The organism is Photorhabdus africana, from assembly GCF_035181445.1.
GTDB classification, from domain to species: domain Bacteria; phylum Pseudomonadota; class Gammaproteobacteria; order Enterobacterales; family Enterobacteriaceae; genus Photorhabdus; species Photorhabdus laumondii.
On the sequence record NZ_JAXBVE010000021.1, the window covers coordinates 1 to 57,671 of the forward strand.

44 protein-coding genes and 1 pseudogene (1 of these 45 running past the window's edge) are annotated in these 57,671 nt (G+C 42.0%); 26 read left to right on the top strand and 19 right to left on the bottom strand.

Features of this window, described 5'->3' with window-relative positions:
• Window positions 1-480: 480 nt before the first annotated feature.
• The 8 genes from SLS51_RS13185 (at window position 481) to galK (ending at window position 10,701) form a co-directional block, all read left to right on the top strand.
• A complete protein-coding gene (locus tag SLS51_RS13185) occupies window positions 481-1,692 on the top strand; it encodes an MFS transporter (protein WP_323839126.1) in 1,212 nt (403 codons plus the stop codon).
• A gap of 167 nt (window positions 1,693-1,859) precedes the next feature.
• Window positions 1,860-2,813: a transaldolase gene (gene tal / locus SLS51_RS13190; protein WP_323839128.1), complete on the top strand. Its 954-nt coding sequence runs from the start codon at window positions 1,860-1,862 to the stop codon at window positions 2,811-2,813.
• Window positions 2,814-3,038: 225 nt separating this feature from the next.
• Window positions 3,039-3,614 (top strand): molybdopterin adenylyltransferase, encoded by a 576-nt coding sequence (mog, locus tag SLS51_RS13195; RefSeq protein ID WP_112872361.1) that lies wholly within the window; start codon window positions 3,039-3,041, stop codon window positions 3,612-3,614.
• A 137-nt stretch (window positions 3,615-3,751) separates the two neighbouring features.
• Complete coding sequence (locus SLS51_RS13200; protein WP_323839131.1) at window positions 3,752-4,312, top strand: chorismate mutase; 561 nt, start codon at window positions 3,752-3,754, stop codon at window positions 4,310-4,312.
• A gap of 491 nt (window positions 4,313-4,803) precedes the next feature.
• The gene (locus SLS51_RS13205; RefSeq protein WP_323839133.1) at window positions 4,804-5,910 is read left to right on the top strand and encodes an AAA family ATPase; all 1,107 of its coding nucleotides are present in this window, start codon (window positions 4,804-4,806) and stop codon (window positions 5,908-5,910) included.
• Window positions 5,911-5,915: 5 nt separating this feature from the next.
• Window positions 5,916-8,210, top strand: coding sequence for a S8 family serine peptidase (locus tag SLS51_RS13210; protein ID WP_323839135.1), 2,295 nt, complete (start codon window positions 5,916-5,918; stop codon window positions 8,208-8,210).
• A gap of 193 nt (window positions 8,211-8,403) precedes the next feature.
• The gene (locus tag SLS51_RS13215; protein WP_323839137.1) at window positions 8,404-9,462 is read left to right on the top strand and encodes a UDP-glucose--hexose-1-phosphate uridylyltransferase; all 1,059 of its coding nucleotides are present in this window, start codon (window positions 8,404-8,406) and stop codon (window positions 9,460-9,462) included.
• 63 nt (window positions 9,463-9,525) lie between these two features.
• Window positions 9,526-10,701 (top strand): galactokinase, encoded by a 1,176-nt coding sequence (gene galK, locus SLS51_RS13220; RefSeq protein WP_323839225.1) that lies wholly within the window; start codon window positions 9,526-9,528, stop codon window positions 10,699-10,701.
• Between the two features lie 63 nt (window positions 10,702-10,764).
• Here the strand turns inward: galK and satP are convergent, their stop codons facing one another.
• Window positions 10,765-11,334: an acetate uptake transporter gene (gene satP, locus SLS51_RS13225; protein WP_011144957.1), complete on the bottom strand. Its 570-nt coding sequence runs from the start codon at window positions 11,332-11,334 to the stop codon at window positions 10,765-10,767.
• 429 nt (window positions 11,335-11,763) lie between these two features.
• Between satP and dnaK the strand changes: the two genes are divergently transcribed.
• Both dnaK and dnaJ read left to right on the top strand, forming a co-directional pair.
• On the top strand, window positions 11,764-13,674 hold the full coding sequence (gene dnaK / locus SLS51_RS13230) for a molecular chaperone DnaK (RefSeq protein ID WP_323839139.1): 1,911 nt from the start codon (window positions 11,764-11,766) through the stop codon (window positions 13,672-13,674).
• A 113-nt stretch (window positions 13,675-13,787) separates the two neighbouring features.
• Window positions 13,788-14,909 carry a molecular chaperone DnaJ gene (dnaJ, locus tag SLS51_RS13235; protein ID WP_323839141.1) on the top strand — a complete coding sequence of 374 codons (1,122 nt, stop codon included), beginning with the start codon at window positions 13,788-13,790 and terminating at the stop codon, window positions 14,907-14,909.
• A gap of 96 nt (window positions 14,910-15,005) precedes the next feature.
• On the opposite strand, the gene SLS51_RS13240 is transcribed toward dnaJ, so the two are convergent.
• The 3 genes from SLS51_RS13240 to SLS51_RS13250 all read right to left on the bottom strand — a co-directional run bounded on the left by SLS51_RS13240 (window position 15,006) and on the right by SLS51_RS13250 (window position 19,227).
• A complete protein-coding gene (locus tag SLS51_RS13240; RefSeq protein WP_323839143.1) occupies window positions 15,006-16,310 on the bottom strand; it encodes a carbohydrate porin in 1,305 nt (434 codons plus the stop codon).
• Window positions 16,294-17,715: a glycoside hydrolase family 1 protein gene (locus SLS51_RS13245; RefSeq protein WP_323839145.1), complete on the bottom strand. Its 1,422-nt coding sequence runs from the start codon at window positions 17,713-17,715 to the stop codon at window positions 16,294-16,296. Before SLS51_RS13245 ends, SLS51_RS13240 begins: the two co-directional genes overlap by 17 nt.
• A 75-nt stretch (window positions 17,716-17,790) precedes the next feature.
• Complete coding sequence (locus SLS51_RS13250; RefSeq protein WP_323839147.1) at window positions 17,791-19,227, bottom strand: PTS transporter subunit EIIC; 1,437 nt, start codon at window positions 19,225-19,227, stop codon at window positions 17,791-17,793.
• 446 nt (window positions 19,228-19,673) lie between these two features.
• On the opposite strand from SLS51_RS13250, the gene SLS51_RS13255 reads away from it, so the two are divergent.
• From SLS51_RS13255 to nhaR, 6 genes are all read left to right on the top strand, one after another.
• The gene (locus SLS51_RS13255; protein ID WP_323839149.1) at window positions 19,674-20,528 is read left to right on the top strand and encodes a PRD domain-containing protein; all 855 of its coding nucleotides are present in this window, start codon (window positions 19,674-19,676) and stop codon (window positions 20,526-20,528) included.
• Between the two features lie 104 nt (window positions 20,529-20,632).
• A complete protein-coding gene (locus SLS51_RS13260; RefSeq protein ID WP_323839151.1) occupies window positions 20,633-22,480 on the top strand; it encodes a beta-glucoside-specific PTS transporter subunit IIABC in 1,848 nt (615 codons plus the stop codon).
• Window positions 22,481-22,826: 346 nt separating this feature from the next.
• Window positions 22,827-23,003 (top strand): hypothetical protein, encoded by a 177-nt coding sequence (locus tag SLS51_RS13265; RefSeq protein WP_158536510.1) that lies wholly within the window; start codon window positions 22,827-22,829, stop codon window positions 23,001-23,003.
• A gap of 38 nt (window positions 23,004-23,041) precedes the next feature.
• Window positions 23,042-23,305 (top strand): helix-turn-helix domain-containing protein, encoded by a 264-nt coding sequence (locus SLS51_RS13270; protein WP_113041529.1) that lies wholly within the window; start codon window positions 23,042-23,044, stop codon window positions 23,303-23,305.
• Window positions 23,306-23,473: 168 nt separating this feature from the next.
• On the top strand, window positions 23,474-24,640 hold the full coding sequence (nhaA, locus tag SLS51_RS13275; protein ID WP_323839155.1) for a Na+/H+ antiporter NhaA: 1,167 nt from the start codon (window positions 23,474-23,476) through the stop codon (window positions 24,638-24,640).
• A gap of 223 nt (window positions 24,641-24,863) precedes the next feature.
• Complete coding sequence (gene nhaR, locus SLS51_RS13280; RefSeq protein ID WP_323839227.1) at window positions 24,864-25,778, top strand: transcriptional activator NhaR; 915 nt, start codon at window positions 24,864-24,866, stop codon at window positions 25,776-25,778.
• A 71-nt stretch (window positions 25,779-25,849) separates the two neighbouring features.
• On the opposite strand, the gene rpsT is transcribed toward nhaR, so the two are convergent.
• Window positions 25,850-26,113, bottom strand: coding sequence for a 30S ribosomal protein S20 (rpsT, locus tag SLS51_RS13285; protein WP_011144968.1), 264 nt, complete (start codon window positions 26,111-26,113; stop codon window positions 25,850-25,852).
• A gap of 350 nt (window positions 26,114-26,463) precedes the next feature.
• Between rpsT and ribF the strand changes: the two genes are divergently transcribed.
• The 8 genes from ribF to carB all read left to right on the top strand — a co-directional run bounded on the left by ribF (window position 26,464) and on the right by carB (window position 37,938).
• On the top strand, window positions 26,464-27,408 hold the full coding sequence (gene ribF / locus SLS51_RS13290; protein WP_323839157.1) for a bifunctional riboflavin kinase/FAD synthetase: 945 nt from the start codon (window positions 26,464-26,466) through the stop codon (window positions 27,406-27,408).
• A 24-nt stretch (window positions 27,409-27,432) separates the two neighbouring features.
• Window positions 27,433-30,246 carry an isoleucine--tRNA ligase gene (gene ileS / locus SLS51_RS13295; RefSeq protein ID WP_323839159.1) on the top strand — a complete coding sequence of 938 codons (2,814 nt, stop codon included), beginning with the start codon at window positions 27,433-27,435 and terminating at the stop codon, window positions 30,244-30,246.
• Window positions 30,246-30,749: a signal peptidase II gene (gene lspA / locus SLS51_RS13300; RefSeq protein WP_323839161.1), complete on the top strand. Its 504-nt coding sequence runs from the start codon at window positions 30,246-30,248 to the stop codon at window positions 30,747-30,749. Before ileS ends, lspA begins: the two co-directional genes overlap by 1 nt.
• A 5-nt stretch (window positions 30,750-30,754) precedes the next feature.
• A complete protein-coding gene (gene fkpB / locus SLS51_RS13305) occupies window positions 30,755-31,225 on the top strand; it encodes an FKBP-type peptidyl-prolyl cis-trans isomerase (RefSeq protein WP_011144972.1) in 471 nt (156 codons plus the stop codon).
• Complete coding sequence (gene ispH, locus SLS51_RS13310) at window positions 31,206-32,159, top strand: 4-hydroxy-3-methylbut-2-enyl diphosphate reductase (RefSeq protein ID WP_323839163.1); 954 nt, start codon at window positions 31,206-31,208, stop codon at window positions 32,157-32,159. Before fkpB ends, ispH begins: the two co-directional genes overlap by 20 nt.
• 119 nt (window positions 32,160-32,278) lie before the next feature.
• Window positions 32,279-33,100: a 4-hydroxy-tetrahydrodipicolinate reductase gene (gene dapB / locus SLS51_RS13315; RefSeq protein ID WP_323839165.1), complete on the top strand. Its 822-nt coding sequence runs from the start codon at window positions 32,279-32,281 to the stop codon at window positions 33,098-33,100.
• Window positions 33,101-33,534: 434 nt separating this feature from the next.
• A complete protein-coding gene (carA, locus tag SLS51_RS13320; RefSeq protein ID WP_323839168.1) occupies window positions 33,535-34,698 on the top strand; it encodes a glutamine-hydrolyzing carbamoyl-phosphate synthase small subunit in 1,164 nt (387 codons plus the stop codon).
• Between the two features lie 15 nt (window positions 34,699-34,713).
• On the top strand, window positions 34,714-37,938 hold the full coding sequence (gene carB / locus SLS51_RS13325; RefSeq protein WP_323839170.1) for a carbamoyl-phosphate synthase large subunit: 3,225 nt from the start codon (window positions 34,714-34,716) through the stop codon (window positions 37,936-37,938).
• Between the two features lie 95 nt (window positions 37,939-38,033).
• On the opposite strand, the gene SLS51_RS13330 is transcribed toward carB, so the two are convergent.
• Window positions 38,034-38,648: a LysE family translocator gene (locus SLS51_RS13330; RefSeq protein WP_011144982.1), complete on the bottom strand. Its 615-nt coding sequence runs from the start codon at window positions 38,646-38,648 to the stop codon at window positions 38,034-38,036.
• A gap of 179 nt (window positions 38,649-38,827) precedes the next feature.
• Between SLS51_RS13330 and folA the strand changes: the two genes are divergently transcribed.
• Window positions 38,828-39,313: a type 3 dihydrofolate reductase gene (gene folA / locus SLS51_RS13335; RefSeq protein ID WP_323839173.1), complete on the top strand. Its 486-nt coding sequence runs from the start codon at window positions 38,828-38,830 to the stop codon at window positions 39,311-39,313.
• 43 nt (window positions 39,314-39,356) lie between these two features.
• Here the strand turns inward: folA and apaH are convergent, their stop codons facing one another.
• The 6 genes from apaH to lptD all read right to left on the bottom strand — a co-directional run bounded on the left by apaH (window position 39,357) and on the right by lptD (window position 46,080).
• Window positions 39,357-40,184 carry a bis(5'-nucleosyl)-tetraphosphatase (symmetrical) ApaH gene (gene apaH, locus SLS51_RS13340; RefSeq protein WP_323839175.1) on the bottom strand — a complete coding sequence of 276 codons (828 nt, stop codon included), beginning with the start codon at window positions 40,182-40,184 and terminating at the stop codon, window positions 39,357-39,359.
• Window positions 40,185-40,186: 2 nt separating this feature from the next.
• Window positions 40,187-40,564 (bottom strand): Co2+/Mg2+ efflux facilitator ApaG/CorD, encoded by a 378-nt coding sequence (gene apaG / locus SLS51_RS13345; protein ID WP_323839177.1) that lies wholly within the window; start codon window positions 40,562-40,564, stop codon window positions 40,187-40,189.
• 12 nt (window positions 40,565-40,576) lie between these two features.
• On the bottom strand, window positions 40,577-41,395 hold the full coding sequence (gene rsmA / locus SLS51_RS13350) for a 16S rRNA (adenine(1518)-N(6)/adenine(1519)-N(6))-dimethyltransferase RsmA (RefSeq protein ID WP_323839178.1): 819 nt from the start codon (window positions 41,393-41,395) through the stop codon (window positions 40,577-40,579).
• A complete protein-coding gene (gene pdxA / locus SLS51_RS13355; RefSeq protein WP_323839180.1) occupies window positions 41,388-42,407 on the bottom strand; it encodes a 4-hydroxythreonine-4-phosphate dehydrogenase PdxA in 1,020 nt (339 codons plus the stop codon). Before pdxA ends, rsmA begins: the two co-directional genes overlap by 8 nt.
• Complete coding sequence (gene surA / locus SLS51_RS13360) at window positions 42,385-43,686, bottom strand: peptidylprolyl isomerase SurA (protein WP_323839182.1); 1,302 nt, start codon at window positions 43,684-43,686, stop codon at window positions 42,385-42,387. Before surA ends, pdxA begins: the two co-directional genes overlap by 23 nt.
• 69 nt (window positions 43,687-43,755) lie before the next feature.
• A complete protein-coding gene (lptD, locus tag SLS51_RS13365; protein ID WP_323839184.1) occupies window positions 43,756-46,080 on the bottom strand; it encodes an LPS assembly protein LptD in 2,325 nt (774 codons plus the stop codon).
• Between the two features lie 298 nt (window positions 46,081-46,378).
• On the opposite strand from lptD, the gene djlA reads away from it, so the two are divergent.
• The gene (gene djlA, locus SLS51_RS13370) at window positions 46,379-47,200 is read left to right on the top strand and encodes a co-chaperone DjlA (RefSeq protein WP_113025553.1); all 822 of its coding nucleotides are present in this window, start codon (window positions 46,379-46,381) and stop codon (window positions 47,198-47,200) included.
• Window positions 47,201-47,435: 235 nt separating this feature from the next.
• Here the strand turns inward: djlA and rluA are convergent, their stop codons facing one another.
• The 7 genes and pseudogenes from rluA to thiP form a co-directional block, all read right to left on the bottom strand.
• Entirely contained in the window at window positions 47,436-48,086 is a 651-nt protein-coding gene (gene rluA, locus SLS51_RS13375; protein WP_323839186.1) for a bifunctional tRNA pseudouridine(32) synthase/23S rRNA pseudouridine(746) synthase RluA, read from the bottom strand.
• A gap of 96 nt (window positions 48,087-48,182) precedes the next feature.
• On the bottom strand, window positions 48,183-51,095 hold the full coding sequence (gene rapA, locus SLS51_RS13380) for an RNA polymerase-associated protein RapA (protein WP_323839189.1): 2,913 nt from the start codon (window positions 51,093-51,095) through the stop codon (window positions 48,183-48,185).
• 180 nt (window positions 51,096-51,275) lie between these two features.
• A pseudogene (locus SLS51_RS13385) lies at window positions 51,276-53,622 on the bottom strand (DNA polymerase II).
• Window positions 53,623-54,718: 1,096 nt separating this feature from the next.
• Window positions 54,719-55,459: a hypothetical protein gene (locus SLS51_RS13390; protein ID WP_323839191.1), complete on the bottom strand. Its 741-nt coding sequence runs from the start codon at window positions 55,457-55,459 to the stop codon at window positions 54,719-54,721.
• 2 nt (window positions 55,460-55,461) lie between these two features.
• Window positions 55,462-55,941: an Hcp family type VI secretion system effector gene (locus SLS51_RS13395; RefSeq protein WP_323839193.1), complete on the bottom strand. Its 480-nt coding sequence runs from the start codon at window positions 55,939-55,941 to the stop codon at window positions 55,462-55,464.
• A gap of 170 nt (window positions 55,942-56,111) precedes the next feature.
• Window positions 56,112-56,819 (bottom strand): thiamine ABC transporter ATP-binding protein ThiQ, encoded by a 708-nt coding sequence (gene thiQ / locus SLS51_RS13400; RefSeq protein WP_323839195.1) that lies wholly within the window; start codon window positions 56,817-56,819, stop codon window positions 56,112-56,114.
• On the bottom strand, window positions 56,806-57,671 hold the 3' portion of the coding sequence (gene thiP / locus SLS51_RS13405) for a thiamine/thiamine pyrophosphate ABC transporter permease ThiP (protein WP_323839196.1). Its footprint extends 745 nt past the window's final position; 866 of the gene's 1,611 nt are visible here — the last part of the coding sequence; its start codon lies beyond the right edge, outside the window; it ends in the stop codon at window positions 56,806-56,808. Before thiP ends, thiQ begins: the two co-directional genes overlap by 14 nt.

The window sequence follows — 57,671 nt, forward strand, 5'->3', positions numbered from 1 at the left end:
CCAAAGCCTATTTATCCCAGAATGCATTCAAAACACCGCAAAGAAAGTCGTCTAAAAACAAAACATTGGATGCGTGTTTTGAACGACTTAATTCTTAAGATCCTGTATATGAACAAAATATAGGATAATAAAGAATTAATCACGACGATAGCGGAAACTGTGTGCGTGATATCTGTAGGGTAACAAGCTGATAATTTTACACTCCATTTTATTGCTCAATACCGCTATTAACATTAAAAATATTTAAATAATTTGCAAAGGTATATTTTAATTTAATTTTATATATTATTTTAAATAAAGTTTTTAGACTTATTAAAATATTAATTTTTGTGAGTTTGATCTATTTTTCTTGGATTGAAATAGAGTAATTATTACTAAAAATAAGAGAGTGTGAAAAATTACGGTTTATTATTTAATTGAAATCGGGGAAATACCATTAATGAAATCGATTGGATAAATAAAATATAAATGGGATAAGATATGGAGAATAAAAACAAGCTATTATCCTCTGATATAATATCTATCTTTGGTACAGGAGTAAGTGAAATAGCGCTTCTTTCACTTGTATATTCAATTACCAAGTCGGAGATAGATACGTCTTTAATGGTATCTTTAAGGTTAACAGCGAGTATATTAGTTTTTGTAGTTATTGGCGGGCTAACTGCTCGGTTTAGTATGCGAGCTATTTGTATTTCTTCGGATTTCTTCCGGGCAGTAACAATATTTCTTGCTGTATTTGTCAATAATATATATTTATTATTTTTCATATCTTTCCTGCTGTCATTTTTTTCAGGTTTAAATATATCGATAAGGTCAGTGGCGTACCAAGTATTTGTCAGCTCAGAAGAAAGAGTTGCTTTTATATCAAAGCAACAATTCTATTATGGGTTGCTCTCTATATCTTCTCCATTGATAGCCGGTTTTTTGATAAATATGATTTCAATACGATCCTTATTTCTTATTGAATCAATGTGCTTTATGTTATCAATTATATTTTTATTTTTTATCAGTGATTGGGGAACTAAAATAAAGGAAAAAGATATTTCTATGAAATATGGTGGTTTAGAATATATTATCAAGAATAATACTCAGAGAAATATATTATTATTCAGGATAAGTATTTTAACTGCAATGGTATCATACCAAGTGATTTCAACCTATATAATGACGTCTCACTATGCAACAATTGTCTCTTTATTTAATGGATTATATTCGTTTTCTTTTTCTGATTTAATTGCTTATTTTTCATTTTTAGCTTCTGTTTCGATGTTATTTGGATCTTATTTTTCTAGCTACTATTTCAATATAAGTAAATTAAAAAAATCTTTCTTTCTTGGTTCTCTATTGATTGCAGTTGGGAGTATTCTTTGGGCTATGCCTTTGTCAAAAAGTGTCCTGTTATTTTATACTTTGGGAACCATGCTTATTTTTATCGGACTCTCTTTTTTAAGGATATCTCTCTATACATCAGGGCAAGAGCTGACGCCAGAAAAATATTTTGCGAGAATAATATCGTCTTCGGATGCAATTTCAAGAAGTTACCAGTCAGCCTTTGGTATTATAATAATAGGGTTAATCCCTTTGCTAGGAAGTAGTATTTTATTTCTCTTTTTTGCAATGTGCTCTTTGAGTTCAGTTTTTGTTGCAAAAAAAATAAGCGCTGATGTTGAGAATAAACTCACATTAAAGTAATTTTTTGTGAAAAAATTTATCTTCTAATCCCCGGGAGCATAGTATAACTCTGTGACCGGTGTGAGCGATCGTTTTACCGCCTTGCAGCAAGGTCTTACCGTGTTATTATCAGTGGATGGCTCAGAAACAATGCCACAATTTCACGCATAACGATGAGATATGACAAAATGACCGATAAACTAACCTCCCTGCGTAAACTGACAACAGTAGTAGCAGATACCGGGGATATTGCGGCGATGAAACTTTATCAGCCACAAGATGCGACAACTAACCCATCTCTGATCCTTAACGCTGCACAGATTCCTGAATATCGTAAACTAATTGATGAAGCAATTGCGTGGGCGCGCGAACAGAGCGATTCCCGCGAGCAGCAGATTGTGGATGCTAGTGATAAACTGGCGGTAAATATTGGCTTGGAAATTCTGAAATTGATCCCTGGCCGTATTTCGACAGAAGTTGATGCCCGTTTGTCTTATGACACTGAACGAAGTGTTGCCAAAGCTAAACGCCTGATTAAGTTGTATAACGAGGCTGGTATCAGCAATGATCGGATTCTGATCAAATTGGCTTCAACCTGGCAGGGTATTCGCGCGGCTGAACAGCTAGAAAAAGAAGGGATTAACTGTAACCTGACACTACTGTTCTCCTTTGCTCAGGCGCGTGCTTGTGCGGAAGCCGGGGTTTATCTGATCTCGCCATTCGTTGGCCGTATCCTTGATTGGCATAAAGCGAACAGCGATCAGAAAGAGTTCGCTCCACACGAAGATCCAGGCGTCATTTCTGTAACTGAAATCTACCAATACTATAAACAACATGGCTATAACACTGTGGTTATGGGAGCAAGTTTCCGTAATTCCGGTGAGATCTTGGAATTGGCGGGTTGCGACCGTTTGACTATTGCCCCTGCGCTGTTGAAAGAGCTGTCCGAAGCTCAGGGTGAAGTTGAACGTAAACTGGGTTATACCGGTGAAATTAAAGCGCATCCAGAGCCATTGAATGAAGCTCAGTTCTACTGGGAACATCATCAGGATGCAATGGCAACAGAAAAACTGGCGGATGGTATCCGTAAATTTGCTATCGATCAGGGCAAACTTGAGAAGATGATCGCTGATCTGCTGTAATTATGGGCGATAAACTATACCCTATGGATTTCAAGATGCATCGCGACGGCAAGGGAGCGAATCCCCGGGAGCATAGAGAACTATGTGACCGGGGTGAGTGAGTGCAGCCAACAAAGAAGCAACTTGAAAGATAACGGGTATATTCTTTTAGCATTAAAGGCGGCATAATTGGCCGCCTTTTTGCTACTAACTTTTTGCTACTAAATTGTGTTAATTGAGGTTTATATGAATGAACTGCGCATTGGCCTGGTATCCGTCTCTGATCGCGCATCAAGCGGTATTTATCAGGACAAAGGGATTCCGGCATTGGAAGAGTGGCTGAAAAGTGCGATTACCACCCCTTTTCAGATAGAGACTCGTCTGATCCCGGATGAGCAGATCATCATTGAACAAACCTTGTGTGAGTTGGTGGATGAAATCGGCTGTCATCTGGTTTTGACCACCGGTGGAACCGGCCCGGCTCGTCGAGATGTGACGCCTGATGCCACATTAGCGGTTGCAGACCGTGAAATGCCGGGTTATGGCGAACAGATGCGTCAGATTAGTTTGCAATTTGTTCCAACGGCAATTTTATCCCGTCAGGTTGGCGTTATCCGCAAACAGGCGCTGATTTTGAACTTGCCGGGGCAACCAAAAGCAATCGCAGAAACGTTGGAAGGCTTAAAAGACGAAAACGGCAAAGTTCAGGTATCCGGCATTTTTGCCAGTGTGCCGTATTGTATCCAATTGCTGGATGGCCCATATGTGGAAACCAATGATAAGGTAGTCGCCGCTTTTAGACCGAAAAGTGCTCGTCGTTGAATAATGAGTTGATTGTAGAAAGAATCAAAAAATCGAACTTTTATCTGCCACCTATCGAAAGGTAATTTCAACATTTTAAGCTTATAATTAATTTGGTATGTTGATTAGTTTGTTTGGAATAAATTTCGGGGTGAAAAATGGAACGGCTAAAAAAAGTAAAGATTGGTTTTATTGCTGGTTTGGCATTGGTTATGAGCGCAATGGCACCAACGGTGACGTTAGCAATGGAGGCAAAGACCACGGTAGCTCAGTTGATTAATCAGCGTCTCTCTTACATGAAAGATGTGGCAGGATACAAGTCTGAAAATCATTTACCTGTTGAAGTTTTGGCTCAAGAAGAGAAGGTTCTTGCTAGATCAATAAGTGAGGCTGAATCTTTCGGGTTAAATGGAGAATCAGTTAGACCGCTTATTATAATCCAGATGAATGCGGCAAAGGCGATTCAATATCGCTATCGAGCTGATTGGTTGTCAGTTCCTGAAAATGGTTGGCAACCGAAGCCGCTAGATGATGTTCGGATTAAAATTAGCGGGTTAAGTACGGAAATCCTCCAACAAACCGCGATCTTGCTCAAAGCCGGAGAGAAAATAAGCGCTTCTGACAAAGAAATGTTTATGAAGAATATCCAACAACATAACTTAAAAGATTCAGATAAACAGCAAATTTTCTCTGCGCTTGAGAAGGTGAAATTAAAATAAATCACAGTCCCTCGCTCTTTAGCAAGAAAAGTCGGTCTTTTTGAAGTGAACTTTTGGAACTGGATTTGCTTTACGGTTTTTCAAGCTGCCAGCAGCACATACAGCAACAATCTGTTTCGGCATACAGATAACTCTGCCGATATCACGAGACACTGATAATGTTGTATAGGGCTTGATACCTCTCAGATTAAAGTGGCCTTATAGTTTTTCACTGAACGTCATATGTTAAAGATCCCCTACGGGCGGGCGAACTTGCGCCTTATATCTTATTGATGGTAACTCCTCGGAAGTTAAATTTGACGTATACAGTGTAAAAGCCAGTGTGTTGATAAAACCGAACCCAAAGGCTAAGCTTTTTCCTTAACTCCTGCCTGTAATTGTGGTGATAATTTGTTTTTTAGGTTGACAAAATCGACATTATTCATGACATTCATGCATATTGGCATGACAAAAAATCATTTTTGATTGTCATTATATTTAAGAGGTTGGTTATGAATATCATTGCTGAGGACATTGTTGCCCTCATAGAAGCGTCTTTGGATGCTAATTATACAGAAGTTAGAAGTGTCAGTAATAGAATAGCTAAATCCATCAGTGCCGATGATATGGATGTTGCTAAAAAAATTAAATCCATAGTAAGACGTAAGGGAGTTCCACTTCGTAGTTCGGGATATAGTGATAGTTTACCTGTTGACCCTAAATCAAGAATGCCTTTAATTGAGGAACACCAGTGGTCGGTGACCCCTATTTTTTTGGGCGAGTCTGAAAATATTACTTTTAATGCTTTTATTGAAAGTGTTAAGCATCAAAAAAAGCTAATTGAAAATGGGTTATCAGGAAGATTGGGGTTATTGTTATCGGGTCCACCGGGTACTGGTAAGACATTGATTGCTGGTCATATTGCTTCTCAACTAAATAGGCCGTTATTCGTTGTCAGATTAGATTCAGTAATATCATCATTATTGGGTGATACAGCTAAGAATTTAAGGCAAATTTTTGATTATGTACCTTCTAGAAACGGCATATTGTTATTAGATGAGGTTGATGCGGTTGCTAAGATACGTGATGATCGGCACGAAATAGGTGAGCTTAAACGTGTTGTGAATACTTTGATACAAGGCTTAGATTCACTGGATGATAGCGCAGTAGTTATTGCGGCAACTAACCACGCAGATCTTTTAGACCCTGCGATTTGGCGACGTTTTCCATATAAAATTCGCTTTGGTATGCCAAACCTTGAGGTTAGGGAGTCTCTTTGGAATCATTTCCTTTTCCAAGAAAAGGGTATATCAAAGGAGTTAAAAGCACTATCTATAATATCAGACGGATTAAGTGGAGCAGATATTGAAACTATAGCAATAGCAGCGAGAAGACAGGCAATTTTGACTAATTCGAATATTGATATTGTAGCGGTCATTCAAGCAATAATTGAGGGTGACTCACATAACTCGATTATACCTTACAGAGAAGGGTTAAGTTCGGATAATAAAAAAAGCATCGTTAATTTGCTTTCCGAAACTAAATTGTTTACTCAGGCTGAAATCGGTAGTTTTTTGAAACTAAGTAGACAGACAATTTCAAGCTATCTCAAGGAATAGGAATTATGGCTGAGGGTGTTAGAAGTCCTTTATTAAATCCTGTACTATCTTTTTTAGATAAGCCAGTTCCCAATACAGTGAGTGGTGGTGGGAAAAACTCTAAAGGGATAATTTGGGCGCGATTAGATATTCAAAAAGAGAAGCTATCGAAAGAGCTTAGATGTATTAGCGAAGATGATGGTATTGTTTCCCATTCAGGTAAAATTCATCTATTAGCTAAAATGTTTGATGATTCTCTTGCACCATCTTGGACCCCTGATGATTTATTTGAAGCAGATGGTTTAACAAGAATAATTGCTCCGGCTTTTGATGGATACCTAGTCGAAATTTCAGGTTCTAGAATCTCTAGTTTGATTGAAAAAATAGAAAAATCGAAAAATGGTCGAATTAAAGTCGATATTTCTCGTCTTGAAAGTATTATTGGTTTTGATAAAAACCAAGTATTACGAGGAAGAAAGGAAAAAGCTGTTTTTGAAGCGTTCGATGACGTAGAAAAGCAGTTCAACGTTTGGATTTTACCATTCCATGATAAAAAAGCAAGAATATCTGTTAAGAAAGAGCTTGAAGAGTTTGCTAATCAGGAGATTATTGGTTTTGGTCATTCTAAATTTGATAATGTTTTTAAAAATGAAGAAATACAAAAAAAGGGAAATAGATATTTTCCAAGAAAATTGGATGAGTATTTAATTGACGGAATATTATCATTTACCACAGTAATAAATAATTTTGAGAATTTTAATAAGTTAATTAGCTCAGGTATTGTTTATAGAATTGAGCCGGTACATCATGTTTCAGCAAAATCAGTGCCACCAGGTAGCGGTAAAGAACCAATACCTAATTTATCTAACTTGAAAAATATCCCAACAGTAGTAATTGTTGATGGTGGTTGCTCTGCTATTTCTTATTTACCTTTTAATGTAATGAGTATTATTCCATTAGTAGATCAACATGATGCAGATTTAAAGCATGGTAATAAGGTTACTTCAGTAATTTGTCAAGGATCTGCGTGGAATAATAATCTCGCTTTACCTGAGTTGGAGTGCAAGTTTATTAGCGTTCAAGCAATTAATAAAAAAGGAGTCGCTATCCAACCAACGACCGAACAATTTATTAACTATCTTAGAGATGTTGCTAATGAGACAAAAGGGGTATCTCAGGTATGGAATCTTTCATTTAATGAGAGTGAGCCATATTATTCGAATGAGGAAATTAGTTATTTAGGGCATGAAGTTAATCGAATTGCCCGTGAATTTAACATATTACCAATTATTTCAATCGGTAATGTAAGCAGATCAAATAATATAAGATTGTGTCCTCCTGCCGATTGTGAATCTGCTTTAACTATAGCGGGCCGATGTGCGGATGAAAATGGTATGGCAACTACACCTTGCTCGATGAGCTTGCGAGGGCCTGCTCCGGCAGGGATGAAAAAGCCGGAACTATCTTGGTTTTCAACGTTACTAATGATTGGTGGGGTAATAGATACTGGGACTAGTTATAGTACACCTCTTATTTCATCAATAGCAGCACATGCGTTTAAAAATCTAAAAGAACCTACTCCTGATTTAGTTAGAGCGTTGCTAATAAATAAAGCTGAGAGGTGTGCACATGATTTGCGTCTAGGTTGGGGATCACCTTGGAAAGAAGGTAATAACCTTCCTTGGTATTGTGATGAGGGGACAGTTACTCTCGCTTGGAATAGTAAAATTCGTGCAGGGTTTGCATATTATTGGAATGATATTTCTTTACCTACTGAAATGTTGGAAGATGGAAAAATTAAAGGAGAAATAATATTAACAGCAATATTAAAACCCTTGGTTTCTGAACTGGGGGGCGAAAACTATTTTGCTACTAGGCTACAGTGCTCTTTGCAGAGCATTAGTAACGACGGTAAAGTAAAAAATCTTCTTGGTACTATGAAGGAATCTAAAGAAAAAGAACTTCAGTCTCGCCAAGAGTTAGCTAAATGGAGTCCGATAAGACATCATGGAAAATCTTTTTCAGGAGTATCCGTTGATAATACGAAGTTAAGACTCTATGCTCGAATTTTTACCCGTGATTTATATCAGTTTAATATGTCATCACACCATGAACTATCTGAACAAGAGGTATCATTTGTCTTAACTTTTAAAAGTCACGATAAAGATTCTGGTATTTATAACTCAATGAAACAACGTTTAGGACCAAAAGTTGAAGTTGGAATAATTGAGCAAAATATTGATATTGATAATACAATATACCCAATGGATTTCAAGATGCATCGCGACGGCAAGGGAGCGAATCCCCGGGAGCATAGATAACGATGTGACCGGGGTGAGTGAGTGCAGCCAACAAAGAGGCAACTTGAAAGATGACGGGTATATAAACACATAGTATCCCCTGTATTAGCTGCTTGATATAGGGGCGAATTAGATATTTTTGATCTGCCTATCATATCCATTTAAAGATTTCCACAGCCGGTGTTGAAAAATATAAATAAAGGTAGAGACTGCCATGCCCAAAATTGCATTCAATCCTGTTGAACATCCCCATCGTCGTTATAATCCATTAACCGGGCAATGGGTTTTGGTCTCTCCCCATCGGGTGAAACGGCCGTGGCATGGGCAGGATGAGCAGCCATTGATAGACGATATCCCGAACTATGATGAGCAATGTTTTCTTTGCCCATCAAATACACGTATTTCCGGTGATAAAAATCCTGCTTATCAAGGAACTTTTGTTTTTAATAATGATTTTTCGGCTTTAATGCCAGATTTTCCTGAAGTGCCTCAATCATCTCACCCGTTATTTAAAATGCAAGGAGTACGAGGATTAAGTCGCGTGATCTGTTTTTCTCCCGATCACAGTAAGACATTGCCGGAATTGCCGGTTAAACACATTCGTCAGGTAATTGATACTTGGAATGAACACATTGAAATACTGGGTAAGGAATATCTTTGGGTTCAAGTTTTTGAAAATAAGGGTGAAGCAATGGGATGCTCTCAGCCTCATCCGCATGGACAAATTTGGGCAAATAGTTTTCTGCCAAACGAAATTGAGCGTAAAGATAAACAATTGCGTGCTTATTACCAAGAACAGGGTTCTAATTTACTGATGGATTATATTCAGGCTGAATTAGTTGATGGTGAACGGGTAGTGGTCGATACAATCCATTGGTTAGCGGTTGTGCCTTATTGGGCTGCATGGCCTTATGAAACCATGTTGTTACCTAAAGTTCATGTGCGTCGTATGAATGAATTGACGGATGAGCAACGCGATGATTTAGCGGTCGCGCTTAAAAAGCTTACCAGTCGTTATGATAATTTATTTCACAGTTCTTTTCCCTATTCGATGGGTTGGCATTTTGCACCGTTTTTTGAACAAGCCACCGATATTGAACATTGGCAACTGCATGCACTTTTCTATCCGCCATTATTGCGATCGGCTACTGTGCGAAAATTTATGGTGGGCTATGAAATGTTTGCTGAAACACAACGTGATTTAACGGCAGAGCAAGCAGCTCAGTTTTTGCGTGCTGTGAGCGATGTACATTATAAAGAGCAACAATGTTAATTATCTGACAGGATATTTCATGAAAAGTATCGTTCAGTTAATACCTTATTTGAGAATAAAATGATGAAAACTTTAATTAATCGCGTTAAAAATGTTTTTGATTTAGTATTTCATTATATGCCGACACATATTATTCAAGCGCCGGGTCGGGTTAATTTGATTGGAGAGCATACGGATTATAATGATGGCTTTGTATTGCCATGTGCTATTAATTACCAAATTGTGGCTGCTGCGGCGAAACGAGAAGATAATATTATCCGCGTTGTTTCGGTTGATTACGGCAATCAATTAGACGAATTTGATATTAGCCAATCTATTACATTTCACGAAAGTAAAATGTGGTCCAATTATATTCGCGGTGTTGTAACGTGTTTGCTCAGTCGTGGCTATATATTTAACGGGGCAGATATTGTGGTAGCGGGGAATGTGCCACAAGGGGCGGGATTGAGTTCATCGGCAGCATTGGAAACAGTTATTGGTCAAACAATTAAAAACCTTTACCACTTAGCCATTAGCCAAACAGAAATTGCCTTAAATGGGCAGCAAGCTGAAAATGAATTTGTTGGCTGTCATTGTGGCATTATGGATCAATTAATTTCCGCGCAAGGTAAGAAAAATCATGCATTATTAATTGATTGTCGTCATTTAACCACGCAAGCTGTATCTATGCCGAAAGATATTATAGTTATGATTATTAATTCAAATAAAAAACGGGAATTGGTTGGCAGTGAATATAATATCCGTCGGGCTCAATGCGAACAAGCAGCGGCATTATTTGGGGTTAAAGCTTTGCGGGATGTGACATTAGATGAATTTGAAAAACGGAGTGTTGAGCTTGATAACGTGGAGCTTGATAACATAGTGGCTAAACGTGCACGTCATGTAATCACAGAAAATGAACGTACACTTCTGGCGGCAAAAGCGTTGGCAGAGGGTGATATGCCATTAATCGCGGAACTGATGGCGCAATCACATCAGTCAATGCGTGATGATTTTGAAATTACCGTGCCCGAAATCGATACCTTGGTTGATATTGTGCAGCAAGCCATTGGTAAACAGGGTGGAGTGAGGATGACCGGCGGTGGGTTTGGTGGATGCGTGGTGGCTTTAGTTCCACAAACTTTGGTTAATGTGGTTAAGGGGGCGGTTGAGCAACACTATTTTGCGTTGACAGGTCTGAAAGAGACCATTTATGTATGTCAGGCTTCGGATGGTGCAAGTTTGGTTGAAATAGGGTAGCAATATGCTCATAACGGGACCGGAAGAGGGGAAAAATTTTTCCTTCTTCCAACCCGCGGTTTATTACGGTTTTATCTCTCCAATGGGCAGAATAGTGCGTCCATACTGTTCATTCAGCACTTCCGCCATTGCCAGATAAAATGCGCTGGCACCACAAATTATCCCTTCATAACCGGCAATCGTCAGAAGAGTGGTATTGCCAGTAAAGTTGCCAATCGCTAACAGAGCGAACAACAGTGTCAGGCCTCCAAAGATAAACTGTAGTACGCGGTTAGCCTTGAAGGTGCCAAAGAACATAAACAGAGTAAACACCCCCCACAGGCCAAGATATACCGCTAAATATTGGCTGCTGGTGGCTTCTGCCAGTCCCATTTTGGGCAGAAATAATAACCCGACCAGACTGAGCCAAAACAACCCATAAGAGGTGAAAGCAGTTGCGGCAAAGGTATTGCCTTTCTTATATTCAAAAAGCCCTGCCAATACTTGAGCCAGGCCGCCGTAGAAAATGCCCATACTCAGGATAACGGATGCTAGTGGAAAGAAACCTGCGTTATGCAGATTCAGAAGAATGGTTGTCATGCCGAAGCCCATTAAACCTAAGGGGCCGGGGTTAGCCAATTGATTAGCGTTCATAAGTCCTCTGAAAGAAAGTCATATACCCGTCATCTTTCAAGTTGCCTCTTTGTTGGCTGCACTCACTCACCCCGGTCACATAGTTTTCTATGCTCCCGGGGATTCGCTCCCTTGCCGTCGCGATGCATCTTGAAATCCATAGGGTATAAATAGCAAAGGTGGCGAATCATAATGATCTGTCAGCAAGGAAACAATGACCTTTGAAATAATAAAAAGGTTTTTTTTCGCATCCCCCCTTGATGATAGTTTTAACGACCCCATCTTATAATCAACCGCAGTTGCTAATCGCTGCCCTAATACAGTCAGTGTATATAAGCAAGGGTGAGGAATCGCGTAGAGGCATAAAAATAGGTGCCATTGAAAAGCAGAGAGTTATCCTCATATTGGTTAGCAACTTGATTGATTACGAATTTCTTTGGAGGCGTTTAGATGGGTAAAATTATTGGTATCGACCTGGGAACTACCAACTCTTGTGTAGCTATTATGGATGGCACGACAGCTCGTGTGTTGGAAAACAGCGAAGGTGATCGCACAACCCCTTCCATCATTGCTTATACCCAGGATGGTGAAACTCTGGTTGGTCAACCGGCTAAACGTCAGGCTGTTACTAACCCGCAAAATACGTTGTTTGCTATTAAACGTCTGATTGGCCGTCGTTTCCAAGACGAAGAAGCGCAACGCGACGTAGCTATCATGCCATACAAAATTATTGCGGCAGATAATGGCGACGCATGGCTGGAAGTGAAAGACCAGAAAATGGCTCCTCCTCAGGTTTCTGCTGAAGTTTTGAAGAAAATGAAGAAAACAGCGGAAGATTATCTGGGTGAGCCAGTGACTGAAGCGGTAATCACTGTACCTGCCTATTTTAACGATGCTCAGCGTCAAGCAACCAAAGATGCTGGCCGTATCGCAGGTCTGGAAGTAAAACGTATTATCAACGAACCAACTGCTGCTGCACTGGCTTATGGCTTGGACAGAGAAGTAGGTAACCGTACTATCGCGGTTTATGACCTTGGTGGTGGTACTTTCGATATCTCTATTATTGAAATTGATGAAGTTGATGGCGAAAAAACCTATGAAGTGCTGGCGACCAACGGTGATACTCACTTGGGTGGTGAAGACTTCGACAGTCGTATGATCAACTATCTGGTTGACGAATTTAAGAAAGATCAGGGCATTGATCTGCGTAACGACCCATTGGCAATGCAACGTCTGAAAGAAGCCGCGGAAAAAGCAAAAATTGAGCTCTCTTCTGCACAACAGACCGATGTTAACCTGCCATATATCACCGCGGATGCAACTGGTCCTAAGCACATGAATATCAAAGTGACCCGTGCGAAGCTGGAATCATTGGTAGAAGAGCTGGTTAAACGTTCTATGGAGCCTGTACGAGTTGCATTGCAAGATGCCGGCCTGTCAGTTTCTGATGTGAACGATGTCATTCTGGTGGGCGGTCAGACCCGTATGCCAATGGTACAGAAAGTGGTTGCTGACTTCTTCGGTAAAGAGCCACGTAAAGATGTGAACCCTGACGAAGCGGTAGCAATGGGTGCTGCGGTACAGGGCGGTGTTTTGGCCGGTGATGTGAAAGATGTCTTGTTGCTGGATGTTACACCACTGTCTCTGGGTATCGAAACAATGGGTGGCGTAATGACTTCCCTCATTGTGAAAAACACCACGATCCCAACCAAACACAGCCAGGTGTTCTCTACGGCGGAAGACAATCAGTCTGCGGTAACTATCCATGTGTTGCAGGGTGAGCGTAAACGTGCCGGTGATAACAAATCTCTGGGCCAGTTCAATTTGGATGGTATCCAAGCCGCACCTCGTGGTATGCCTCAGATTGAAGTGACTTTTGATATTGATGCTGATGGTATTCTGCATGTGTCTGCTAAAGACAAAAATAGTGGCCGCGAACAGCAGATCACTATCAAGGCTTCTTCCGGTTTGAATGAGGAAGAAATTCAACGGATGGTTCGTGATGCAGAAGCGAACGCGGAATCTGATCGTAAGTTTGAAGAGTTGGTACAAGTCCGTAACCAGGCAGATCAACTGGTTCACGGCACGCGTAAGCAAGTAGAAGAAGCGGGTGACAAGCTGCCAGCAGAAGATAAAACCGCGATTGAAAGCGCTGTAGCTGAGTTGGAAAAAGTTGCTAAAGGCGAAGACAAAGCGGATATCGAAGCGAAAATTCAGGCTTTGGTTCAGGCTTCCGCTAAGCTGTTGGAAATTGCTCAGCAGCAGGCTCAGGCTGGTGCAACCGCAGACGCTGGTGACAGTGCGAAGAAAGATGACGACGTTGTAGACGCTGAATTCGAAGAAGTTAAAGATAAAAAATAATAGCCCTTAGCGGGCGCGGTGACAGTTAGATGATGATAACTGTTGCTGATTAACCGGCACGGGCGTTGAGGGAACTCTGCGCCCGTGCGCGCATGTTAAGGGTAAAATAAGAGATGGCAAAAAGAGATTATTACGAGGTTTTGGGGGTTTCCAAAACAGCGGACGAAAAAGAGATTAAAAAAGCCTATAAGCGGCTGGCGATGAAATATCATCCCGATCGCAATCAGGGTAATAAAGAGGCAGAAAGCCAATTCAAAGAAGTTAAAGAAGCTTATGAAATTCTGACGGATGACCAGAAACGGGCTGCTTATGACCAATATGGTCATGCTGCTTTTGAACAAGGCGGCATGGGCGGTGGCGGCGGTGCTGATTTTAGCGATATCTTTGGTGACGTTTTCGGTGATATTTTCGGTGGTGGTCGTCGTCAACAGCGTCCAAGCCGCGGTGCTGATTTGCGTTACAGCATGGAGTTGACGCTGGAAGAAGCGGTTCGTGGTGTGACCAAAGAGATCCGTATCCCGACACTGGAAACTTGTGATATCTGTCATGGTAGCGGCGCTAAAGCAGGAACCAGCCCTGTAACCTGTTCAACCTGTCAAGGTGCTGGTCAGGTTCATATGCGTCAGGGATTTTTCACCGTTCAGCAACCTTGCCCACACTGTCATGGCCGTGGTCAGATCATCAAAGATTCTTGCCATAAATGTCATGGTCATGGGCGAGTTGAAAGATACAAAACCCTGTCTGTCAAAATCCCGGCGGGTGTGGATACCGGTGACCGCGTTCGTTTGAGTGGTGAGGGTGAAGCGGGAGCTAAAGGCGCACCCGCAGGTGATTTGTATGTTCAGGTACAGGTGAAATCACACCATATTTTTGAGCGTCAAGAAAGTAATCTCTATTGTGAAGTGCCGGTTAACTTTGCAATGGCGGCACTGGGCGGAGAAATTGAAGTTCCAACTCTCGATGGCCGTGTGAAACTGAAAATTCCTGCGGAAACCCAGACAGGTAAAATGTTCCGCATGAAAGGCAAAGGTGTTAAATCTGTGCGCGGTGGTGTTCAGGGTGATTTATTGTGCCGGGTAGTGGTAGAAACGCCGGTTAAATTAAATGAAAGACAGAAAGAATTACTGCGCGAATTGGGTGAATCTTTCGGTGGGACCGGCGAAGAAACGAATAGCCCACGTTCTAAAAGTTTCTTCGATGGCGTAAAGAAATTTTTTGATGATTTGACCAAGTAAATATCTTCACATAATAGAGCTGGATTGTTAAATAAAGCTCGAATTATGGGTAAAAAGTCCTCGTTTTAGATGAGGACTTTTTGTTTTGGTTAAGAATTATAAACTAAACGTAATTTGTGTGAGCAAATTATAGGCATCATCCTCTTTTGGTGTCACTGATGGGTGATGAGTATACGATAAGCTATTAGTCCAATAGATGCCGTTGTAAACACGATAGCTATACGCTACAGAAGCGGTTGTACTATAACTTTCAGCAAGTTGACCATTGCGAGCAAAATAATTTTTTGCATCGTCACTGAACTTATTATAGGCCAGACCAAAAGTAACCATATCGTTTGGACGCGAATCAAATGGACCAATGCTGAACAGTGATAATGAAATGTCGGCATTAAACAGGTTACGATCCTTTGGCGCATAGTTGGCTTTACCGTCAATATACCAGCCACGGAAAGGCATTGACGTATCCGGCTTGGTTATTTGGTGGGTAGCGGCGATATAATGAGAGTAAGTGTAATTTTCATACTCTGAATTGTTATAGTTAAAATAAGGGGTTTTATTGAACACCGATCCACCCCGAAGCCAGATCATATTTTCCGTTTCATTGGCATTAACACGATAACCTAATTCATTGATGACTAAGGTGCCTGCACTGGGAAGTTTCCAACGCAGGCCGTAAGTATTATATTTTGAATCTGCCTTTAAACCTTCCGAGCTTTGACTTCTGGCAACACCAATGTGGTCATACCAACGTTTATTTTCTGATAGAAACCGAATATCTATCGATGGACTTGGTTTGCTAATGGTTAGTCCAGCTTGGGACAACATCACACTGGTTGGCCCTAGCGCTGATGATGCTGTACTGCTACCCAAAAATAAGCCATAAAAATGGGAGAGTAGTGTCGTATAGCCATAATTTAATATGACTCGATCATTCAATAAGGGTTGATTAATGGAAAAGGCTGAGACAAAAGGATGTCCATCTTGACCATTATTTTTGAAGTTATTATAAGCATAGGTTAAACCTAAACGCAGTTGTGCTTTATCAGTGAAACCAATCCGTGATAAATCATAAGTGAGTTCTGTCGCGGCGATATTACCGGTAGTTAAGCGCTGTCCCATATAATTGGGATTAGGCGTATTTTTCCAGCTTCTTGATATATCGTAGGTTAGATTAGTAAGTAGTTGAAAATTTGCATAAAAGCCACGATCGGCCATCTCTTTTCTAAGGCCGCCCCATTCAGGAAATACCGTATCGCATGCAGATGAAACCGAAGGTGTTTCTGGTCCTCTTGGTAAAAGGGTATCATACGAGTGGCAGTTATTTTCCGCTGCTACAGTGACATTGTTATAAAGCAAAATAAGTGGAATCGTGAGTAAAAGAAATTTATTGGTTATTTTCATTTTCTACCTCCGGGGCTTGAAGGGTATTACCGTGACTGCTGATCACCGCTTTATACCAATTAAAACTTTTTTTACGCCGCCGTTCTAATGTCCCATTGCCTTGGTCATCGCGATCGACATAAATAAACCCGTACCGTTTTGACATTTCTGCGGTAGAAGCGCTGACCAAATCTATTGGCCCCCATGAGGTATATCCTAATAACTGAACTCCATCTTCAATGGCTTCCCGTATCTGAAATAAATGATCGTTAAGATATTTAATACGATAATCATCAATAATAGAGCCATCGTCTTGAATAACATCTCTGGCGCCCAAACCGTTTTCTACAATAAACAGGGGTTTTTGGTAACGGTCATATAGCATATTGAGAAGATAGCGAATGCCTTTAGGATCGATTTGCCATCCCCATTCTGAGCTGGACAGATAAGGATTTTTCACCGGATTAATGATATTCCCCGAGGTCTTGATAATCTCAAGGTTTGTTGTTGCGCAGCTACTCATGTAGTAACTGAAAGAGAGGAAATCAACGGTTTCTTTGAGTGCTATTTTATCTTCATCTGTGATATCAAGTGTGATATTTTTTTCTTTAAATAGACGGGTCATATAAGATGGATAATATCCACGAGCTTGTACATCAAAGAAGAATAGCCATTCACGATTCTTTTTCAATGATTCTAATATATCATCGGGATGACAAGTTAATGGATAATAAGGGGCCGCTGCCACCATATTACCTATTTTTGCATCAGGAATAATTTCATGGCAGGCTTTAACTGCGTTAGCACTGGCAACTAATTGATAATGTAGTGCCTGATAAATATCTTGAATTTTACTATTTTCTGGTAATCCTGCACTGGTAAAACAGGAGAATAAAGACATATTAATTTCATTGAATGTCAGCCAATATTTTACTTTATGCTGGTAACGTTCAAAAACAGTTCTGGCATAATTGTCAAAAAACGCAATTGTTTTCCGATTTCCCCAACCACCATATTTTTTTACTAAGCCATAAGGCATTTCAAAATGAGAAAGCGTAATGATTGGTTGAATATTATATTTTATCATTTCGTCAAACAGGCGATCATAAAAAGCCAGGCCGTTTTCGTTCGGTATTTCTTCATCTCCCTCAGGGAATATACGTGTCCAGGCGATGGAGGTTCTCAGGCATTTAAATCCCATTTCAGCAAATAGCGCAATATCCTCAGCATAACGATGATAAAAATCGATACCAATATCCTTAATATGAAAATCACCTAAATTGCGTTCTATGCTGTGACCAATGACGCCGTGGGGTTGCATATCTGAGGTTGATAACCCTTTTCCATCTATTTGATGGGCTCCTTCAACCTGATTTGCCGCCAGCGCTCCTCCCCAAAGGAAGTTATTTGGAAATTGTTTTTTCATGATTTTCCTCTTGTTAATTGCTCGTTAAACTTGGAAGATATCCTCTTAATATGATTCTTCCTCTCAGAGTTTAAATTAATTTTTTGTACCGGATGTTATTGGTGAAACTTTTACTTCTGATGGTAAACCGAATAAATAGGTTGCGATACAAGAAAAGATAAATGAACCTAACGAACCTAATATGACACTCCAGAAAGCACTATCTATGCCGGTGGGAGAAATAAATGAGGTGAACGCAAAGATACCCATGCCGCCAACGTTATATGCTGTTCCTGAATAGAAGCCGACAATTGCTCCGCCAAGCGCCCCACCAATACAACCGATAATAAATGGGCGTTTTAGTGGTAATGTCACACCGTAAATAGCCGGTTCAGTGATGCCAAAGAGACTTGATATCAGTGCAGTACCTGATAATGTTTTCATATTCTTATCACGTGTACGTAAAAATACCCCCAGAGTTGCACCTGCTTGACCAAATATTGCTGGCTGGAGCAGTGGGGAGAGCATATCTTTTTTCTGGGTCATCATGTTATTGATCATTATTGGGATAAGTCCCCAATGCAGACCGAAAATAACACAAACTTGCCACAATGCGCCCATCAGGAGTCCGGCAATGACCGGGTTTAATTGATAGAAGAAGAGATATCCGGCAGCCAGGCCATTACTAAGCTCTGTTGCTACAGGGCCAATCACTAGAAAAGTTAAAGGAACGGTAATTAACAGGCACAGGAAAGGTGTGGCAAACAGTTTGACGGAGGAATGAAACCAGCTATTAAACTTCTTTTCCAGCAAGCAGCTAAACCATGCTGATAAGATAATGGGAATAACGGTTGAGCTATAATTAATGAAAGAGATAGGAATGCCAAGGAAATTGAGGTGAACAGCAGGAGTCGTTTGCGAAAGTTTAAATGCCTCGGTCATGGTGGGATAGGTTAAGGCGGCTCCGATCACCATAGTAATAAAAGGGTTGCCTCCGAACCGTTTACCTGCGGTATATCCTAATAAAATAGGCATGAAATAGAGCATGGCATCACCGGTAGCGTATAAAATTTTATAGGTCCCGCTATCTATGCTCATCCAATTGAATACATTGGATAAAGCGAGAATGCCTTTAATTAATCCGGCTGCGACCAATACACCTAATAGCGGGGTAAAAATACTGGAAATAATATCAATAGCGACATCAAGAATGCGTTTTAAGCCTCTGGCGTTATCTCGTTTTATCTCTTGTTGTGAAGTTATATTTTGCGCTTCTTCTGCATCATCTTGTAAGTATTTATGATTAATATCATCGTAAACATCCCCTACGTGACTACCGATGACCACCTGATATTGCCCACCACTCTCTACTACGGTAATAATTCCCTTAGTCTGTTTGAGTAATTCGCTATTGGCCAGACTGCTATCTTTAAGTTTAAATCGTAAACGAGTAGCGCAATGGACCAGGCTAGATATATTCTCTTTCCCACCTATTGCGCTGACTATTTTCTCTGCCAGACTTTCGTATCTCATTAGACTTCCCCTTCATTTAATACGCTGAAAACAGCGAAAGATCGAATTTAAGGCAAAAAAAAACCTAACCCATCATCTACAATCGCCCTGGAATAAGGGGATCGTGACGTGATGGATTAGGTTTTGCCCGACGTCAGTCGCAACTAAGTCGGTAACAAGCCTATATCAGTTGGTCAAAAATTAATTACTCCTTGCGATAGTTGCAAGTTATTAAATGTAATTTTGGTAAAAATGTGATACCTATCATAAATATCTTGGGTCAGTGGATATGTTGCTGTGCCGTTGACTTTGTAAAAATAATGCCTTAGCCTGAAAGATAACATAATGAATATAGTGTACAGGAGTGTTACTGATAAGATCAGGCACAACCAGGTCACAAATATATTTCACCTATTTTATAGGCTTAGGTTGGTGCATATAATAGTTTATCCTGTAAGGTATCTCTTTTGTTAACGATAGTAAAACTCATAAATAATAATGTCGTTCTTGCCATTGATGAGAATAATAATGAAATTATTCTAATGGATAAGGGCATAGGCTTTAACAGAAAAAAAGGCGATAGGCTGAATATTCAAGATGTTGCAAAGGTTTTCACTGTTGAAAAGAACGATAGAATTAATCAAATTATTGCGACTATTCCAGTCTCAGTTATAGAGCTAACCGAGAAAATTATCGCATTAGGGAAAGATCTTCTTGGCAAATCTCTCAACGATTCATTACTCATTACTTTGTCAGAGCATTTAAACTTTGCATTTGAGCGTGTGAGTAAAGGATATCAGATTGGTAATGTCTTACAATGGGAGATCCCTCATCTTTACCCGTTGGAATATGAAGTCGGTAAACAGGCACTTATCTATATTAATGGCCAGATTGAAAGATCATTACCGCCGATAGAAGCCTCATTGATTGCTTTGCATTTTGTCAATGCTCAATATGAAGGGCAAACGATGGGAGATACATTAAAATTAACGAATTTGATTAATAAAACGGTTAAGCTCATTCACTACTATTTTCATGTTAACCTTGATACAACGTCGGTGAATTACTCTCGTTTTATTACCCATTTGCGCTATTTCCTGATTAGACAAAATAAAAATGAGCATTCTTCTGCGATTGAGATGGATTTTTCTCTGCAAGAGTTGATAGAAGAAAAGTATTTCAAAAGCTACAACTGTGCAGTTAAACTAATTAAATATCTGAGGGAAAAATACCAATGGAAAGTGCCCGATGATGAATTGATTTATTTAGTCATTCATATAGAACGGGTGGTTAATGATAGTTACAAAAGCAGAGAATTATAAATAAATGGATCGTCAAAATGAGTGTCAATTGCTAATGGTATTAGGTGAGTATATTTATGTGATTTAGATTTTTTTCAGGTAATAGATTAGAGGTGGAGGATAAAATGAGAGATGAAGATTTTGCAAAAGAGATCATTATATTTATTGGCGGAGAAGAAAATATAAATAAAAGTTGGCATTGTGTTACCAGATTGCGTTTTAATATTATAGATGATAGTAAAGTAGATATTTCTGCGATCAGAAAAATGCAGGGGGTTATTGGGGCACATTTTCACAGCGGGCAATTACAAATAATTATTGGTAATAGAGTTGTTGAAATATTTAGTGAAATAATTAAGCAGTTAAAAGAAAATGAAGGAAATAATTATACTCCAAAAAAGGGTTTCATTAGTCATATTCTTGACGTCATTTCAGGCATATTTGTTCCCGTATTGCCGGCAATTGTAGGGGCGGGTTTACTTAAAGGCGGGTTAATTTTTTTCTATATGATGGATTGGGTTTCAGAGCAGAGTAATGAGTATAAGTTATTATATATTCTTTCTGATACACCGCTCTATTTTTTGCCTGTTCTTTTGGCTTTTTCAGCAGCAAGAAAATTTAAAACAAATGAATTTATTGCAGCCACATTAGCGTGTATTTTAATTTATCCAACATTATCTGATCTTGTGAGCAGTTCTGGTGGCGGATATTTCAGTGTATTTGGTATTACTATTCCCGATAATCACTATAGTTATACTGCCATTCCAATTATTTTAGGGGTTTGGTTGCTCAGTTATATTCATCGATGGGTAGATAGGTTTATTCCAACGGTATTGAAAATAGTATTTACACCATTATTGGTTTTATTAATTTCTGCACCTATTTTATTGATTATTGCTGCACCGTTGGGAAATACAATTGGTTTGTATCTTGAAAAGTGGCTTTTAATATTATTTTCCGTGGCTGGACCGTTTGCGGGATTATTGTTAGGTGGATTGATACCTATTTTAGTTATTACTGGGATGCATTATGCCTTTTTGCCAAGTGTTTTTGCTAACTTTAAGTCTCTTGGATACGATTTTATGTTATTACCTATCAGTTTTGCGAGTAATATTGCACAAGCTGGTGCGACATTAGCCGTCGCCATTAAAATTAAAGATAGGCAAATGAAATCATTAGCTTATTCATCTTCATTCTCTGCTTTTTTAGGTGTAACTGAACCTGCAATGTATGGCGTGACGCTTAAATTAAGAAAACCTTTTTATGCTGCATTAATGGGTGGAGCCGTTGGTGGCGCTATTGTGGGTATTTTTTCTGTGAAAATATTTGCTTTTAGTGTACCGGGATTGGTGTCATTACCTTTTTATATGCAAAAAGATAGCAATAACTTTATTTTTATTTTGCTTGGCATTTTTAGTAGTTTCTTAGTGGCATTTATATCCACTTTATTAATGAAATTAGAATCTAATGTTGATTCTATAGTATTAATAAAGCCACGCTTTTCAAAAAAGAAGAAAATCATATTACGTTCTCCGATGACCGGTATAATAGAATCTCTCTCAAGAGTACCTGATGATACTTTTTCTGAAAAAATTATTGGTGATGGTATTGCTATTATTCCTACCGAAGGTGTGGTTCAGTCACCTTTTAATGGCAAGGTTTCAATGATTACTCCGACTGGACATGTTATTGGTTTAATTTCCGATCAAGGAGTGGAGTTATTAATTCATATTGGTATTGAAACGGTAGGTTTGCAAGGCGCAGGATTTAATTTAAAAATTATAGAAGGGCAGAGAGTGGTTGCCGGTGAGGTATTAGTTAATTTTGATCTGGAATTTCTTCAAGAGAATAAAATTCAGATTATATCGCCAATTATCGTCACTAATAGTGAGGAATATCACTCAATAATGCCGACTAAAAGAAAAAGAGTTATTGGATGTAAAGATAATTTGTTGGTTATTAATCGATGTTGATTTGTTTTCCAAGTAATTAGTGTATGTTGATAATATTCTTAATGATTTTTTTGTATTTAAAGATTGCGATATGACCAGTTTTAATACCTGTTAATTATTCATGCTATTTTCTCGTTATTATTGTCTTATTTTATCTTTTCTGTCGAATTCTTAGAAATTATCTAGCTATATAAATTATGAAAAAATATATTTTTCATAATATTAAGTCATATTGAATACTCATATTTTGAGGTGAAAAATTAAACGATCCACATTGACAATTAACCCTAAAAGGGCTACTTTTTATTGTGTAATAATATAAGGTAGCGGAATGGCCGCAGCCTGACATCCCTAAAAAGGAAGAACGATGAGCACTACTGAAATGACTACTGCTGAACTCGAAAAAATCCACGCTGAAATAGCAAAATTAATGGCAGAAACGACAAAGATAAATCGTGAGGCGACGTGGTATCCGATTGTTGTTGCTTCTACTCTTATTGGTGCGGTAGCGACTATCACAACTCTATTGCTCAAATTCATTTAATTGATTGGCCCCGTAAGGGGCTTTGTTCTGGAATACTTATGCGACTGATCGGCAATTATTCTCCTCCTACTACAGAAGATCTCATTAAACTCAAAGAAGAATTAGGTTTCACGGGAGAACAAATGGCCGATTTAGCGGGAGTTTCCGGTAACAATCAATGGAGAAAATACACGGGTGGGAAAATGCCACGTGTTATTTCTCCGCACATTCTATTTTATATAGCAACACAGTTAACACTATCAGAAGATGATTTAAACCGCATTTTGGCTAAGATGCGGGAAATTGGTGCTAATGTAAGATAAATAGGCACGCTCCACTTAACGATTTCCTCTGATTGATAATCTATTTTATTGAGATGTAGATCATCAATAGATCGGTTATAGCGAATTATTCTGGTCATAAAATCGATTTTTTTCGAAACCATAGCTAGAGTACCATTTAAGTCCGATCAGTTTCAGAGGTTAATCATCGTGACAGCAATTATTCGTCAATTCCTGAAATTAGAAGCGGCTGGAGGGCTTCTTCTTATCATCACTGCTATTATTGCGTTGATAATGGCAAACTCGCCATTACAGGGCATTTATCAGCAATTTCTTAATATTTCGGTGGCAGTACAATTCGCTTCACTGGAGATCAATAAGCCTTTGTTGTTGTGGATTAATGACGGCTTGATGGCGGTCTTCTTTTTGATTGTTGGTTTGGAAGTAAAACGGGAACTGTTGGAAGGCTCTTTGGCAGGGCGTGATAAGGCACTATTTCCGGTGATAGCGGCGATAGGTGGTATGGTCGCTCCGGCACTAATATATCTACTCTTTAATGGCAATGATGAGTTTACCCGTCAGGGATGGGCTATTCCTGCGGCAACCGATATTGCTTTTGCCCTGGGGGTGATGGCGCTATTGTCTAAGCGAGTACCAACAGAACTCAAGGTTTTCTTGTTGGCACTCGCGATTATTGATGATCTGGGCGTTATCGTGATTATCGCTCTGTTTTATACCAAAACGGTTTCTCTTGTGGCGCTTGGCTTGTCAGCGGCAATGATTGCTTTGCTGGTTTGGATGAATTGGCGTGGTGTCGAAAAAACATCGGCTTATCTGGCTGTTGGCGCTATCCTTTGGGTTTGCATCTTGAAATCGGGTGTTCATGCAACACTCGCCGGCGTCATTGTTGGTTTTCTGATTCCTCTGCGTGGTCAGAATGGTCATTCACCATCTGAATTACTTGAGCACGGTTTGCATCCTTGGGTGGCGTATCTTATTTTGCCATTATTTGCATTTGCCAATGCCGGTGTAGCCCTGAATGGCGTTACGTTAAATGGTTTGACCGATATATTACCGTTAGGCATTGCTGTGGCTCTGTTTCTTGGTAAGCCATTGGGCATTTTTCTTTTTAGCTATATTTCTATTCAGATCGGATTTGCTAAATTGCCACAGCAGATTAATCTTAAACAGATATTTGCGGTTTCTGTTCTTTGTGGAATTGGCTTTACTATGTCTATCTTTATTTCAGGATTGGCTTTTGAAGGCGTGGATGAATCTTTCAGTGTCTATTCCCGTCTTGGCATTCTGATGGGTTCAACCATCTCTGCGTTTATGGGGTATGGCTTGTTACGAATGGTCTTACCAAAGAAAAAGTGATGGCAGAGTGGTGATAAATTCATTAATTTAGCCAAATGAAGTTCTACATTTTAGAGAAAATTTCTGGACTGACTCATCATTTTTGTCTTTGCGGTACAACAACTAAAATTGTATCGCGGATGCTTTATGTAGTGAAAAAACAGAAAATCACCGGGAGACGGTGGATTAGTCATGTATGGCTGGCGTTGTCGACCAGACGAAGGCGATACATAAGGAAAAACATATGCGGGTGTCACATCTGAATTTTAATCATCTCTATTATTTCTGGCATGTTTGCAAGGAAGGATCTGTGGTTGGGGCGGCAGAAGCGCTTTATCTCACACCTCAAACGATCACAGGACAGATAAAAGCGCTGGAGGAGCGTCTGGGAGGGAAACTGTTCAAACGTCAGGGCAGGGGATTAGTGCCATCAGAGCTAGGGCAGCTTATCTTCCGCTATGCGGATAAGATGTTTATGCTGAGCCAAGAGATGTTGGATATTGTTAACTACAGCCGTGAATCTAATCTTTTATTCGATGTCGGTGTGGCTGATGCACTGTCCAAACGTCTGGTTAGCCAAGTATTGAAAACGGCGGTTGTGGAACATGAGCAGATTCATCTACGTTGTTTTGAATCAACCCATGAATTGTTGCTGGAACAACTCAGTCAGCACAAACTCGATATGATATTGTCTGATTGCCCAGTGGACTCTTCCCAACAGGAAGGGCTGTTCTCGGTAAAACTGGGTGAATGTGATGTGAGTTTCTTCTGCCGACAACCTATCCCGGAAAAACCTTTCCCGGAATGTTTGGAGGAGCGTCGCTTATTGGTTCCAGGGCGTCGCTCTATGTTGGGGCGTAAATTGTTGACTTGGATACGTAATAAAAATCTTCAGGTTGAAGTACTCGGTGAGTTTGATGATGCCGCGTTAATGAAAGCGTTTGGTATGTATCATAATGCGATTTTCGTGGCGCCATCTTTGTATACCAATGATATTTTTGCAGATAATGATATCGCCGAGATTGGGCGGTTGGATGCTGTGCAGGAAGAGTATTATGTGATTTTTGCTGAGCGAATGATTCAACACCCGGCTGTTCAAAGGGTGTGTAATAAAGATTTTTCGGCGTTGTTTAATGTGCTATCTAAGAAGCGTACTTAAAAAATAATTAATAGTAACTGAAAACACAAAAAAACCGGCGTAGGCCGGTTTTTCAGTAACCCAAACGCAAATTATTGCATTGCGTTGATTTGCGCCGTCAGATTAGATTTATGACGTGCTGCTTTGTTTTTGTGGATCAGACCCTTACAGGCGTGACGATCGACAATAGGTTGCATGTCATGAAATGCTTTCTGCGCAGCTTCTTTATCGCCGGTAGCGATAGCAGCATATACCTTCTTGATAAAGGTACGCACCATAGAACGACGACTAGCGTTATGCTTACGACGTTTTTCAGACTGTATGGCGCGTTTCTTAGCTGATTTGATATTAGCCAAGGTCCAACTCCCAAATATATTCTATCGAGGACAATTCAAAGGCCGAGAAATATGCCTGTTCAACCTTCTTTTGTCAATGGATTTGTGCAAATAAGCGCCGTTGTACCGCGGCAACTTGTTTCGTTGTGATGGCGCAGGATTTTATCAGCTTACTTAGTGGGAATACAGTCTTTCACAATAAAAATCTCATTGAATAGTCCAGATAGAAATAAAATGAATATTTTTCGGGATTCCTGCTCGTTTTTGTTGTATGAATCAGGGCTATTGATTTAAATCATCTTATGATGGTGGGTTAACCTTGAGCTTTGTACAAGGTATAATTTGGTAATTTCCAGGGTATTGAGCCAGCTATGGAGCTAATTCGCGGTATACGTAATATCCGGACATGTCACCGCGGTTGCGTGTTGACGATTGGTAATTTTGATGGTGTCCACAGAGGTCATCAGGCACTACTGAAACATTTAAAACGTGAAGGGCAGCGTCTGGGATTACCAGTAATGGTCATGATTTTTGAGCCACAACCTTTGGAGTTTTTTGCTAAGGGTAATGCGCCTGCGCGTCTGACGAGATTGAGGAATAAAGCCAAATATCTCGCCCAATGTGGAGTGGATTATTTATTATGCGTGAAATTTGATAGAAATTTTGCGGCAAATACGCCAGAAGCCTTTGTTTCACGGTTGCTGGTGGAAAAATTGGGTGTTAAGTTTCTCGCTGTAGGAGACGACTTTCGTTTTGGTCAATCTCGCAGTGGTGATTTTGCCTTTTTGCAGCGAGCCGGTGAGTCATACGGCTTTGATGTGACCAGTAGTGAAAGTTTTTGTGATGATGGTTTACGGATTAGCAGTACAGCTATCCGTCAAGCACTGCAAGATGATGATTTGGTATTAGCCGAAACATTATTGGGACATCCATACAGCATTTGTGGCCGGGTCGTTCATGGTAAGCGACTAGGGAGCACTATTGGTTTTCCAACAGCAAATTTGCCGTTAAAACGATTAGTGGTTCCGGTACACGGCGTTTATGTTGTTGAAGTCTATGGTTTGGGAGACCAGCCTTTACCGGGTGTTGCTAATATTGGTACACGTCCAACAGTCTCTGGTCAGGGTCAACAACTTGAAGTACATCTAATTGATACCCAAATGGATCTCTATGGGCGTTATATTGATGTGGTGTTACGTAAAAAATTGCGTAATGAACAGCGGTTTGCTTCCCTTGATGCACTCAAGCAGCAAATTGCGAATGATTTGGTTGCTGCGAAGGAATTTTTTAAGCAGCTACCTGTGTCATGTATCTAGCGGAAAATTGGAATTGAGAATCGAATGAGTGACTATAAAAACACCCTGAATCTGCCAGAAACAGGGTTTCCAATGCGCGGAGATTTAGCAAAGCGCGAACCAGATATGTTAAAACGTTGGTACAAAGATGAGTTGTATCAGGTAATTCGTAAAGCAAAAGCCGGTAAAAAAACATTTATTCTGCATGACGGCCCTCCTTATGCGAATGGCAATATTCATATTGGTCACTCAGTCAATAAGATTCTCAAAGATATTATTATTAAATCTAAAGGAATGGCGGGATATGATTCGCCGTATATTCCTGGTTGGGATTGCCACGGTTTGCCTATTGAGCTTAAGGTTGAGCAGATTATTGGTAAACCGGGGGAAAAATTTTCCGCCGCTGAATTTCGTGCCGAGTGCCGCAAATATGCCAAAGAGCAAATCGAAGGTCAGAAGAAAGACTTTATCCGTCTGGGCATATTAGGTGACTGGGAACGGCCATATTTGACGATGGACTTTAAGACCGAAGCCGACATTATTCGCGCATTGAGCCGTATTATCGCTAATGGTCATTTGTTGAAAGGCGCCAAGCCTGTTCACTGGTGTACCGATTGCCGTTCATCACTGGCCGAAGCAGAGGTTGAGTATTACGACAAAACTTCGCCATCGATTGACGTACGTTTTAATGCGGTTGATGCAGCTACCGTTTGTGAAAAATTTGGTGTGCAGGCACCAGATCAACCGGTTTCTCTGGTTATCTGGACAACCACGCCGTGGACGTTGCCGGCTAACCGAGCGATCGCTTTGCATGCTGAATTTAACTATCAATTAGTACAGATTGAGGGTGAATGCTTGATCCTGGCTGCTGATTTGGTAGAAAGTGTGATGCAGCGTGCGGGTATAACTTCGTGGGCAGTGCTAGGGCATTGTGCGGGTTCCGCGTTGGAGTTATTGCGCTTTAAACATCCATTTATGGGTTTTGATTCACCGGTTGTACTGGGTGATCACGTGACTTTGGATGCGGGTACCGGTGCTGTGCATACCGCCCCAGGTCATGGCCCGGACGACTTTGTTCTCGGTCAGAAATATGATTTGGAAGTTGCAAATCCGGTTGGTCCTAATGGTTGTTATCTACCCGGAACTTATCCTTCTCTGGATGGCACGTTTGTCTTTAAGGCGAATGATGTTGTGGTGAATATCCTGAGTGAAAACAATGCATTGTTGCATTTGGAAAAATTACAGCATAGTTATCCCTGCTGCTGGCGTCACAAGACTCCTATCATTTTCCGTGCCACGCCGCAGTGGTTTGTCAGCATGGATCAAAATGGCCTGCGTAAACAATCGTTGCAAGAGATCAAAGGGGTTCAGTGGATACCGGGTTGGGGTCAGGCCCGTATTGAGGCAATGGTTGAAAACCGTCCTGACTGGTGTATTTCACGTCAACGCACTTGGGGCACGCCGATGTCGCTTTTTGTTCATAAAGAGACGGAAGAGCTTCATCCACGTACTATCGAATTGATGGAAGAAGTTGCAAAACGTGTTGAAGTTGACGGTATTCAGGCGTGGTGGGATCTGGAGCCAGCCGAACTACTAGGTGATGATGCGGCTAACTATGTCAAAATTTTTGATACGTTGGATGTCTGGTTCGATTCGGGATCAACTCACGCATCGGTGGTTGATGCCCGCCCTGAATTTCAGGGTAACGCGGCGGATATCTATCTTGAAGGTTCAGATCAGCATCGTGGCTGGTTTATGTCTTCCCTGATGATCTCAACGGCAATAAAAGGTAAAGCACCTTACCGTCAGGTGTTAACGCATGGTTTCACTGTCGATGGTCAGGGCCGTAAGATGTCTAAATCTATCGGTAATACCATCAGCCCGCAGGATGTCATGGATAAATTAGGGGCAGATATTCTGCGTCTATGGGTTGCTTCTACCGATTATACCGGTGAAATTGCGGTATCCGATGAGATCTTGAAACGCTCTGCTGATGCATATCGTCGTATCCGTAACACGGCGCGTTTCTTGTTGGCAAACCTGAATGGTTTCGATCCTGAACAACATAGCGTTAAACCAGAAGAGATGGCTGTGCTGGATCGTTGGGCTGTGGGGTGTGCTCAAGCGGCGCAGGCGGACATTGTCAAATGTTACGATAAATATGATTTCCACACCGTTGTTCAACGTATGATGCAATTCTGTTCCGTGGAGATGGGATCGTTCTATCTCGATATCATTAAAGACCGTCAATACACCGCTAAGAGCGATAGTCTGGCTCGTCGCAGTTGTCAGACTGCGCTGTATCATATTGTGGAAGCATTGGTTCGCTGGATGGCACCTATCCTCTCCTTTACGGCTGATGAAGTTTGGAATGAGTTGCCTGGCAAACGTGCTCAATATGTATTTACCGAAGAATGGTACGACGGTTTGTTTGGTCTGGCCGCAGGCGAACGAATGAATAATGCTTTCTGGGCTGATTTGTTGGCTGTGCGTGGTGAGGTTAACAAAGTGCTGGAGCAGGCACGTGCAGACAAACATATCCGTAGTTCACTGGAAGCCGCGGTGACGCTGTACGCCGATAATGAGTTGGCGAACAAACTGAATAGCCTTGGAGATGAATTGCGTTTTGTTCTGCTAACATCTCAGGTTGTTGTTGCAGATTATGAACAGGCTGGTGAAGATGCGCAACAAAGCGAAATCGGTAGCCTGAAAATTGTTTTCCGCAAAGCGGATGGCGAAAAATGTCCTCGTTGCTGGCATTACGCTAAAGATGTGGGATTGGTGGCGGAACATGCAGAACTTTGTGGCCGCTGTGTAACTAATGTTGCCGGTAACGGCGAAGAGCGTAAGTTTGCCTGATGAATAAACCCATTTGTTCCACCGGCCTTCGCTGGCTTTGGTTAGTTGTTGTGGTATTGATTTTGGATCTGGGGAGTAAGCAGTTAGTGTTGCAACACTTTCATCTGTATGAATCCGTTCCATTGATACCTTATTTTAATCTGACTTATGCCCAAAATTTTGGGGCGGCTTTCAGTTTCCTTGCAGAGAAAGATGGTTGGCAACGTTGGTTCTTTGCATTCATTGCCGTTGCTATTTCAGTTGTACTGATGGTGATGATGTATCGTGCCAGTGCAAAGAAGAAACTGAGTAATATCGCTTATGCCCTGATTATTGGTGGAGCATTGGGTAATCTGTTTGACCGGTTGGTTCATGGTTTTGTCATCGATTTTATTGATTTTTATGTCGGTGATTGGCACTTTCCAACTTTTAATATCGCCGATATGGCGATATGTCTCGGGGCTGGATTGGTTATCATTGATAGCTTTCTAAGCCCGGATGAAAAGACCATCAAAGTGGGATAAGTAATATGTCAAACCAGGTGCAGGCGGATAGTGCAGTTTTACTGCACTTCATTTTAAAACTGCAAGATGGCTCTATTGCCGACTCCACTTACACTCAGGGCAAACCTGCATTATTTCGTTTAGGTGATGGAACCCTTTCTTCACCTTTGGAACAGCAGCTTACTGGGCTAAAAGACGGAGATAAACATACCTTTACTCTGGCGGGTGAGAATGTATTTGGTAAACCAAATCCTGATCTGATCCAATATTTTACGCCGCGTGATTTTGCCGCAACGGGTATTCCTGAAATTGGCACTATAATGTTATTTACGGCAATGAATGGCAGTGAAATGCCGGGCATAGTCAAAGCCGTAACAGAAGAGTCTGTGACGGTTGATTTCAATCACCCGTTAGCTGATCAGAACGTGACGTTTGAAATTGAAGTGGTGGAAATTGATCCACAATTGGAGGAAAACCATGCAGATATTGCTGGCTAACCCCCGCGGTTTTTGTGCTGGTGTTGACCGTGCTATCAGTATTGTAGAACGCGCATTGGAATTATATGGTGCGCCGATCTACGTTCGTCATGAAGTTGTGCATAACCGTTATGTTGTAGATAACCTGCGCAAGCGGGGGGCTATCTTTATTGAAGAAATTTCAGAAGTACCGGATGATGCGATTCTGATTTTTTCGGCACACGGCGTTTCACAGGCTATTCGTGCTGAAGCGCGTTCTCGCAATTTGACCATGTTGTTCGATGCGACTTGTCCTTTAGTGACTAAAGTCCATATGGAGGTAGCAAGAGCCAGCCGCAAGGGAAAAGAAGCTATTCTGATTGGTCATGCTGGACATCCCGAAGTTGAAGGTACAATGGGGCAGTACAACAATGCGGAAGGTGGAATGTATCTGGTTGAATCCCCGGAAGATGTATGGAACTTGACAGTCAAAGATGAAGACAACTTGTGTTTTATGACTCAAACCACGTTATCCGTTGATGATACTTCAGCAGTGATTGATGCACTTAATGCGCGATTCCCAAACATTGTTGGTCCCCGTAAAGATGATATCTGCTATGCGACGACTAACCGCCAGGAAGCGGTACGGGATCTGGCGTCTGACGCCGATGTTGTCTTGGTTGTGGGTTCGAAGAATTCATCTAACTCTAATCGCCTTGCTGAGTTAGCTCAGCGGGTTGGTAAACCTGCTTACCTGATAGATTCTGCTGAGGATATTAAAGAAGAGTGGATTACCGGCATTTCTTTAGTTGGTGTAACCGCGGGCGCTTCGGCACCGGATATTTTAGTTCAGCAAGTTATTGAACGCCTGAAATCTCTTGGGGCTGATTCCGTCCAAGAATTACATGGTAGAGAAGAAAATATTGTATTTGAAGTGCCAAAAGAGTTACGTGTTGAAGTTAAAGAAATTAGATAAATAATCTAAATTATTACTATAAGTACGAGTAAAGCAGTATATTTTCTCTTTATTTAAAACATTCATCTGACTGATCACCGTGTTAAATCACGAAAGAGACTAATTCATCGAGAGGGCTTATGGCTGATACAGATATTCGTGTTGCTATTGTTGGCGCTGGTGGGCGTATGGGACGTCAGTTGATTCAGGCCATATATCAATTAGATGGTGTTGCTCTTGGTGCAGCTTTGGAACGCTCCGGTTCTTCTCTGATTGGCGCAGATGCTGGAGAGTTGGCGGGTATTGGTCATACCGGTGTGACTGTTTGTGATAACCTGAAAAGTATCGTTGATGATTTTGATATCCTTATCGATTTTACCCGCCCGGAAGGCACGTTGACTCATCTTGAAATTTGTCGCCGGAACGGTAAAGCGATAGTGATCGGCACAACTGGCTTTGATGAGGCTGGTAAACAGGCAATTGAAGAGGCTTCTGCTGATATCCCGATTGTATTTGCCGCGAATTTTAGTGTTGGTGTAAATCTGGTGCTTAAATTATTGGAAAAAGCAGCGAAAGTGATGGGCGAGTATAGTGATATCGAAATTATCGAAGCGCATCACCGTCATAAAGTGGATGCACCATCAGGAACAGCTTTAGCAATGGGAGAGTCTATTGCTCATGCTTTGGGGCGGGATCTTAAAGCGTGTGCTGTCTATACCCGTGAAGGTTATACCGGTGAACGTGATCCGAAAAGTATTGGTTTTGCGACTATCCGTGCCGGGGATATCGTGGGGGAGCATACCGCTATGTTTGCCGATATTGGGGAGAGAGTAGAGATAACTCATAAGGCTTCCAGTCGGATGACGTTTGCAAATGGCGCGGTAAAGGCTGCTTTGTGGCTAAGTGGTAAAAATAGTGGTCTTTTTGATATGAAAGATGTACTGAATCTCGATTTACTTTAAAAAGCTATTTTTGTAATTTATTGATATCGCATAATTAAATATTTTATTGTGCGATTTTTAATTTCTTTGTTTAATTCTATTGTTTTTTGGTTTATTTTTTCCATTTTTGTCTTATTTATAACCTTAATTTTCTGCTTTCTTCTCCTTTTAGTGATTATTTTCAGCTTTTCATCTGAAAATCAAATCTTCTATGCTCATTACCATTTTATAAATTAACTTTATTGCTATTTTCAGTCTTATTTCATTGGTCTGTCTGGCGAAGTGTGCAAAAAAATAAGAAAAGTAACATTTTTTGTAGACAACTCTCTCTCTCATCATTAGAATTCGCGCAATTTGCCAAAATTTTGCCTAAAAAGCAGCTTTGGCATTGATTTTGAGGAATAAATCTGAATTAATATGCACTAATTGCGAGTAATTATTCTTTGGAGGGTGTTTTGATTAAGTCAGCTATATTGGTTCTAGAAGATGGAACCCAATTCCACGGTCGTGCCATAGGCGCGGAAGGGGCGGCAGTTGGGGAAGTGGTTTTCAATACCTCGATGACCGGATATCAAGAAATTCTCACAGACCCTTCCTATTCCCGCCAAATTGTCACTCTTACTTATCCCCATATCGGTAATGTCGGTGTTAACTCAGTCGATAAAGAATCACTAAAAGTACAGGCCCAAGGGCTAGTGATTCGTGATCTACCACTGTTGACCAGTAACTTCCGCTGCGAAGAAACGCTTTCCGATTACCTTAAACGTCATAATATTGTTGCGATAGCAGATATCGATACCCGTAAGCTGACGCGTTTGTTAAGAGAAAAGGGTTCACAGAATGGTTGTATTATAGCAGGTAAACAGATTGACGCTCAGGTTGCATTGGAAAAAGCGCAAGCGTTTCCGGGGCTGGAGGGGATGGATTTAGCAAAAGAGGTGACAACTAAACAGATTTATCCGTGGTTACAGGGGAGCTGGAAGCTGGCGGAGGGATTACCTGAAGATAAGCAAGAACAGGATCTGCCTTATCATGTTGTTGCTTATGACTTTGGTGCAAAACGTAATATCTTGCGAATGCTGGTGGATCGTGGCTGCCGCCTGACAGTTGTTCCTGCTCAGACATCGGCGGAAGATGTACTGAAACTGAATCCAGATGGTATTTTCTTGTCCAATGGGCCGGGAGATCCGGCACCTTGTGGTTATGCAATCGATGCAGTCAAAACCCTGCTTGAGACAGAAATTCCGATCTTTGGTATCTGCCTTGGACACCAATTGTTGGCATTAGCCAGTGGCGCTGAAACTATGAAAATGAAATTCGGCCATCATGGTGGTAACCATCCGGTGAAAGATCTTGAATGTAATGTTGTCATGATTACTGCACAAAACCACGGTTTTGCTGTGGATGAAAAATCACTGCCGTCAAATCTGCGCATTACTCATAAATCTCTGTTTGACGGCACGTTGCAAGGGATCCATCGTACCGATAAACCTGCATTCAGCTTCCAGGGACACCCAGAAGCTAGCCCCGGTCCACATGAGACTGCATCGTTATTTGATCACTTTATTGAACTCATTGAGCAGTATTGTCAGAAAAATAATCGTCATAACACCAAGTAACCAGGAGAACATAAAATGGCAAAACGTACTGATATTAAAAGTATCCTGATCCTGGGAGCGGGTCCAATTGTTATTGGTCAGGCTTGTGAATTCGACTATTCAGGAGCACAAGCTTGTAAAGCGTTACGGGAAGAAGGTTATCGTGTCGTTTTGGTGAACTCGAACCCTGCTACCATTATGACTGATCCAGAAATGGCCGATGCCACTTATATTGAGCCGATCCACTGGGAAGTGGTACGTAAAATCATTGAAAAAGAGCGTCCCGATGCGATTCTGCCAACAATGGGCGGACAAACTGCACTCAACTGTGCGCTAGAACTGGAGCGTCAAGGAGTACTGGAAGAGTTTGGCGTTACCATGATTGGCGCTACCGCCGATGCGATTGACAAAGCGGAAGATCGCCACCGTTTCGATATAGCAATGAAAAAAATTGGCTTGGAAACTCCGCGTTCTGGTATCGCCCATTCAATGGAAGAAGCGCTGGCAGTTGCTGATCAAGTCGGTTTTCCTTGTATTATCCGTCCTTCCTTTACTATGGGAGGAAGCGGTGGTGGTATTGCCTATAACCGCGAAGAATTCGAGGAAATTTGTGAGCGTGGCCTGGATCTTTCACCAACCAACGAACTCTTGATTGATGAATCTCTGATTGGTTGGAAAGAGTATGAAATGGAAGTTGTACGGGATAAAAACGATAACTGCATTATCGTCTGCTCTATTGAAAACTTTGATGCGATGGGGATTCACACCGGTGATTCCATCACGGTCGCCCCGGCGCAAACGCTGACGGATAAAGAGTATCAAATCATGCGTAACGCTTCGATGGCGGTATTGCGTGAAATCGGTGTAGAAACAGGGGGATCTAACGTACAGTTTGCGGTGAACCCGAAAAATGGCCGTTTAGTTATCATCGAAATGAATCCACGCGTTTCTCGCTCTTCTGCGCTGGCTTCGAAAGCGACAGGTTTCCCGATCGCTAAAATTGCCGCTAAATTGGCTGTGGGTTATACCCTTGATGAATTGATGAATGATATCACGGGTGGTCGCACGCCAGCTTCCTTTGAACCTTCTATTGACTACGTAGTGACTAAAATTCCTCGCTTTAATTTCGAGAAATTTGCTGGAGCCAATGATCGTCTGACAACCCAGATGAAATCTGTTGGTGAGGTGATGGCGATTGGTCGTACTCAGCAAGAATCTCTGCAAAAAGCATTGCGTGGTTTGGAAGTGGGGGCAACCGGTTTTGACCCGAAAGTCAGTTTAGATGATCCAGAAGCATTGACTAAAATTCGTCGCGAATTAAAAGATGCAGGTGCTGAGCGTATCTGGTATATCGCGGATGCTTTCCGTGCGGGTATGTCTGTTGATGGTGTTTTTAACCTGACTGATATTGATCGCTGGTTCTTAGTGCAAATTGAAGAACTCGTGCGATTGGAAGAACAAGTAGCAGAGCAGGGTATTAACAGCTTGACGGCTGACTTCCTGCGCTATCTGAAGCGTAAAGGTTTTGCTGATGCACGTCTGGCGAAACTGGTCGGTGTGGCCGAAAAAGAGATCCGCAAACTGCGCCACAAATATAATCTGTATCCGGTTTACAAGCGTGTTGATACCTGTGCGGCAGAATTTGCGACTGATACTGCATACATGTATTCCACTTATGAAGATGAGTGTGAAGCTAATCCGAATAGTGACAAGCCAAAAATCATGGTATTGGGTGGTGGCCCTAATCGTATTGGTCAGGGGATTGAATTCGACTATTGTTGTGTTCATGCGGCTCTGGCACTGCGTGAAGATGGGTATGAAACCATCATGGTGAACTGTAACCCGGAAACCGTTTCAACAGATTACGATACTTCGGACCGTCTCTATTTCGAACCGGTGACTTTGGAAGATGTTCTTGAGATTGTGCGTGTTGAGCAGCCAAAAGGGATGATTGTTCAATATGGTGGGCAGACTCCGCTGAAATTAGCGCGTGAACTGGAAATCGCCGGTGTTCCCATTATTGGTACCAGCCCGGATGCGATTGATCGCGCGGAAGACCGTGAACGTTTCAAACAGGCGGTAAATCGCCTTGGCCTGAAACAACCCGAAAATGCCACAGTGACCACGATAGAACGGGCAGTTGAGAAGGCAAACATTCTCGGTTATCCGCTGGTGGTTCGTCCATCCTATGTTTTGGGTGGTCGTGCGATGGAAATCGTATACGACGAAGTTGACCTGCGTCGTTACTTCCAGACGGCGGTCAATGTCTCTAATGATGCTCCAGTATTGCTTGATTGTTTCCTTGATGATGCAGTGGAAGTGGACGTTGACGCTATTTGTGACGGTGAGCGTGTATTGATCGGCGGCATTATGGAACATATTGAACAGGCAGGTGTGCATTCCGGCGACTCAGCTTGTTCATTGCCTGCTTACACCCTAAGTCAGGAAATCCAGGATGTCATGCGTCAGCAGGTAGAAAAGCTGGCATTTGAATTGGGTGTACGTGGCTTGATGAATGTCCAGTTTGCCGTTAAGAATGACGAAGTTTATCTGATTGAAGTCAATCCGCGTGCGGCTCGTACCGTGCCATTTGTTTCTAAAGCGACCGGTTTACCATTGGCGAAAGTTGCGGCTCGTGTGATGGTTGGTCAATCTCTGGCTGAGCAAGGTGCAACTCAGGAGATCATTCCACCATACTATTCGGTGAAAGAAGTTGTGTTGCCTTTCAACAAATTCCCTGGTGTGGATCCGATTCTTGGGCCTGAAATGCGGTCAACCGGAGAAGTGATGGGGGTTGGGCGTACATTTGCCGAAGCTTTCTCAAAGGCACTATTGGGATGTAACGCCAGAATGCCGCAAAATGGTAGAGCACTGTTGTCCGTGCGTGAAGGTGATAAAGGGCGGGTTGTGGATTTGGCCGCTAAATTGCTGAAACAGGGCTTTGAACTGGATGCGACTCACGGTACTGCGGTTGTGCTAGGTGAAGCGGGGATTAACCCTCGTCTGGTGAATAAAGTTCACGAAGGGCGTCCGCATATTCAGGATAGAACCAAAAATGGTGAATATAGCTATATTGTAAACACGACTGCGGGTCGTCAGGCGATTGAGGATTCCAAACTTATTCGCCGTAGTGCACTGCAATATAAAGTGCATTATGACACCACATTAAATGGTGGATTTGCTACCACAATGGCACTGAGTGCCGATCCAACTGAGCAGGTGATTTCTGTACAGGAAATGCATGCGATGATTAATAGTTAGTCTCTATTCTGATTAATTGAAGTAATAAAAAGTGCGCTCTGTTTAGCGCACTTTTTTATGTTTATTGAAAAATTAAAGAGAAAGAATCACTGTTATTATCCCAGTGCCACTTTGACACCTAATCCAATCAAAACAATGCCTAGTAATTTATCGATAATCTTCTGAGCCTTAGCTAATCCGCGGCGTACCGGTGCACTTTGAATCAATATGACTAATATTGGCCAATAGATGACTGACAATCCCCAGATAATAGAGGCATACCATAATTTTTCACCAACACCAGAATTGACATTTAGCAACTGAGTAAATATTGCCAGGAAGAACAACGTTGCTTTGGGGTTGAGCAAATTACATAAAAACCCCTGCATAAACGCTTTTTTGAAAGTGATAATCTGTCGTGGCTGATTGTCTGGGAGAATGCTATTGCCACCGCGAGAAAGCAAGCTATTGATCCCGATCCAAATAAGATAAGCCGCTCCGGCATATTTCATCAGATTAAATAGCCACGGCGTTGTGGTGATAACAATAGCTAACCCGGCGACACAGTAAGCCATATGACAAGTGATAGCGGCGATTAAGCCCGCAACTGTCATCATGGCGGCAGAACGTTGATAACGTATGGCATTTTTGACTACCAAAAAGAAATCGGGGCCGGGAGAGAGCATACCCAACGTTGAGATAATGATGACGACTAGTGATGTTTCCAGCATAATGTACCCTATGGTTAATATTAGCTTTGTTATTATTTTGATCAATAAATGTCTTAAGTAATAGACCAAGTATAAATTAATCTTTTGTACTTAAGAAAGCGTTGAGCCTATCGACTGGGTACATCCCTTTCCGTATAGTGTCATCAATTTTTATACTATTTGCCTAATAAGGTGGCTTAATGAATATCAGCTTGATCGCTGCTTTAGCTATGGATCGGGTTATCGGCATGGAGAATAAAATGCCGTGGAATCTACCGGGGGATCTCGCCTGGTTTAAACGTAATACATTGAATAAACCCGTTATTATGGGGCGGGTGACTTATGAATCCATAGGTAGCCCGTTACCCGGCCGATTCAATATAGTATTGAGTCGTCAGCCGGGTAATGACGAGCGTGTAACTTGGGTCAGTTCAGTTGATGAAGCACTGGCTGTAGCAGGTGATGCAGAAGAGGTTATGGTCATGGGTGGTGGTAAAGTTTATGACCAATTTATTTCACGAGCGAGTCGTATGTACCTGACTCACATCGATGCAGAAGTGATAGGTGATACGCATTTTCCTGACTATGAACCGGATGAATGGGATTCTGAATTTACTGAGTACCATGATGCCGATGAATTAAATTCTCACAGCTACTGTTTTGAGATTTTACAACGTCGCCTCTAATTGATAGAACACGCCGATGAGCTTTTTTCACGGCGTGTCTGGCTTAATGCTGTTTTACTGCCGGTAACGATGATTGTGTAAAATATTGCTTATCTTCCCAACGCAACATCGTCAGTTGTCCTCCCCAACAACAGCCTGTATCTAATGCATAAAATCTATCGGGTGTTCCCTGGCCTTCCAATGATGCCCAGTGACCAAAAACGATGGCATACTCTGATGGGATCTGCTGTTCCAGTTCAAACCAAGGTCTTAGCGGCGCAGGCGCATTTTCAGGTTTATCTTTGCACAACATGTCTAACTGACCATTTGGAAAACAGTAACGCATACGTGTCAATGCATTAGTACTGAAACGTAAACGTGCCAGCCCAGAGAGTTCTGGTGACCAGTTGTTTGGCATATCCCCATACATGGAATTGAGAAACAGAGGGTAACAGCTACTGTTGAGCATGGTTTCAACTTCTCTGGCGCACATTTTGGTTGTTTCCAAATCCCATTGAGGCGTAATACCGGCATGTGTCATGAGCAGTTTTAGATCATCATCGAACTGTAGTAACGGTTGTTTGCGTAGCCAATTAATTAATTCATCGGCATCTGGTGCAGACAGTAACGTATCAATTTTATCTTTAGGTTTATTACGGCTGATCCCGGCATAAACGCCCAATAAATGGAGATCGTGATTGCCTAATACCATTCTTGCGGCTGAACCTAACTGTTTAACATATCGGAGAACGTTAAGAGAGTCTGGGCCTCGGGCAACTAAATCCCCCGTTAACCACAATGTATCCTTTTTAGGATCAAAATTAGCTTTAGTTAATAAAGCACGTAATTCGCGGTAGCAGCCATGAATATCACCAATGAGATATGTAGACATGATCAATTAATCATCGTTGGGATAGCCAGACGGAAAACCGGAATAGCAACGCGAAATGGCTCGCCATTGTGGTCAACCATTTCATAATGGCCTTCCATCGTACCCAAGGGCGTTTCCAATATCGCACCGCTGGTGTAACGGTATTCGGTACCTGGCTGGATTATGGGTTGCTCACCAACAACACCTTCCCCCTGAACTTCCGTTTGATGGCTGTCGCTGTTGGTAATCAGCCAGTAACGATTAATTAACTGGACCTGTTCGCGCCCAAGATTTCGAATAGTAATTGTATAGGCAAAAACGAAACGCCGTTGATCGGGACACGATTGGCTTTCTACATAAACACTTTGTACCTGAATAGAAACCCTGGGCGTATTAATCATAATTGACTCCTGTTATGACTGCATTTCAGGTTGTTCTGATAGCCAGTTTGCCATTTTACAGTACTGCTCAACAGAAATATTCTCTGCACGAGTACTTGGATCGATACCAAGTTCTGCTAGCTGTTCTACAGTAAAAAGATCACCGAGGCTGTTACGGATAGTTTTACGCCGTTGGTTGAAAGCTTGAGTCGTGATCCTGCTCAGCATACGAATATTCTTGACGGGGTGCGGTATGCTTTTGTGCGGTACCAGACGTACAACGGCTGAATCGACTTTAGGTGCGGGAGTAAACGCGGTTGGCGGTACTTCCAGCACAGGGATAACCTGACAATAATATTGAGCCATGACACTCAAACGCCCGAAAGTTTTACTTCCGGGGCCAGCTACCAGGCGGTTCACCACCTCTTTTTGTAACATAAAATGCATATCAGCAATAGCATCAGTATAGCTGAAAAGGTGGAACATTAACGGCGTGGAGATATTATAAGGTAAATTACCAAAGACGCGTAGCGGCTTCCCCCTTTGCTGAGACAATTCGCCAAAATTAACCGTCATGGCGTCTTGCTGGATGATGGTAAGTTTATCTTTTAATTGTGGATGAACTTGTAGACGTGCGGCTAAATCGCGGTCGAGTTCAACCACGGTCATTTTATCCATGCGTTCGCCAACCGGTTCTGTCAATGCACCAAGACCGGGGCCAATTTCCAACACTGCTTGGCCGGGCTGTGGATTGATAGCGGCAACAATACTATCAATGACAAATTGATCGTTTAAGAAGTTCTGCCCGAAACGTTTACGGGCAAAGTGCCCTTGGTGGACTCTATTATTCATTACTGTTTTGTATCATTTTAATTGCTAAATTCAATGCGGTGATAAAGCTTCCCACATCAGCTTGACCTGTCCCTGCTAGTTCCAGTGCTGTGCCATGATCGACCGAAGTACGGATGAACGGCAGGCCCAATGTAATATTCACTGCTCTGCCAAAACCTTGGTACTTTAACACGGGTAATCCCTGGTCGTGATACATTGAGAGCACGGCGTCTGCATGTTGAAGATATTTAGGTTGAAACAGGGTATCTGCTGGTAAAGGACCTTCCAGCACGATGCCTTCTGCTCTCAGACTGGCTAACACAGGAATAATGACATCGATCTCTTCCCGTCCCATATGGCCGCCTTCTCCCGCATGGGGATTCAGACCGCAAACATAAATACAAGGTTTTGCCAGGCCAAACTTTGTTTTTAAATCATAGTTAAGAATAGTAATCACTTCCCGCAGACTATCGAAAGTGATGGACTTTGGTACATCAACAATGGGTAGATGCGTCGTTGCCAGGGCAACCCGCAGTTCTTCTGTCGCAAGCATCATGACGACTCGCTGGCATCCACTGCGATCGGCAAAGAATTCGGTATGGCCGATAAAAGGCACGCCGGCATCATTGATATTCCCTTTATGAACGGGTCCTGTGACTAATGCTGAAAATTCTCCGTTTAAACAACCGTCACAAGCTTGTGCCAGTGTTTCGGTGACATATCTACCGTTTTCTCGATTCAATACGCCAGCGATTGCGGGTACATGAAGAGGAACTGGCAGTATTGTCAATGTCCCGGCAGCTTGTGGTTCGGGGATTTTGTCAGCAGAATATTCTTGTAGTTGCAAAGGTAAGTTAAGTTGTCTGGCTCTGTCGAGAAGCAGGTTGGGGTCTGCGCAAGCGACCAATTGCATTGGCCAACTTTGTTGAGCAAGAGCCACTGTTAAATCAGGCCCAACCCCGGCAGGCTCGCCGGGGGTAATAACAATTGGTTTATTGATAATAATCGGTTTATTGTTGTGCATCGCTGCCATCTAAAATTTTCACATAAGCTGAGGCGCGTTGTTCCTGCATCCAGCTTTGTGCTTCTTCGGTGAATTTACGGTTGAATAACATACGGTAAGCACGATCTTTCTGAGCGACATCTGTTTTATCAACTTTGCGAGTGTCCAGCAGTTGGATCAGATGCCAACCAAAAGATGAGTGAACTGGCTGGCTGATTTCACCTTTGTTCAGTCGCATTAATGCGTCACGGAAAGCAGGATCGTAGATATCAGGAGCAGTCCAGCCGAGATCACCACCACGCAAGGCGGAGCCTGGATCGTCTGAAAACTCTTTGGCGGCATCGGCAAAATCAGTTTTTCCACTGCGAATATCACTGGCGATTTGCTGCAACTTGGTGCGCGCTTGATCATCGGTCATGACAGGGGAAGTTCTCAATAGAATATGGCGGGCATGAACTTCAGTGACAGCGATGGTTGGATTACCGCCCCGGATATCATTAACTTTGAGAATATGGAAACCAACACCGGAACGGATTGGGCCAACAACGGCGCCTTTCTGAGCTAATTGCAGTTGTTCAGCAAACAGAGTTGGTAACTCCTGAAGCCTACTCCAACCCATATTACCGCCTTTCAGCGCTTGTGGATCGGCAGAATAGGCGATAGCCAATTTACCGAAATCAACACCATGTTTAAGTTCAGACATAATTTTCTGCACTACCGTCATGGCTTTTTCCATCTGTGCCTGATCAGGATTTTCTGGCAATGGGATCAGAATGTGGCTGATATTCAGTTCAGTATCGTTAGTATTCTGGTTGCTAATTTGTTTAACTAAGGCGTCGATCTCTTGAGGCAAAATGGTGACACGACGGCGGACTTCATTATTGCGCACTTCTGCTATCAGCATCTCTTTACGGATCTGATCACGGTAAGTATCGAAACTCATTCCGTCAGCAGTAATGCGCTGTTTCATTTGATCCACTGTGATGTGGTTCTGGGCTGCAATATTGGCAATTGTAGAATCCAATGCTTGATCAGGAATGGTGATCCCCATCTGTTTTGCCATTTGTAGCAGGATATTATCTATAATCAGACGCTCAAGGATCTGATGACGTAGTGTTTGTTCATCCGGTATTTGCTGGCCGGCATGTTGCGCATCCAGTTTGACAGATTGTAAACGGTTATTGATGTCGCTCTCCAGTACCACCCCGTTATTAACAACCGCAGCAATTTTATCCATTTGCTGAGGTGCCGCGAAGGCAGTACTCACTGAAAACATCAATCCGAAAATGAGCGTTCTCCAGTTCTTCATACTTTTCCCATCATATGTAGGTTCCGCAATAGCGGGTTTATCGTGTTTAATATCAAACCTTTATTGGCATCAGAATGCACGTTGGTATGGCATGATGCCAGACTGCAACATTTTTTTGCTACCCAGACTATGATTGTTACTTAAGCCACGAAGTTCAAAGTTAAATGACCATTTGTTGTCATATTCGCTATTGTTGTCTTTCCAACCAACAATCTTACGTTCATAGCCAACGTTAATTGCCCAGCAACAAGTGTTGTACTGCAAACCCACTAACTGACTTGCTGGTTGCTGTTCTTTGGTATCGTAATAGTAAGCACCTACTAAACCCCAGCGCTCACTTAACGGCCAACTTGCAACCAGACCGACTTGAGAAATCCCTTGCTGGAAAGCCGGAGCACTCTTAGCTGTAGCTTGGATATAATCTCTGTCAACAAAACGATAGTTTAACTGCACAAGTCGGTCTTCATCACGGCGATATTCTAGTACTGCATTCCCCATCGTTACGTTGTTCAGGCGAGTATCGTACTGCATACCACCTTTCAAGCCCCAGGAATCATTAATTTTCCAGTAAGTATCACCGGCCCAAGTCATCATGCCGGTACTATCTTTACTGTTGATGATGGTTTCTTTACCGGTGCGTGGACGTTCAAAGTAATAGATTTGACCTAACGACAGGTTAAATCGTTCAACCAAACCTTCATCATAAATACGGGTAGTGAGACCGGTAGTCACTTGATTGGCCGATGAAATACGGTCCAGGCCACCATAAAAGCGGTCACGGAACAGGCCGTTGTAGTCAGTTTGCAGTAAAGATGAGTCGAAGTTATTGATATTATCTTGGTCTTTGTATGGCACATACAGATACTGAACCTGCGGTTCTAGCGTTTGGGTGTAATTGTCGTTCAGGTACGTTGAACGCTCAAATACCATTTTGGCTTCGCTTTTGAACTGTGGCAGAACCCGGTTAACGGATTCTTTATATTCAGCATTCTCGATAGCTTTGGGAATATCCTGCTGATAGTGAGTCGCCATCAGCTTAACTTCATTATTTATACTGGCCCAGCCATTGGAGAGTGGCAGGTTCATGGAGGGTTCCAGATGCCAGCGGGTGGCTTCTGGGTTATTTTTACCTACACTGGTAAATTTCGCCGCCTGACCATAAACTCTAAGGTCAAATGGACCCAGATCATTTTTGTAATAATTCAAATCTAACTGGGGTTCTGCTCTGTAAGCTTTTCTACTGGTATCTTTAGAAAAAATCTGGAACTGTTTAGTTGATAGCGTGGCATTCCAATTCTGTTGAGCATAGCCCAGACTGAATTTTTGTGTGGCATAGCCATCGGTGGTGGAACCATATTGAGAGCTGAAATCAGAAAAATATTCGGGATCACTGACTTTGGTATAGTCGATATTAAAACGCCATACCCTATCCATCACACCACTGTGTCTCCAATAAAATAACCAGCGATTATCACTTTCTCTGGCGGTACGTGTGTTTGTCTGTTTGTCTTTGACATACTGTTTGTCGTTATTCAGCCAGTCGAGAGCAAGGGTACCTGTGCCTGCTTTGGTTAAGTAACGAAATTCATTATCCAGTTTTAAACCACGTTTACTGATATAGTGCGGTGTAATCGTGGCATCATAATTTGGTGCGATATTCCAATAATAAGGCAGCACAAATTCAAAGCCGTCATTTTTGGAATAGCTGGCGTTAGGAATAAGAAAACCGGAACGGCGTTTATTACCGATCGGTAATTGAAGATACGGACTGTAAAATACGGGAACGTTAGCCACCCTGAAACGGGCATTCCATATTTCTGCCACTTCTTCTTCGCGATCGAGAATGACTTCGGAGCCGACAACGCTCCAGCTATTATTACCCGGCAGGCAGGAAGTAAAAGTACCGTTATCCAGAATGGCATAACGGTTTTCACCACGCAGTTTCATTTTGTCTGCGGTGCCGCGCCCTTGACGCCCGACCATCTGATAATCACTTTGATACATATCGGTATCTTTATTATTTAAATTAGACCAAGCGCGTGGACCTTTCAGAATAATCAGGGGATCATCATAATGGACATTGCCCGTTGCAGTTACGGTTCTTAACGGAACTTTATCTTCTGTTTGATCAAGTTGTACCTGATCGGCGGTCAGGGTTTTATTACCCTGTTTAATATTAACATTACCGATAAATTTAGCAGAACGCGGATAATCTGCGCGTGAATCATCTGCCAGAATATTGATAGGAAGTTGATTTAAATCGCCATTAATGATTGGCTGATCATAAACAGGTACACCCAGCATACACTGCGCTGCGAGATCAGCATGTGCATGCTGACTATAAAGTGCGGCCCATACCATTGTGGCCAGCAAAGTTGGATAACATTTCTTCATAGATATTTATGCGGTTCCGTCATCAGTGGCATTATGCCGGGCAAACCTCAAGAGACTAGCGTACTCAATGAATATACGCCAGTGTAAAGTCATACCTTTACTTCTTTCAAGTTGCTTCTTTGTTGGCTGCACTCACTCACCCCGGTCACATAGTTTGCTATGCTCCCGGGGATTCGCTCCTTTGCCGTCGCGATGCATCTTGAAATCCATAGGGTATATCTTGCCGTTAGGCACAGAGCTGAATGAATAGTATGATAATGCAAAACTACACTCAGAGCATTGGTGAATTGAGGAGTATATGCATTATTGGGGAAAATTGCTTGGGCTGATCTTTGGTGTTGTGTCTGGAGCAGGCTTCTGGGGTATTGTCATTGGTCTATTTATTGGCCATATGCTTGATAGGGCCAGTGTACGGAGAAACCAAGGTTTTTTTGCAAATAATCAGTCTCGCCAACTGCTATTTTTCAGCAGTACTTTTCAGGTGATGGGCCATATTACTAAATCAAAAGGGCGGGTGACTGAAACAGATATTCGACTTGCGAGCCAGTTAATGGAACGAATGCAACTTCACGGGCAAGCCAGGATTGCAGCACAGCAGGCTTTTCGTGAAGGTAAAGAGCCCAATTTTCCTTTGCGTGAGACACTAAGACAATTGCGTCGTGCCTGTTTTGGCCGGTCTGACTTAATTCGCATGTTTTTGGAGATCCAGTTACAGGCGGCATTTTCTGATGGTCAATTGCATCCGAACGAGAGGACGGTGCTGTTTATTATTGCGGATGAACTTGGGATCTCTCGTAACCAATTCGAACAATTCCTTGCCATGATGGAAGGTGGCCGCAATTTCGGTGATGGAGGAGAGTGGCAGCAACGGCAGTATGGCGGTTATCAGAAGGCAGCTCAGGGGCCAACACTCGCGGACGCCTGTAAGGTGTTGGGGGTGCGTGAAAAGGATGATGCGACGACAATTAAACGTGCCTATCGTAGATTGATGAGTGAACACCATCCAGATAAGCTGGTAGCAAAAGGTTTACCACCGGAAATGATGGAGATTGCTAAACAAAAGGCCCAGTCAATTCAGGCTGCCTATGATCTCATTAAAAAAGAGAAGGGTTTTAAATAGCCCATTTTTTATTTTTAAAAACAGGTCACTAAACGTATAGGGGAATAACATCCCCTACCGCTGTTGAGTTTATTTTTTATTCCTCTAAAATATTAGAGTATTTTATGTTTTATTTTGTTTTAACTTAGGAGGAATGCAAAAAATGGCAAATATCCGTGTTCTTTTGGCTTGTTGTGGCTTGGCCTTGTGTTTGATATTGGCTTCATTGGATTCGGTTACCGTATTTGTCTATTAATTAAAAATCGGCTTTACACTGAAAATGCATTGGCGTTCCATAGACCGGATGTGTGATATATAACTCTTGTGCATGTAATTGCAGGCGAGGTGCCATTGCTCTTGCCTGCTGATGAGCGTAAAACCAGTCTCCCAAAATTGGGTGCTCAAGTGCTAGCATATGCACCCTGAGCTGATGTGAACGGCCGGTTATTGGTGAGAGTTTTACTCTGGTTGCCTCATCTTCGTAAGCGAGTACTTCGTATTCAGTTTGAGCTGATTTCCCGGTTTCAAAACACACTTTCTGCTTTGGCCGGTTTGGCCAGTCACAAATCAGCGGTAAATCGACAAGACCTGTTTCTGGTTCCAGACGTCCCCAAACCCGCGCAATATAGGTTTTTTCCGGTTCTCGTTCACGGAACTGACGTTTCAATTCACGCTCTGTATCTTTGGTCAGTGCAACTACCATTACGCCGCTGGTTGCCATATCCAGCCGGTGAACAGATTCTGCTGCTGGAAACTGTTGTTGTATCCGCGTCATAATGCTGTCTTTATGCTCTGCTGCCCGACCGGGAACAGAAAGTAGTCCACTGGGTTTATTGACCACAATGATATATTGATCCTGATAGAGCACATGTAACCAGGGATCGGTAGGAGGATTATAAGCTTCCATTGAGGCTCCGGTAGCTGAATATCAGGGGAGGCTCGGGAATAAGGTTCTTAGTAAAGGTTACCCTATCCCGGTCCAGCCTCCAGGTATTGCTAATATTTACTGATGTGTAACGACAACAAGGCGAATAGCATCCAGACGCCAACTTGCCTGATTTAAGTTAAGCAGTAACTGTTGGCGATTGGCTTCAATGGTTTCCAATTCATCATCACGAATATTTGGATTGACCGCCTTCAATGCTTCCAAACGGGAAAGTTCAGCAGTAAGATTGTCATCTGCTTGCTGTTTTGCTTGTTCAATCAATGATTTTGCCTGAGTTTCTACTAAACCTTCGGCCTGTTGCAAAATAGCGTGAACTTCTTTTTGTACCGCATTGACCAGTTTACTTGCAGTATGACGATTCACTGCATTAAGCTGGCGGTTAAAGCTTTCAAACTCTACTTGATCAGCCAGATTATTGCCTTTTAGGTCCATCAGTATTCGCAATGGCGTTGGTGGAAGGAAGCGAGTCAATTGCAGGCGTTTAGGGGCTTGTGCTTCAACGACATAGATCAGCTCTACCAGCAGGGTTCCAACAGGTAATGCTTTATTTTTCAAAAGGGATACTGCACAGCTACCCGTATCACCGGAAAGGATCAGATCCAATCCATTACGGATAATTGGGTGCTCCCAACTGATAAACTGGGCATCTTCACGGGACAGTGACTGTTCACGATCAAAAGTGATAGTACAACCATCTTTTGGTAATCCAGGGAAATCTGGGACCAGCATATGATCGGATGGTGTCAGCACTATCATATTGTCATTGCGATCTTCCTGATTGATACCAACGATATCAAATAAGTTGAGAGAGAAGTTCACCAATTCAGTATCATTATCATACTCTGAAATTTTTTCTGCCAGCCGCCAACCATGCTCGCCGCCATTGGAGTTCATTTCCAGCAGCCGGTCACGGCCTTGCTCCAGTTGCTGTTTGAGTTGCTCATGTTGCTGACGGCACTGATCAATAAATTCACCAAATTTTTCCTGGTCCTGATTATTGGGTTTGGCAAGGTAGTTCAGCAGAGTTTCATAATAGTGATCGTAAATAGTACGACCCGTTGGGCAGGTATGCTCGAATGCATCCAAACCTTCGTGATACCAACGAATTAGGACTGCTTGAGCGGTATTTTCCAGATAAGGCACACTAATTTGGATATCACGGCTTTGGCCGATACGATCCAGACGTCCGATACGCTGTTCCAGTAAATCAGGATTGAATGGTAAATCGAACATCACTAATTGGTTGGCGAACTGGAAGTTGCGGCCTTCTGAGCCAATTTCGGAGCATAGTAATACTTGAGCTCCTTCTTCTTCGGAAGCAAAATAAGCTGCGGCGCGATCACGTTCAATCAGTGATAGACCTTCGTGGAAAACAGCACCACGAATCCCTTCTCGCTCACGTAGTACCTGTTCCAATTGCAGAGCGGTGGTTTCTTTCGCACAAATTACCAGCACTTTTTCATGACGATTTGCCATCAGAAAACCGAGTAGCCATTCTACGCGGGGATCAAAGTTCCACCAGGTAGCGTTTTCGCCTTCAAACTCTTGATAAATTTGTTCTGGGTAGAGCATATCCCATGCGCGTGCTTCCAGCGATTTTTTAGCGCCCATAATATCGGAGACTTTAATGGCGGTCTGATATTGGGATGGCAGAGGCAACTTTATCTGGTGCAATTCCCGATGGGGGAAGCCTTTCACACCATTACGGGTATTACGGAACAGAATACGACTGGTGCCGTGGCGATCCATCAGCATGGAAATCAGTTCACGTCGTGCAGTTTCACTTTCATCACTATGACTATTGGCGGCTTTCAGCAGAGGCTCAATATCCTGCTCACTAATCAACTCACCCATTAGATTTAATTGATTATTATTAAGTTGTTCACCTGATAACAGCAGTGTGACAGCATCGGCAACTGGACGATATTTTTGTTGTTCGTCAATAAAAGTCTGATAATCGTGGAAACGGTTTGGATCAAGTAGGCGTAGACGGGCAAAATGACTTTCCTGTCCTAGCTGCTCTGGTGTTGCAGTCAATAGCAGTACACTTGGGATCTGTTCAGCTAATTGTTCGACAACCTGATATTCACGGCTAGGTGCATCCTCGCTCCAGGCCAGATGGTGAGCTTCGTCCACCACCATCAGATCCCAGTTGGCTTCAAGCATATGCTCAAAACGCTGTTTATTACGGCGGGCAAAATCCAGTGAACAGAGTACCAATTGTTCTGTTTCAAATGGATTGTCACTGTCGTGCCGTGCTTCGATATAGCGGCTATCGTCAAACAGGGCAAAGCGCAGATTGAAACGGCGCAGCATTTCTACCAGCCATTGATGTTGAAGGCTATCCGGCACAATCACCAGAACACGTTCAGCACGACCGGCCAGCAATTGCTGGTGGATGATCATCCCGGCTTCGATGGTTTTACCCAAACCGACTTCATCGGCCAACAAGACTCTTGGTGCGTAGCGCTTGCCGACTTCATTTGCGATGTGAAGTTGATGAGGGATCAGGCTTGCGCGGATACCCCGCAAACCACTTTCAGCCAGTTTAAATTGTTCGCTTTGGTATTTACGGGCGCGAAAACGTAAGGCAAAGCGGTCCATACGGTCAATCTGACCAGCAAACAGGCGATCCTGTGGTTTGTTGAAGGTAAGTTTACTATCAAGGAACACTTCGCGCAGACTGATATTTTCTTCCAGAGTATCAAGTCGTGTGCCTGTATAAATTAGCAGGCCATTTTCTTGTTGAATTTCATCTACTTTGAGTTGCCAGCCATCATGACTGGTGACAACATCTCCCGAGTTAAACATAACACGGGTAATAGGAGAATCATTGCGTGCATAGAGGCGGTTTTCGCCGCTGGCAGGAAAGAGCAAAGTGACCATTCGTGCGTCCAGTGCAACAACGGTTCCTAATCCAAGTTCGCTTTCTGTATCGCTGATCCAGCGTTGACCGAGGGTAAATGGCATAAATTTTAACTCAGTTTCTGTTAGATAATGTTATTCATAGGTGGAGGACGACAGCTTTTTATTTGATCTAACGGAGATAATGGGCAGACAGTAAGACACCCCGTTAATTCCCTTATCACTCGTCAAAGGGGCGATATGTTAATGGAAGCAAAGCCGGTCGTCACCTGCAAAAAATAGTCATTAGCCAAAAGGCGTTACTATCTGTCCGGTGAACGAAATTGTAAACTCATCCTGTAAGGCGGCAGGATAGCATCAGCGATAGGCTGAAGTTGCTTATTGATATAGTGATCATAGTCTGGTGATGAGTGCAGATTTTCCAGTGGTTCCGGCCCGGATTGTGTCATGACATAGCTTATCCAACCCCCATTTTGGTACTGCAAGGGCCGGTTATGTTGCAGATTGTATTCATCTGCAAGCCTTGCTGCCCTTACATGGGGTGGTACATTGCGCTGATAGTCAGACAACTTCCGGCCCAACCTTTTACGGTAGATTAGTTTATCATCAAATTTTCCTTTTAGGGTACTGGTAACATAACCACGGATAAACTCTTGATAAGGCTGTTCATGAAAAATCAATGAATACAGTTGCTTCTGGAAATTTTGCGCCAGAGGCGTCCAGTCAGTGCGTACCGTTTCCAGACCTTTATAGACCATGCGGTCGCCACTCAGACCGACGTAACGCTTTTTACTGCCTTGTTCAGCCCCACGGATGGTTGGCATCAGAAAACGGCGATAGTGAGTTTCAAATTTCAACTCAAGGGTGCTTTTAAGCCCAAAATGTTCTTGCAGGTGTTTTTGCCACCATTGGTTAACGAATCGCGCAAGTTCTTTGCCGATACTGAGAGCCAGTTCTTCTTCATGCGCCTGTTTCAGCCAAATAAAGATAGAATCTGTATCACCGTAGATAACTTGATAGTTTTGAGATTCAATCAGCTTTCTGGTCTGGAACATAATTTCGTGGCCGCGCATAGTAATGGAAGACGTCAGGCGAGGGTCGAAGAAACGACAGCCCTCCGCCCCAAGAACACCGTAGAAAGCGTTCATGATGATCTTCAATGCTTGTGACAATGGGGCGTTATGCTGTTTTTTGCTGCGTCACGTTCACGCCAGATTTGCGCCACGATATCAGGCAGACAGTGCTGTGTGCGGGAAAAGAAGGCATTGCGAAAACCGGGAACCGCATGCTCGCTGTCCGGCTGTGCCAGACCTTCCACCATACCGACAGGATCGATAAGAAAAGTGCGGATAATCGAGGGATACAGACTTTTATAATCCAGCACTAGCACTGAATCATACAAGCCGGGGCGAGAATCCATCACGAAACCTCCGGGGCTGTTATCTTCAGGCTTCCCGCTTGGATTTGGGGCGACATAACCGATGCGGTGCATTTTTGGCATGTAAAGATGGGTGAAAGCGGTGACTGAACCGCCACTGCGATCTACAGCGAGACCGGTAACTGTTGCCCTTTCCAACAGGAACTTCATTAAGTGGGTTTTATCGAAAATCTGGTTTACCAGAATACAGTCTTGCAGATTATATTGTGCCAGTGCGGGCTTATCTTGCTGGAAACGGCGGTCAATCTCATCCATACGCTGATAGGGTGTATCAATGGATTTACCTTCGCCCAATAGCTCTTGCGAGACATATTCCAGACTGAAAGAAGGAAAATTCCAAGTAGAGGTTTTCAGTGCTTCAATACCATCAATAATCAACCGACCGGCCGTAGAAGCGAAAAAGTGCCCCGGTTTAAAGCCGTGCTCCCGCCACTCCAGTAACCCTCCAGCCCGTCCAAATTTCAGTGGAACACCGTAGCGTTCAGCATGTTTTTGTAAAATCCGCAGATCGAACTGAATCAGGTTCCAGCCAATAATGGCGTCAGGGTCATACTTTTCCAGCCATTCGTTGAGTCTTTCCAGCATTTGCGGACGACTTGCTACATATTCCAAATCAAAATTTACCGGGTGCTCATTACTGTCAGCAGGGCCAAGCATAAATACTTTTTGCTGATCACATCCTGCTAATCCAATGGAATAGAGTTCTCCATGCCGGCTGGTTTCAATATCCAGGGATACCCATTTCAATGTTGGGCGATAAGCCGGGTTAGGCTTCATCTGATAGCTACCATTAGGAGCCTGACTGAACCAGATGGGAGCAGTGATAAAACGTTCCATCATAAACCTGTCTGGTGGACGGATATCTGCTTCATAAACTTGAATTTCCTGTTGCTGTAGCACTTTCTCAATTCGTTGTAATTGGCGATATTGCCGGCAATAAAGCGCGGCAACAGGCTGGCGATTGAAATCTTTCAATGTCAGTGGGCGGAGATGGTAGTTGCGCTCTTGCGACAGAATTTTTTCCACCTGCGGCATATTAGCTTGCAAGATAAAAGCAACAGCTTGTTGGTGAAGAATTTTTATATGACGTGGCCCCTGATCTGTCACCAGCCAGTATTCCACCTCAATACCCGAGGGAGTATCCCGCCAATGGCGTTTCAGTATAAAACCTTGTTCAGCATGATTCTGTTGCATATAGAGGCAGGCGCTTATATTTGTTGAAAATAACTACAATTATAGCATTGAATCATGGTTATTTATACAGTTGCCTAATCTCACTATATTGTGATGTGGTGCATAAATGATAATCGAAACATTGCCGAAACTATCTCTTTATTGCAAAGAATGGAAAATAAAATAACTCTAAGTGAGATAGGCAGGTATTATTGAATATATCTATAATAATATAGCTGTAGAAAACGTATTTCACTCGTTATTAGTATTGCTATTTTAATATTGTCTAGCTTTATTCTTAAGTGTGTTTATATAATTCAACACTACCAATAATTAAAGTAATGATGGGTAATAACCTAGTCCATGTGATAATAGATACCATTGCCTCATAGTCACCACCCATTTGTCTGGCTAATATATAAAAATTGCCGACACAAGGTACGGAGGGATATAGAATAGCAATATTCGCAGGCACGCCTGACGAACCTAAATATTTAATACTCTAAATAACTATTTATTTAAATTGTTAAAAATCATGGTTATTAAAATGTTGTTATTATTAGTAGAAAAAATTGTTTGAGAATATTTAGATTTTATCTGACGAGTAACCCATCCGGTAACGTTAGAGAGAGCGGCTGGCTTTATGGGTAGGAATAATAAAGTGTTCCATTTTACAAAAATTCGCCAGAGATGAGTTATGGATGATAATCTACTATGGATAATTGCTAATTGAGATAGGTTTTTATATTTCATAACTTAACCAGAGCTATTTTTCTTATCTTATCTAGCAATAAAACATAAATCTAGCGTAGTAAGTATAGAACCAATAAAGAATAAAAGTGGAGGCAAAAATAAAATAGCTTATTGATCTAATTTTATTGTTTTTAAATAAAGAATATGACTTGTAAAAACAGGCTATATAAAAAGGACTAAGTGGGATTAATATAAATATGGAAGTGATTATATCAATACCTCCATCTTCATATTGCCATATATCACAATCAATTGAGTTGAAGTCAAAAAAGTCTGTAACCCTAGGAAAAGCGAATGAGTTAATTAATCCAAAGGATAAAAAACTTAACATAAAAAATGTAAATATATCTGATATTTTCATTTTTTATCCTTTAAGTAAATTATCTAAATAATCTAGCCGCTTATATATACTTACCCCGTAAGAAATCCATTTTTTTTCATCAGTAGTGCTTAATTCAGGCGGAGTGTTCATTATTCTTATGAAATCTCCCTTTTTTCTTGTTATACCACGGTTATATCTAGAACCAGCCATGATATATTGTTCTTTTGTTAAGTTCTTGGTATCTGCATTAGGATAATCATAAAGAATTAAATCTCTTAAATGACGAGCAACCATTTTAATATTAAATTCATCAATTTGAAGGCAAGTTGCAATTTCTAACTGGTCTGTTGTTGTTAATGTATTTGAGTCGAAACCCATCATATCTGCTACATGTCTTATCTGTATTGCAACTATACCCGTAGAAGTTTCATTTGAGCCTTTTGAGCGAGTTTTATCAAGATTAAAAGCCTGTTCACGCCATTGCCTCATTGTAATAGTGTTTAACTTCCACATATCTGGTTTACCGCCCGCTTCTATTCTGGCAACACCAGCCAAAAGATTTGGTGGGATTTGTTCTATATGGGCATATTTTAAAATTAGGTTTCTGTTATATTTCACATATGCATCTTTATAACCATCCAGATAATTTACTGAGCCTGGAATAAATTGATTAAGAAGATAAATTGAAGCATCTATTTCATCCCATCGCCTAAAAGATGGCCTGGAATTTGGGTTATATGTACAAAAATTATTACTTAATACCCTGTCACGCAATTTATTCATTCTTAATAAACCTCATCATCTCTGATGCTATAAGCAGAAGTACCAGCAATGTGATGACTCCACGTTATATTTTGATAAATGACAGAGATACTCTCTTCTGGTTGATTTTCTGCATGAGTTAAAGAGTGGGGGTAATTAGTATTCAAAGCATTGATTTTTGCTTTTGTTAATTCTATTGAATAAAACTTTTCTTGAGCACCTTCTGATGAAGTTCTATAAAAATCTAACAGGATATGAAGTTCTTCGTTGTTTGAAATTGCTAGTCCAAGTAAAGGAGAGGATTTATCGATGGGTTTTATGATATTAAAAGGATGATGGCTTACGTGTTGTATTCGCGTTAAAGAATGGGTAGCGGAGTAAACTAGTATTTGATCCCGGTGGTTCTCTTGATATTTATTACCAATAGAATCAAAAGTAGAACAGCCTGCTGAAATTAACCCTTGATTTTTTCCTTTTATGGTCGCGTAAATCAAATTAGACATTATTAAATCCTTTATGAAAAATTAATACATAAAAAATACTTATAACAAAAAAGATTTATATTGCCCAGTTTTATTTTTAAAATATAGACTTTGGTCACAGAAGGAAATAATCTAAATACTAAGCTATATCCTGTTCCCGTTTATTCTGATAGCGATGACATTAATAACACCTAAATGGAAGCGACCTTCATACCCAAAATAGCTGCTTCAGGAACAGTGCCGGCAACCAGCGTATTTGTTAAGCCGTCATAATGGATATTGCCATCAACGATTAATAAAGCGCGATCAGCTATACGAGCGGCATCATCCAGATTATGGGAAACCATCAGTAATGTAAGCTGGCGTTCATGGCAAACTTGTTCCAGTAATACCAGCATTTCATTACGCAGTGCCGGATCTAGGGCAGAAAAGGGTTCGTCAAGTAATAAAATTGGCTGCTGGCGTACTAGACAACGGGCTAATGCTGCCCGCTGCCGTTGTCCACCAGAAAGTTGAGCTGGCAGACGGGTCAGGCAATCCTCCAACGAAACTTGAGAGACTATTTGCTGCAATGTCTGTTTCTGCGTGCTGTTAAGGCGTAATCCGGGATGTAAACCTAGCCCGATATTCTGCTCAATTGTCAAATGAGAGAAGAGATTATTTTCTTGAAACAACATGGAAACCGGGCGTTGAGCAGGTGATGTACTGGTATGATTTTCTCCGTTCAGCCATAGAGAGCCTTTTTCTACGGTTTGAAAGCCGGCGATTAAGTTCAGAAGTGTACTTTTACCCGCTCCACTCGGGCCTAGGATTGCGATACGTTCTCCAGCCTGAATTTGTAAGTCAAAGCGCATCACCAGATGTTCATAGCGGTAAGTCAGATTTTCAAGTTTGAGCATTACGTGGTCTCGGTAAGCGTTCAAGTAAACTAAACAGCATAAAACATAACAATAACAGCAATAAAGCAGTGATCGCGCCATCTTGACTACGATAAGCCCCAATTTGCTGATAGAGGTAGAAGGGCAGGGTACGGAAATCTTCATTACCAAACAGCGCGACAACACCAAAATCGCCAATGGATAGGACACAAGCAAAGGCCAGCGCTTGTGCCAGCGGAACTTTTAGTGCTTTTAGTTCAATCCAGCGCAGTCGGTTAATACCTTGAATATTCAGGGAGCGACACAGTGGATTATAGCGAGCCGCCAGATCTTTCATTGGATTATCCAGAACTTTCAGTGCATAGGGAATTGCCATCAGTGCGTTGGTTAAAATCACCAGACCGTAGGGTGAACGGGGCAGGCCGACGGTATCATTGAGCAACAGAAAGAATCCTGTTGCCAATACAATGCCGGGCATAGAGAGGATTAACAAACCACTTATCTCCATTGCTTGTCCCCAATGGGGGGAATGACGCAGGTGCAGCTCACGGCTGCTCCACAGCAGCATCATAGTGAATAAAACGCATAATAACCCCGCGCCTAAAGCAATCACCGCTGAGGTGATAAAGGCTCGCCACAATGCAGGTTGGCGTAATACATTAAGCAACCCACTGTTAAGGCCATCCACGACAACGGCCAGCAATGGTGGCACGAGTAGTAATAATGCGGCGATAATTAACAGGCTATCGCAGATTTTTCTCAACAAAGTATCTTGTGGATTACGCCATTGCTGCTGGTTGCTGTAGCCGACAGATAGAGCACTGTTAAGTTTCTGACTGAGGAGCACAAGGCCAAGGCAGCAGGTAATCTGAA

Excerpts from the sequence above, each read along its gene's own strand:
- SLS51_RS13240 (WP_323839143.1), bottom strand. The coding sequence starts at position 16,310 with ATGAAAATAACCAATAAATTTCTTTTACTCACGATTCCACTTATTTTG.
- SLS51_RS13185 (WP_323839126.1), top strand. The coding sequence starts at position 481 with ATGGAGAATAAAAACAAGCTATTATCCTCTGATATAATATCTATCTTT.
- lspA (WP_323839161.1), top strand. The coding sequence starts at position 30,246 with ATGAATAAACCCATTTGTTCCACCGGCCTTCGCTGGCTTTGGTTAGTT.
- SLS51_RS13270 (WP_113041529.1), top strand. The coding sequence starts at position 23,042 with ATGCGACTGATCGGCAATTATTCTCCTCCTACTACAGAAGATCTCATT.
- thiQ (WP_323839195.1), bottom strand. The coding sequence starts at position 56,819 with ATGCTCAAACTTGAAAATCTGACTTACCGCTATGAACATCTGGTGATG.
- mog (WP_112872361.1), top strand. The coding sequence starts at position 3,039 with ATGAATGAACTGCGCATTGGCCTGGTATCCGTCTCTGATCGCGCATCA.
- dnaJ (WP_323839141.1), top strand. The coding sequence starts at position 13,788 with ATGGCAAAAAGAGATTATTACGAGGTTTTGGGGGTTTCCAAAACAGCG.
- satP (WP_011144957.1), bottom strand. The coding sequence starts at position 11,334 with ATGAACGCTAATCAATTGGCTAACCCCGGCCCCTTAGGTTTAATGGGC.
- ileS (WP_323839159.1), top strand. The coding sequence starts at position 27,433 with ATGAGTGACTATAAAAACACCCTGAATCTGCCAGAAACAGGGTTTCCA.
- ribF (WP_323839157.1), top strand. The coding sequence starts at position 26,464 with ATGGAGCTAATTCGCGGTATACGTAATATCCGGACATGTCACCGCGGT.
- carB (WP_323839170.1), top strand. The coding sequence starts at position 34,714 with ATGGCAAAACGTACTGATATTAAAAGTATCCTGATCCTGGGAGCGGGT.
- SLS51_RS13330 (WP_011144982.1), bottom strand. The coding sequence starts at position 38,648 with ATGCTGGAAACATCACTAGTCGTCATCATTATCTCAACGTTGGGTATG.
- SLS51_RS13395 (WP_323839193.1), bottom strand. The coding sequence starts at position 55,941 with ATGTCTAATTTGATTTACGCGACCATAAAAGGAAAAAATCAAGGGTTA.
- rapA (WP_323839189.1), bottom strand. The coding sequence starts at position 51,095 with ATGCCATTTACCCTCGGTCAACGCTGGATCAGCGATACAGAAAGCGAA.
- SLS51_RS13210 (WP_323839135.1), top strand. The coding sequence starts at position 5,916 with ATGGCTGAGGGTGTTAGAAGTCCTTTATTAAATCCTGTACTATCTTTT.
- SLS51_RS13250 (WP_323839147.1), bottom strand. The coding sequence starts at position 19,227 with ATGAGATACGAAAGTCTGGCAGAGAAAATAGTCAGCGCAATAGGTGGG.
- SLS51_RS13205 (WP_323839133.1), top strand. The coding sequence starts at position 4,804 with ATGAATATCATTGCTGAGGACATTGTTGCCCTCATAGAAGCGTCTTTG.
- ispH (WP_323839163.1), top strand. The coding sequence starts at position 31,206 with ATGCAGATATTGCTGGCTAACCCCCGCGGTTTTTGTGCTGGTGTTGAC.
- rluA (WP_323839186.1), bottom strand. The coding sequence starts at position 48,086 with ATGGAAGCTTATAATCCTCCTACCGATCCCTGGTTACATGTGCTCTAT.
- SLS51_RS13265 (WP_158536510.1), top strand. The coding sequence starts at position 22,827 with ATGAGCACTACTGAAATGACTACTGCTGAACTCGAAAAAATCCACGCT.
- rsmA (WP_323839178.1), bottom strand. The coding sequence starts at position 41,395 with ATGAATAATAGAGTCCACCAAGGGCACTTTGCCCGTAAACGTTTCGGG.
- SLS51_RS13390 (WP_323839191.1), bottom strand. The coding sequence starts at position 55,459 with ATGAATAAATTGCGTGACAGGGTATTAAGTAATAATTTTTGTACATAT.
- SLS51_RS13200 (WP_323839131.1), top strand. The coding sequence starts at position 3,752 with ATGGAACGGCTAAAAAAAGTAAAGATTGGTTTTATTGCTGGTTTGGCA.
- dapB (WP_323839165.1), top strand. The coding sequence starts at position 32,279 with ATGGCTGATACAGATATTCGTGTTGCTATTGTTGGCGCTGGTGGGCGT.
- lptD (WP_323839184.1), bottom strand. The coding sequence starts at position 46,080 with ATGAAGAAATGTTATCCAACTTTGCTGGCCACAATGGTATGGGCCGCA.
- apaG (WP_323839177.1), bottom strand. The coding sequence starts at position 40,564 with ATGATTAATACGCCCAGGGTTTCTATTCAGGTACAAAGTGTTTATGTA.
- pdxA (WP_323839180.1), bottom strand. The coding sequence starts at position 42,407 with ATGGCAGCGATGCACAACAATAAACCGATTATTATCAATAAACCAATT.
- apaH (WP_323839175.1), bottom strand. The coding sequence starts at position 40,184 with ATGTCTACATATCTCATTGGTGATATTCATGGCTGCTACCGCGAATTA.
- surA (WP_323839182.1), bottom strand. The coding sequence starts at position 43,686 with ATGAAGAACTGGAGAACGCTCATTTTCGGATTGATGTTTTCAGTGAGT.
- dnaK (WP_323839139.1), top strand. The coding sequence starts at position 11,764 with ATGGGTAAAATTATTGGTATCGACCTGGGAACTACCAACTCTTGTGTA.
- galK (WP_323839225.1), top strand. The coding sequence starts at position 9,526 with ATGAAAACTTTAATTAATCGCGTTAAAAATGTTTTTGATTTAGTATTT.
- tal (WP_323839128.1), top strand. The coding sequence starts at position 1,860 with ATGACCGATAAACTAACCTCCCTGCGTAAACTGACAACAGTAGTAGCA.
- nhaR (WP_323839227.1), top strand. The coding sequence starts at position 24,864 with ATGCGGGTGTCACATCTGAATTTTAATCATCTCTATTATTTCTGGCAT.
- SLS51_RS13260 (WP_323839151.1), top strand. The coding sequence starts at position 20,633 with ATGAGAGATGAAGATTTTGCAAAAGAGATCATTATATTTATTGGCGGA.
- fkpB (WP_011144972.1), top strand. The coding sequence starts at position 30,755 with ATGTCAAACCAGGTGCAGGCGGATAGTGCAGTTTTACTGCACTTCATT.
- SLS51_RS13245 (WP_323839145.1), bottom strand. The coding sequence starts at position 17,715 with ATGAAAAAACAATTTCCAAATAACTTCCTTTGGGGAGGAGCGCTGGCG.
- SLS51_RS13215 (WP_323839137.1), top strand. The coding sequence starts at position 8,404 with ATGCCCAAAATTGCATTCAATCCTGTTGAACATCCCCATCGTCGTTAT.
- djlA (WP_113025553.1), top strand. The coding sequence starts at position 46,379 with ATGCATTATTGGGGAAAATTGCTTGGGCTGATCTTTGGTGTTGTGTCT.
- folA (WP_323839173.1), top strand. The coding sequence starts at position 38,828 with ATGAATATCAGCTTGATCGCTGCTTTAGCTATGGATCGGGTTATCGGC.